The following is a 56,879-nucleotide window of genomic DNA, read 5'->3' as shown; positions in this document are numbered from 1 at the left end:
GGGTTCTGCCGACACACGCCCCTTATCCAGGCCATTACAAGAAAAGGGCGTTCGTTATGTTGCTTCGTCAGTTGAATATTGCTCCTCGGGCGACCTTGGGGTTTGCCCTGATCGCCGTGTTGGTCGCCTTGCTCGGCGTATTTGCGCTGGGTCAGATGTCGAGCATTCGCGAGAGCGAGGTGGCGGTGGAGAAGCAATGGTTGCCGAGCATCCGCGGTGGCGACGAGATCCGCGAGATCATGCTGCGCATTCGTACCATTTCCCTGCGCATGGCCCTGGATCAGGACCCCAAGAACATTCCTCAGTACCGCAGCCAAATGGATACCCGCGACAAGGAGCTTAGCGAAAAAATCGCCGCGTACGACAAGCTGGTAAACACCGCCGAAGGCAAGGCGCTTTATGACCAGTTCAAAACCACCTTCGCGGCTTACCGTTCCGGTATCGCCCAATCGTTTTCCCTGGCGGAACAAGGTCGTCGTGACGAACTGACCAAACTGCTGCTGATCGACATGAAAACTGTGGTCGATGGCTCCGGCAAACAACTCACTGACCTGGCGGACCTGTTTGCCAAACAAGTTGCCGCCGAAAGTGAGAAATCCGCCGCGCATTACGATACCTCGCGAATGATCGTCAGCCTGTTCATCGCCTTGGCGGCGCTGGCCACTGTCGGCCTGGCCATGTTGCTGACCCGCAGCATCGCCAACCCCCTGAACGAAGCGTTGCACGCTGCGGAAAACGTGGCCCGTGGCGACCTCACGCGTCCGATCGAAACCCATGGCAGCGACGAAGTCAGCCGCTTGCTCAAGGCGCTGGCAACCATGCAGCAGAACCTGCGTGAAACGTTGCAAGGTATCAGCGGCTCGGCGGCGCAACTGGCCACGGCGGCGGATGAGTTAAATGCAGTTACCCTCGACGGCACGCAAAACCTGCAGCAGCAGAACAACGAAATCGAACAAGCCGCCACCGCCGTTAATGAGATGACCATGGCGGTGGAGGAGGTTGCTCGCAATGCGGTGTCCACGTCTGACGCTACCCGCCAATCCAGTGAATCCGCCCATGCCGGTCAGGAGCGCGTCAGCGAAACGGTCACGGCCATTGGTGCACTGGCCAATGACGTGCAGGTGACGGGTGGCCTGGTGCAATCCCTGGCCCATCAGTCGCAGGACATCGGCAAGGTGCTGGATGTGATTCGCGCGATTGCCGAGCAAACCAATCTGCTCGCACTCAACGCCGCCATCGAAGCGGCGCGTGCGGGGGAAAGCGGTCGGGGGTTTGCGGTGGTGGCGGATGAGGTTCGAGCACTGGCTTATCGCACGCAGCAATCGACCCAGGAAATCGAACAAATGGTTCAGGGCATGCGCAGCGGCTCGACCCAGGCGCTGGATTCGATGCAAGCAAGCTCAACTCGGGCGGCGACTACGCTGGCCTTGGCCGAGCGTGCGGGCGAGGCGCTGCAGACCATCACCGACTCGGTTCACCAGATTCATGAACGCAATCTGGTGATCGCCAGCGCGGCTGAAGAACAGGCGCTAGTGGCGCGAGAAGTGGACCGCAATCTGGTGAACATCCGCGACCTGTCCGTGCGCTCCACTGCCGGAGCGAATCAGACCAGTGCCTCCAGCCACGAACTCTCACGCCTGGCCAATTCGTTGAGCACCATGGTCCAGCGCTTCCAGGTGTAAATCCGCAAGACGAAAAAATCTATGGTCACCCCATTTTTTGCAATACTGATTAACGGGTGAAGTGGTTGGCTTGCTTAAATCTATCCGGCGTCTGTTGGGGCAAACCCCGCGCCACGATGAGAGTCGCGCCTGACGATCCTTGAAAAAGCCCACGGCTTTATTAAGCCAAATTTTTCGTCAGGATCTTCGTCAGGCCGGTCGGCCGTTCACGTCATCTGTTGTTCAGCTATCGCAAAACCTGAAGGGTGAGTCGTGGTACTGCAACAACCGCAGGGTCAAGCAGCCATGCTGATTGGCCCTGCTTCAAACTCGGTATGGTTGGCCGCTATCGCCCAAGCGATACGGGCCAGCTTGTTGGCCAAGGCGCAGGCCACTACATTGGAGTGGCGTCGCATCAGCAGCGAGCGTACCCAGTCCGCCAGGGGGCCTTTCTGGTACTCCAGATGCTGCAGGTAAACCCTAGCGCACTGCACCAGTAGGCGTCGCAAGTTCTTGTCGCCGCGCTTGCTGATCCCCAGCAAATTGGCCTTGCCACCGGTACTGTATTGTCTGGGCACCAAGCCAACAGAGGCCGCAAAGTCACGGCTACAGCCGTATTGCTTACCGTCGCCCATTTCCACAGCCAGCAGGCTGGCGGTGATCGGACCGACACACGGCAGGCTCAGTAAGCGAGTGCCCAGATCATCGTCAGCCAGTTGGCCTGCCAGCTCTTTATCCAATGCCTTGATTTGTTCATCCAGGTAGACGAAGTGATCGTGCAGGCGCTGCAACAGAACTGTCAGCCGAACGGGTAATTCATATTCCGCCAGGATGCTGGCCAAGCGTTTCATCATGACCAGTCCTGGTGGCAGGCTGATGCCGAACTCCAGCAGAAAACCATGCATTTGATTAACGGCCTTGGTGCGATCATGAATCAGCGATTCGCGCAGGCGATGCAAAACGGAAAGGGTTTGCTGAGCCTCAGTCTTTGGCGAAACAAAGCGCATCGATGGCCGCGAAGCGGCTTCACAAATGGCTTCGGCATCGACGAAATCGTTTTTGTTGCCTTTGACGAAGGGCTTAACGAACTGCGGGGAAATCAGCCTGGCTTGATGCCCCATGGCCATCAGCTCGCGAGCAACGAAATGCGCCCCGGCGCAGGCCTCCATCACCACCGTGCAGGCTGGCAGGTTGCCGAAGAAGCACATCATCTGCTGACGTGAACACTTCTTGCGAAACAGCTCTCGCCCCGACTTTTCCTGGCCGTGCAGGTGGAAGGTATGTTTGCCGAGGTCAATACCGACCAGCGCTAAATCGCTCATGGTGATGGTCTCCAAAATAAAACACCCTGCGAAAGCGTAGCCCTCGCAGGGTGTGGGGGTGACCATCTCATTAAGCCCCGCTTCTCGGTGGAGAAAGCGGGGCGTGATGCTCAGAGGCTTAGGCGCCGTCTTGATCTTTCAGGTGTTCGAACAGGCCTTTTGGCATTTTCTTGCCGTTGGCTTCGTAGTTGGCTTTCACATTATCAAACGCCTCTTGCTCGTCGATAAAGCCATCGTGGTTAGTGTCGATCTTGTCGAAGTTGGACTTCGGTGCGACAGCCTGGAATTCAGCGCGGGAAACCTTGCCGTCACCGTCGGTGTCGGTCTTGGCCATCGACGCATCGCCACACTTGCCTTCGCCACATTTGCCTTCTGGGGTTTTCACCACCTGTTCGGCCGAGGCCAGCAGATAACCTTGAGTCAGCGGCTGCGAAGCGAAGACAGAGCCGGTCAACATCATGCCACCAGCCAGAACAGCACCAAGCAGACCGATAGTGTTTTTGGTAGTACGGGACATTTCAATTCCTCCTGGGTTGCACGACACAACCACTTGATAAAGGGTTGCCACGTAAGTGCGGCGACAGCCGAAGCGGGCGGGTTGCCTTGCTCGGGTGTGGCCATTTAGCGGGATGGGTGTATCGCTACTGTGTCGCGCAAGGGGGAGTTTGTAAGCGAAGGTGCGAAAGCGTGGGGGAGATACAGTGAGACACACATCTCCAAATCAATGGAGATCAATTGTAGGCGTGAGCCTGCTCGCGATGGCGGTGTGTCAGTGCCGTCAATGTTGAATGACACTCCGCGATCGCGAGCAGGCTCACTCCTGCAGGGTGTTTAGTGCAGCTTCAGTCGCGGCTCAGTCCCGCGCCCGATCTTGCTGCCCAGCATCAGCATCGCTGTACGAAACGCGCCATACAGCGCCATCTGGTGCATGCGGTACAGCGACACGTAAAACATCCGTGCCAGCCAGCCTTCCAGCATCACGCTGCCCGTCAGGTTGCCCATCAAGTTACCCACAGCCGAAAAACGCGACAGCGAGATCAGCGAGCCGTAATCGGTGTACTTGTACGCCGGCAACGCCTTGCCTTCGATCCGCAGCTTCAGCGATTTGGCCAGCAACGACGCCTGTTGATGCGCTGCCTGAGCGCGTGGCGGCACATTGCGATCGGTACCCGGTTGCGGGCAGGCCGCGCAATCGCCGAACGCGAAGATGTTCTCGTCGCGGGTGGTTTGCAGGGTCGGCAGTACTTGCAGCTGGTTGATGCGGTTGGTTTCCAGGCCGTCGATGTCCTTGAGGAAACCCGGGGCACGAATCCCGGCGGCCCAGACTTTCAGGCTGGCGTTGATCACTTTGCCGTCGGCGGTGATCAGGCTGTCGGCCGTCACTTCACTGACCGCCGCATTGGTCATGACGTTGACCCCGAGTTTCTCCAGGGTTTTATGCACAGGCCCGCCGATGCGTTCCGGCAGGGCCGGCAACACCCGTGGACCGGCTTCGATCAAGGTGATGTGCATGTTTTCCGGTTTGATCCGGTCAAGTCCATAAGCGGCCAGTTCATGCGCCGCGTTATGCAACTCGGCGGCCAGTTCAACACCGGTGGCACCGGCACCGACGATAGCGACGCTGATCTGTTCGACCTTGTCGGTTTGCCCGGCATGGGCACGCAGGTAATGGTTGAGCAGTTGCTGATGGAAGCGCTCGGCCTGTTTGCGGGTGTCGAGAAACAGGCAATGTTGCGCCGCGCCCTGGGTGCCGAAATCGTTGGTGGTGCTGCCGACCGAAATCACCAGCGAGTCGTAACCCACTTCACGGGCAGGCACCAGTTCCAGGCCGGCCTCGTCGTAAGTGGCCGCCAGCTGGATTTTTTTCTGCGTGCGATCGAGCCCGCTCATGCGCCCCAACTGGAACTCGAAGTGGTTCCATTTCGCTTGGGCCACATAGTTGAGTTCGTCTTCGGAAGAGTTCAGCGACCCGGCCGCCACTTCGTGCAGCAGCGGTTTCCAGATGTGGGTCAGGTTCGCGTCGACCAGCATCACACTGGCCGTGCCACGCTTGCCCAGAGTCTTACCCAGACGGGTAGCCAACTCCAGACCGCCGGCGCCGCCGCCAACGATGACAATACGATGAGTCATGGGGATATCTCGCAAGGCTAAAAGAAATCGGTGCAATTACCCGAGCGAGCGCGAGGCAGCTCATAGCGTCAGGTAACTGATAAATCGGCTCAACAGGCCCAGGCCTATGGTCACTGCCAACACCACCACCAGGAGCATCCACGGCCGGAAAGGTCGGCGCTCGACTTGGTGCTGGGACAAGTGCAAGTACTCTTCGACATGCTTTTGGTCGTCGGGGTTCAGGCGGCTGGTCATAAAGGCCTCGTCAGTAGACGTTGCTGAATGTGTAGAAGCTACAGGCGGATTTAACGCACGTTGAACGGAGCATAGCCGCTGTCCGGGATGGGCTCGACGCTCACCGTGTCGTCCAGTCGAATGATTCCACTTTGTATCACCCGGGCGGTGATTCCGCCATGGCCACGCACGGCCTGAAAGGTCCCGGGGCCGAGGTTGTTTTGCAGGCGCGCGCAAGGCTGGCACCAACCGGTGGTTTCGAAAATTGCCTGGCCGATCCGGAAGCGCCGGCCCTTGAGGCTGAACAGGTTGATACCGCTGATAACGAGGTTGCGCCGCAAATCATTAGGTAACACCGGTTGATCGTCCGGGCGACCCATCAGCGAACTGATGACGGCCAAGTGTTCCCATTGAATCAATGTCACCTGCCGGGCGTTACGGATGCCGGGACGGGCTCGATCGCCAGTCAAACCGGCCTCGAGCCGCGCTTCCACGGCATCCAGTTCGATCATCGGTACGTGAGGTTCGGGGCGCACGCCGATCCAGCGGACGCGGCCGGTTTGCGGAACGTGTGCGATCAATTCATGCAATGGGCTCACAGGCTGATTCCAACATCGAAGACGATGCTGCGCCCCAGGTTACTGCGCAGAAAATCCGGGGCATCCGGGTGCGCGAACAGCACTCGGGCGAATGTCGGGCCGACCAGCGACAACGAACGCCAGCCTTGGCGCAGGTATTCGGTGGGCGGCGGAAAATGGCTGTTGAGGTCCAGCACTTCGCGCTTGAGGCTGGCGAAGGCGATGATGTCGAGCTCCCCCAGGTCCATGCCACGTTCTTTGTAGTTGTGCGCTTTTTTGCGCAAGGTCGGTGCCAGTCGCAGCAAAAACTCGTTGGCAGGGATGCGTTTGGGTTTGGCTTCGCGTCGCACCAGCTGGCTCAGGGAAAACGCGCTGCGCCGACGTTGCAGCTCGTCGCGCCATTCATCATTCAGTCGCCGGCCCTCATCGAGCACGAAGAACACCTCGAAATTCGCCTCGCGAAACAATACGTCCGGCGGCTCGCCGGCCGGGGCGAACTCGTCGGCGCGGTAGGGAATGTTGAGCCCTTGCAGCAGGCGCTGGCACACCCAACGCTCACGCTCCCATTTGCGGGCATTGGAAAGGAACGCATTGGCTTGCTCGGCCGCGATGGTCAGCAAGCGTAAATAATCTGAGTCATCCATAGGCCCAAGCTTAGCGTTCAAATGCGACAAGCAGAAACCGTTTACTGGCATTGGAGATCACTGGGCAGTCAGAGTCCGCGGTGTAGACTGATGGCCATCATGCATTAGCGATATCACAAGGACTGAATATGAAATATTGGCCGGTGTTGCTGCTCGGTTTTTTGCCCTTGTGGGCCCAGGCGCTGGAGGTGGGTGAGCGACTGGCGCCCTGGACCCTGCTCGATCAGTTCGATCAGGCCTTCACACTCGATAATCAGACTCAGACGTTGCTGGTGGCACGAAGCATGGAAGCCGCCAAACTGGTTGAGGCGGCGTTGCAAGGCCAGCCCAAGGGCTATCTGGAGGGGCGGCACGCCGTGTTTTTAGCGGACATTCAGCGCATGCCAAGGCTGATCGCGAAGATGTTTGCCGTTCCGGCCATGCGCGACTATTCCTATCGGGTCATGCTGGACCGCGAAGGACGTGTAGCGACGCGCTATCCCGGGGCTGAAGACAAGGTGCTGTGGCTGCAACTCAAGGATGGCCAACTGATGGCGCAACACGAGTACAGCACGGCCGCGCAGCTGCATGAGGCGCTGGAGAAGGTCCGTCCATGATCGGTGCCGAGCTGCTGTCACCCGAAACGCTGACGGTCGGCTGGCTGATCTATGTGCCCGTACTGCTCTGGGCGATCTGGCGTGCGCCGTGGGTGGAGTTATTCACCGACAGTCGGCGCCAGCATTTGCTGTTCGGCACGGTGTTCGCGCTATTCATGCTGTGGCTGGTGCGGCGGGATTTCGATACCGGTGTGTCATATCACTTCATCGGCATGACCGCCGTGACGTTGCTGCTGGACTGGCCGCTGGCAATCGTCGGCGGCCTGATTGCACAGCTCGGGCTGGTGGTGCTCGGGCGTCAAGACCTCGTCGCTGTGGGGGTCAACGGGTCGCTGCTGATTTTGCTGCCGGTGCTGGTCACCGAGTGCATCGCCATCCTGGTAGAGCGCGCGCAACCTCGTAATCCCTTTGTGTACATCTTCTGTTCCGGTTTTTTTGCGGCGGCGCTATCGGCGTTGTTGTGTCTGCTGCTGGCACTGGGGGTGCTGTGGTATGACGGCATTTTTGTCATGCCGTATTGGCTGGAAGATTTTGTCGGCTACTTATGGCTGCTGATTTTTCCGGAGGCGTTCATCAACGGCATGATCGTCAGCGCGTTGGTGGTGTTTTGCCCGGAATGGCTGGAGACGTTCAATCGCACACGGTACCTGTCGGCCCCCTGGAAAGACGACGATCCGAAGTCTTGATCCACATCAAATCGGTCTTTGACCGGCGAACGCATGCTCGACAAAACCTTGAGGAGCATGGGCATGAGTGTGTACGAATGGGCTAGGCAGGAGCTGCGTCAGAGTCTGGATGGGGCGCAGGAAGTGGGGTTTGATCCGGGTTTGAGCCTGCGCGCCTTGCTCAGTGCAGTGGTGCAACAAAGCAAGGCGGTGCGCAGTATCGAGGACCTGGCCGATGAGTTGCGCTTTCTCGCGGAAAACCTCGATGACGACCAGGACTACGGTTTTATGCGGCCCTGAGAAGTCAGTGGCGCGGATCGAAGTCTTCACTGAACATTTCGTCTTCAGCTTCCGGGCTGACCGGAATCTTGTGTTCTTCCGATGCCCATGCCCCGAGGTCGATCAGTTTGCAACGGTCCGAGCAGAACGGCCGAAATTTGTTCTCGGGGCTCCATTCGACAGGCGCGCCACAGGTTGGGCATTCGACGGTAGGGATCTGGCTCATGTCTGGCCTCCACGCAAAGTAAGGTAAAAGTGATGCAGGCGTTCGACCTCGCTGTGCAGCCAGGCGAGGTCGCGGTCGTTGACCACCACATCGTCGGCATGGCGCACGCGGTCCTCGCGGCTGGACTGGGCCTTGAGGATCGCTTGGACCTGTTGCTCGCTGGTCTGATCACGCTGCAAGGTGCGTTCGATCTGTAACTGTTCCGGCGCATCGATCACGAGCACCCGTTGGGTCATGGCGTACTGCCCGGACTCGATCAGCAGTGGCGAAACCAGAATCGCGTAGGGCGATTGTGCCTTGGCCAGATTGTGCGCGATTTCTTCACCGATCAACGGATGCAGCAAGCCTTCGAGCCACAGGCGTTCCTCCGGCACCTTAAAGATCAATTCGCGCAGGGCTACACGGTCCAGTTGTCCGTCGGCTTGCAGCACGCCGGGTCCGAAGTGTTCAGCAATGGCGGCCAGCGCCGGGCGACCCGGTTCCACCACCCAGCGCGCCGCATGATCAGCGTCGACGACGTGGATACCGAGGTCTATGAAGTGTTGGGCCGCCGCGCTTTTGCCGCTGCCGATGCCGCCGGTCAGGCCGAGAATCCAGGGTTTTTCCACAGGGGTATTCATTTCAAACCGACAAACTGCCAATAGAAGCCGGTTATTTGACCACCCCAGAGCAACGCAATCCAGCCAGCAATCGCCAGATAGGGGCCAAAGGGGATTGGCGACGAGGTTTTCGCGTCGCGAAGGCGCAACAGAATCACCCCGAGAATGGCGCCCACCAGCGATGACAGCAAGATCGTCAGCGGCAAAATCTGCCAGCCACCCCAGGCACCGAGCATGGCCAATAATTTGAAATCACCGTGGCCGATACCGTCTTTGCCGGTGATCAGCTTGAACAGCCAATACACCGACCACAACGCCATATACCCGGCCACCGCGCCCCACAACGCTTCATGCAGAGACACGAAAACCCCGAAGCTGTTGACGATCAACCCCAGCCAGAGCAGCGGCAACACCAGCACATCTGGCAGCAGCTGGTGCTCGGCGTCGATCAAACTCATCGCGAGCAAACCCCAGGTCAGCACCAGCACCATGCCGGCTTGCCAGCCGAATCCGAAATGCCACGCGATAAAGGCCGAGAGCACACCGCAAGCCAGTTCAGTCAGCGGATAGCGCTTGCTGATCGGTGTCGCGCAGCTCGAGCATCGACCACGTAAAAACAGGTAGCTGAGCACCGGGATGTTCTCCCACGCGCGAATTCGATGGTCGCAGTGTGGGCAGTGGGAGTGGGGCAGCATCAAGTTGTAGGTCGGGCCCGGCACTTCAGGAGGCACGCCCAGCACGTCGTGGGCTTGCAGCCGCCATTCGCGCTGGAGCATTTTCGGCAGGCGCCAGACCACCACATTGAGAAAACTGCCCACCACCAGGCCCACTGCTAATGCAATGACCAAGAAGAACACCGGGTAAATCATGAGGATTTCAGTCAATGGCATGTCAGATCGCTGAGCCGAGTTGGAAGATGGGCAAATACATCGCCACCACCAGGCCTCCGACGATAACACCGAGCACGACCATGATGAATGGCTCCATCAGGCTGGTGAGGTTATCGACCATGTTGTCCACTTCGTCCTCATAGAAGCTCGCGACCTTATCGAGCATGTCATCCAGCGCACCGGACTCCTCGCCGATGGCGGTCATCTGAATGGCCATGTTGGGAAAGATTCCGGAAGTGCGCATGGAAAAATTCAGCTGCATGCCGGTCGACACGTCCTGCTTGATGCGCAGCACCGCTCGCTTGAACACGATGTTGCCGGTGGCGCCGGCCACTGAATCGAGCGCTTCGACCAGGGGAACGCCGGCGGCGAAGGTGGTCGACAGGGTACGGGCGTAGCGGGCCACGGCAGACTTGTACATCAGTGTGCCAACCAGCGGCAGTTTCAACAGCCAAGTGTCCAGCCAGTCGCGAAACCCCGGGGATTTTTTAAACGCGTGGCGCGCACCGAAAATGCTCCCGAACAACCCGCCAAGCATGGCCCACCACCACTGCTGCATGAACGCCGACAGGCCAATGACCATCACCGTGAACGCTGGCAATTCGGCGCCAAAGCCCTTGAACACCGACTCGAACTGCGGCACCACTTTGACCAGCAAAATCCCGGTGACAATGATCGCGACGAACACCACGGCCAGCGGGTAGGTCATGGCTTTCTTGATCTTGGCCTTGAGGCTTTCGCTTTTTTCCTTATAGGTCGCGACCCGCTCCAACAGGGTATCGAGGGCGCCGGCCTGCTCGCCGGCGTCCACCAGGTTGCAGTAGAGCTCATCGAAATATTGCGGCTTCTTGCGCAGGGAAGCGGCGAAGCTGTTACCCGCCGCGACTTCCTGTTTGACCTCGTCGATCAGTTTGCGCATGGCCGGGTTATCGAAGCCTTCGCCGATAATGTCGAAAGACTGCAACAGCGGCACGCCGGCTTTCATCATGGTCGCCATCTGCCGGGTGAACAGGGCAATGTCCTGGGCCTTGATGCGTTTGCCGAAACTGAAAATCGACGCGGATTTCTTGCGCACCTTGCCGGGGTTGATGCCTTGCTTGCGCAGTTGGGCCTTGATCAACGCCGGGTTCTGGCCGCTCAACTCGCCGGTCATTTTTGTGCCTTTCCTGTCTGTGCCTTCCCAGGCGTAGACGCTGATTTTTGCTGCTTTGACCGCCATGTTCAGTCCTTGGTGACCCGGTTGATTTCTTCAAGGCTGGTGACGCCGTGCATGGCCTTGATCAGGCCCGAGGTGCGCAAGTCGTTGAAACCGTCCTTGCGCATCTGGCTGTCGATTTCCAGCGAGTTGCCTTCGGCCATGATCAGCCGTTGCAGGTCCGGGGTGTTCTTCACCACTTCATAAATGCCGACTCGCCCTTTGTAGCCGCCGTTGCACTGATCGCAACCGACCGGTTCATAGATCGTGAACGCGCCGATGCGTTCCTCGGGGAAGCCTTCCTTGAGCAGCGTTTCGCGGGGAATCTCGATGGGTGTCTTGCAGTGGTTGCACAATTTGCGCGCCAGTCGCTGGGCGATGATCAGGGTGACGGAAGTGGCGATGTTGAAGCCCTGAATGCCCATGTTGTGCAAACGGGTCAGAGTTTCGGCGGCGCTGTTGGTGTGCAGGGTGGACAGCACCAAGTGTCCGGTCTGGGCAGCCTTGATGGCGATTTCGGCGGTTTCGAGGTCACGGATTTCGCCGACCATGATGACGTCCGGGTCCTGGCGCAGGAACGAACGCAGCGCCTGGGCGAAATCCAGCCCTTGCTTGGGATTGACGTTGACCTGGTTGATGCCTTCCATGTTGATCTCCACCGGGTCTTCGGCAGTGGAGATGTTGATGTCCACGGTGTTGAGAATATTCAGGCCGGTGTAGAGCGACACGGTCTTGCCCGAACCGGTGGGACCGGTGACCAGAATCATCCCCTGTGGCTGCTTCAGGGCGGCCATGAACAGGTCTTTCTGGTCGGGTTCGTAGCCGAGCGCGTCGATGCCCATTTGGGCGCTGGCCGGGTCGAGGATACGGATCACCACTTTCTCGCCCCACAAGGTCGGCAGGGTGTTGACCCGAAAATCGATGGATTTGCTTTTGGACAGGCGCATTTTGATCCGCCCGTCCTGAGGTTTGCGCCGTTCGGAGATGTCCAGGCTGGCCATGACTTTCAGCCGGGCCGCAATGCGGCTGGCCAACTGGATGGGCGGCTTGGCCACTTCGCGCAGCAGGCCGTCGGTGCGCATCCGCACCCGGTAGGTTTTTTCATAGGGCTCGAAGTGCAGGTCGGACGAACCACTCTTGATCGCGTCGAGCAGCAGTTTGTGGACGAACCGCACCACGGGGGCGTCATCGGCGTCTTGCCTGGCGATGGCGTCCTTTGCGCTGTCATCGGTCGACTCGATGTCCAGCCCGTGGAGGTCAACGTCGGCCATGTCTTCCAGGCCGCTGGCGTGGCTGTCGAAGAATTTCTCGATGGCCTCGCTGAGCTTGTCGTCCTCCACCAGGATGGCTTCGGTGTTCAGCCCGGTGCTGAACTGGATGTCATTGATCGCTTGATGATTGGTCGGATCGGAAACACCCACGAACAATTTGTTGCCGCGTCGCCAAAGGGGCAGGGCGTGGTGCTGGCGAATCAGCTTTTCGCTGACCAGTCCTCTGGGCTGGGTTTCCTTGTCCAGGCTGTTGAGGTCGAGCAGCGCCATACCGAAATGCTCCGAGGCAATCTCGGCGATCTGTCGGCTCTTCGCCAGTTTGTTCTGCACCAGGTAACTGACCAGGGAGATTTTATTGCGTTGGGCTTGCTGATACGCCTGTTGCGCGCTTTTGTCAGTGAGTAGCTCGGCCAGGACCAATTGTTTGGCCAGACCGCTTAGGGCGATGTCATTCATTGGGGTACCGGACGCAGACAGTTCATGACTTATAGCCTAGTCAAGGACCCGAGCCAAACCAGCGACGGTGAGGTGACAAAAAGTGTCAGATAGTGCGGTTGCTGGGTGTAGGAAAGGTCATAGGATCGCCCCGACACCGCGCCAGCAGGGGCCGTAGCGCTTGGCACGGGCTGTGCTGGAGCTCTTTCAGATCATGAGATTCCGACTCATGCATGGAGCTTGTCTATGAAGACTCAGAAAGGTTTTACCCTGATCGAACTGCTGATCGTGGTGGCGATCATCGGGATCCTGGCGACGTTTGCGTTGCCGGCGTACTCCAAATATCAGGCAAAGGCCAAGGTGACGGCTGGGATCGCGGAGGCGTCCGCGCTTAAAGTGCCTTTTGAAGACGTAATTAATGCCGGTTCGGCCAATCCTGATATCACTAGCGTCAATGCTGGCGTGACGGCAACTCAGAACTGCACGATGGCCGCATCGGGCACAGTGGCTGACGGCAAGGGAACGATTACCTGCAAATTGATCAATGCGCCTGCGCCGGTGCTCGGTCAGACTATTACGCTGACCCGTAGTGCAACGACCGGTTGGTCGTGTGCATTCTCGGGTTCAAAAGATTACACAACGACAAGTTGCCCTGGTGTCTGACAGAGCCATTTATTGATCAAATACCCCGCCTCGCGGGGTATTTTTTTGATTGGCTGTCACAAAAAACCATAAAAATAAAAAATCCCGACAATTCATGGCCTTAGGCCGACGCCAAAACCCGCAACTTGCATGTCGATAAATTCCAACTCATGCATTTTGCATGATTCCGAAAATTCAGTGTTTTTTTAACATGTTGATTTATAAGGTTTTTGTGGCTATTTCAAAGTTGGCACAGCGTTCGCAACATACCCAGTAACCCTGCTGAGAAGACAACCAGCAGACTATCTGGAAAAACAGGAGTTACTCGTATGAAGAAGTTCGCTATCGCTGCCGCTACTGCTACCGCGCTGACCCTGACTATGGCCAACGTAGCATTCGCACAGACCGCCACCACTCAAGCACCGATGACCTTGGCTGCTGGTGAAATGACCAAGGCCACGGAAGCTACTTCCGACACCTGGATCACTACCAAAGTCAAAAGCGATCTGCTGACCGAAAAAGGCATTCCTGGTACCGACATCAAAGTCGAAACCAATAAAGGTGTTGTGTCGCTGTCGTCCACCGTTGCAGTGACTGATTCCCAAAAAGCCACCGCCGTGGCGATCACCAAGAAAATCAAAGGCGTCAAAGCGGTCTCCGCTGACGGCCTGAAAGCCGAGTAAGGCAAGACTTCTCGCCTGGACCGGGAGAAGGTGTGGCAGACGGGCTGAGTAATACGCCTGCCGCTTCTTAGGAGTTCATGCGAACGGCCATAGGGATGTGGCCATTACAGGCCTCCGACATTCGTGTCGGGGGCTTGTTCTATTTGCGGCACCGAACATCAAAATGTAGGAGTGAGCCTGCTCGCGATAGCGGTGTAACAGTCGACGACAGGTGTTGAATGTTATGCCCTCATCGCGAGCAGGCTCTCTCCTACAGGGGATGTGGCGAGTTCAGTTGCCGCGTTTACTGGTGATCTGTGTCAGGCGATTGCCTTCAAACCGAAGGAATTGGTACATCCCGCTATTCGGCCCATAGGTCCATTCCTCCACCGGAAACTCTTCCCGTCGGTTAGCGCTACGTTTGTAGCCCAACACGTCGCGGCTGACCGGCTCACCGCACTTCTGCAGTACTTCGCTGGACCTGTCTCCGACGCTGATCAGTTGACTGCCGCAGCGTAGCGTATCGGCCGCCGAGGCCTGGCCGACAGTTATTACCAATGCCAGCCCCGCCAGCAATTGCACCACAATCACTCCGCGTCCAGATGCAAAGGCGTTACCACCCTGCCGTCACTTTCCGCTTCACCCAGGTTGGCGTCGATGAAGTACACGCGGTCATCGGCCAACTGACCCTTGTCTACCAGATAGTCCTTGATGCTGCTGGCGCGCTCCTGTCCCAACTGACGTAACAGTACGTCGCTGGTACTCCAGAACTTGATCACGTCGGCGCGCATTTTCGCGGTGCGTTCTTCCTTGCCCAGATCCTTCCATTCGGCCGGCGGCTGAGTCTTCAGGCGTGTGCGGTAGATGCCTTCCAGCAACGGGCCTTTCTCGTTCTCCGGGACCTGTAGCAAAGATGCCTGGGCCGGCACCTTGTCTCCACGACGCTGGAGCATTTTGTAGTAGTTGTACTGGTATTCCCGTTCCAGGCGTTGCTCAGCAATCAACGGGCCGTCGCTGCTGGCGGCCGCCGTGCCTTCGATCTCCAGACGCAGGGCGGGACGTTCTTTCAAGGCTTGGGACAGTTTGACCAATGCAGCTTCGGCGTCCTTGCTCAAATCGCTTGAACCCGGCGCGAACGACACGGTGCCCAAGTCCTCGGAACCGCCGCCGCTGACCAGTCCGCCAATCAGTTTGAACGGCGCAGCCGCGGCTTTGACGATCAGGTTGCGCAGGGTTTGCCAGACAATCGGCATGATGCTGAACTGCGGATTATTGAGGTCGCCGGTGACCGGCAACTCAATGGAAATCTTGCCATCGACATCCTTGAGCAAGGCAATCGCCAGTTTCAGCGGCAGGCTCACGGCATCCGGGCTGTCGACCTTTTCACCCAGCTGCAACTGCTCGACCACCACTTTGTTTTCGGCCTTGAGCTGGCCTTTGGTGATCATGTAATGCAGGTCGAGATTGAGCCGGCCTTTGCGAATGCGATACCCGGCGAATTTGCCGGAATAGGGCGTGAGCGTGGTCAGTTCCACCCGTTTGAAACTGGTGGCGATGTCGAGGCTGGCCATCGGGTCGAACGGATTGACCGCGCCCTTGATGGTCACCGGCGCATAACGGTCAACTTTGCCTTTGACATCCACGCTGGCCGGTTTTGCCTGTCGGCTGTCGATGGTGCCGATCTGCCCGTTGAGCTGTTGGATGGCGGTAGCGAAGTTCGGTGTCAGGCTGAAGTCGGCGAAGTTGGCCGAACCGTCATTGATGGCGATGCCGCCGATGTGGATACCCAGTGGTTTGTCTTTGCTGGCCGGTTTGGCCGCGGCGGTTTTGGCGCCGGTATCGGGCGGTTGCGGGATCAACAGGTCATCGATATTGGTGGTGCGATCATCGTTGATCATGAAGCGCGCATAGGGCTGGAACAGGTTGACCTTGTCGATCGACAGGCTGTCACCGTGTTGGTAATTCAGGCCTTCGAGCACCAGTTGTTGCCACTTGAGGAAGTCGCGGGTTTTAAGGGTGTCGAGGGTGTGCAACTGATCGACCTGAGCACGACCGGAGACGCTGAACGCCAAGGGCTCGGTACTTTTCAGATCGACCGCCAGATCACTGCCGAGCATGCCGCTGCGAAGTTCCAGGCGAATGAACGGAGTGATGTAGGACTGTGCGACACGCAGGTCGATGTCTTTGGTCTGCACTTTCAGTTTGGCGCTGATCGGGGCGAGATCGACCACGCCATCGGCCATGATCTTGCCCTGTTTGCCCACGCCGGTGTCGAGCTTGAGATTAAAAGGCGAACCGTTAAGGCTGTCGAAGTTCTGCAGGTCCAGATTCAACGGGCCGACTTCCAGCGCTACGGCGGGTTGTGCCTTGCGGTCTGCCAGGTGCACCTGGTAATTGCGCAACTGTACGTCTTTGAGCTGCACCTGCCACGGTTTGCTCGGTGGCGCCGGTTCAGGCTTGGGTGAGTCGGCTGCCGCTGGCGTACTGGCGGGTTCGGCCTTGGCTTTGGCGGCGGGTTTGGACGGTTGGCTGGCGAACAGTTTCTGCCAGTCGAGTTGCCCGTCGGCTTCGAGGGCGGCCCAGGTTTCCAGTTTCTGGCTGCGAATCTTGCCGACCACCACTTGCTGCTTGGCCAGGTCGACCGTGGTTTCGCTGATGTCCAATCGTTCCAGCTTCGCCAATGGCCGGCCGTCCGGGGCCTTGATTGCGAACGGTGCGATGCTGGCCGCGAGGTTGTTCAGCAGCAGTTCGGTTTCTTTGGACAGGTTGAGTTTGTAGTCGGTGCTGAGGCTCATGATGCCGCTTTCGAGGTCCAGGGGCACGGCGTCGCGCACATAGGGCCAGAAGGCTTTCATCTTGCCATCGGTGATTTTCAGCTTACCTTCGGAGGCGAGCGGGATCAGGCTGAAGTTGCCGGTCCAGTCGACCTGTCCGCCGTTGGGGCCGGCGGCCACCAAGGTCATGTCGGCACTGTCGTCGGGCAGGGTGCTGAGGTTTTTCAGCTCGAAGTCGAGTTTGTCGTAGAGAAACTCAATGGGTTCGCTGGGGCGCGAGTCCTCGAAATGCACCGCGCCGCCCGCCAGATTGATCCGGTCCACGCGCAGCGGAAATGGCTTGGCGTTCGGGTCGGCAGGTGTCGGTTCGCTCCCGGGCAGTTTGAACAGCCCGAGCAGGTTTAGCTTCCCGTCCTTGCCGAAGAGGATTTCGGTCTTGGGTTTGTCCAGTTCGATGTCGGACAGATGCACGGCTTTGGTCCAGAGACTGTCGGCTTGCACATTGGCGTACAGGCGTTCGAAGCCGATCTGTTCCTTGCCCGGCTCACCGATGACCAGCCCCCAGAGGGTCACTTCAAGGCTGAAAGGGTTGAGTTCGATCCGTTGAAGGTGGGCGGGCACCGTGGCGTAGTTGGCCAACTGCTGGTTGGCAACCCGCAACGCGATGCCCGGCAAAATCAGAAACCCCAGCAAGCTGTAGAGAGCCAGAGCAGTCAACAAGGCGCCGATAGCGCGAATCAATCCTTTGGGCATGTGCGGCTTCATCTGTCTGAATCGGAGTGCCTTGGAGTATGGCACGCGATTACGGTTCCGAAGTCATCAGCCTTTATCGGAATTGTCTGAATTTGCGGATGAATCTCAGAGCTGAAGGATCAGCGTTTTCAGCGGCGGCTGTTGATCCATTGACGGAAAATCAGCGCCCGGTGTCATCACAGACCACTCGCGCACCGGCCTCCCGGCCTTCTCTGCGCAGCGCAACACCTGTTCGCGCCAGTCGTCCATGTTGACCTTTGCCAGATTGTTGCAGCAAATCAGTACGCCGTTGTCGGCGGTTGTCAGCAGCGCGGGTTTGAGCAGGCTCTGGTAGTCGCGCAGCAGGTCGACGGTACCGAAAGCGCTCTTGGCCCAGGCGGGAGGGTCGAGCAGCACCAGGTCGTATTGACGCTGTTCCAGCCGCTGGTAGCTCGGCAGTTTTTGCCCGCGCCGTTGGCTGATCGGCAGGCCCGCCAACTGGCGAATCGCCGGGAAGTAATCGGACTGGACGAATTGCATGGGGGGCAACTGTGGATTGAGCAGCCCGTTTTCGCGGCCGACCGCCAGGTTGCCCTCGGCGAAATCCAGGTTGCACACCTCACGGGCGCCACCGGCCGCAGCACTCAGGCCGACGCCACAGGTGTAGGCAAACAGGTTGAGCACGCTTTTGTTTTGGCTGTGCGCCTTGACCCAGCCGCGGGTGTTGCGCAGGTCGAGGAACAGCAGCGGGTCCTGGCCGGCGTGACGCCCGCGCACCCGATAGTTCAGACCCCACTCGTGGCCGACCAGATCCGCCAGCGCGGCTTCATCGGCACGGTAGACCGTGTCTTCGCGGTCGATGCGCGAATTGCCCCGGGAGCGGTCGTTGTAGACCAGCAGGGTGTCGAGGCCCAAATGCTGGTCGATTGCCTCGTGCAATTGCAGCAGCGCGTCGCGTTCCAGCGACTGGTGAAAGCTTTGCACCAGCAGTTGCGGGCCGTAGCGGTCGATGGTCAGGCCGCCGGCGCCTTCCTGGCTGCCGTGGAACAGGCGATAGCAGTCGGTGCCCTGCTGATGCAGTTCGGCAAGCAGGTCCTGGCGATGTTCTAGGGCGGCGCGCAGCGCCTGATTCAAGGAAGACATGCTGGGCGCCTTGCAGGAGGGAATTTGGCGCGGGAGTTTAACAGTTTGGCAGCACACCGAGGTGCTGCCTTCGCGAGCAGGCTCGCTCTCACAGGGGATTTTGTGTTCGACACCGATCAAATGTCGGAGCGAGCCTGCTCGCGAAACTTTTAGCTTTTCAGGTGAACAAGCCCATTCGCCGCTTCGCCCGCTGCACCGAGCCATTACGCACTGCCCAGCGCAACATCGGCGCACTGCGATTGACGCTGGCGCGGATCAGTTTGCGTTGTAACAGGTTTTGGCTGACGCCGAGCATGTCACTGGCCCAGTCCGGCAACAGGTCAATCCCTGCCTGCATCATCAACCCACCGAAAGGCTTGGCCAAACGGCTGGGGGATGGCGCATTCAACAACAGTCGCAAGACCTCGCGACTGCGCTCATCGCACAGCAACTGTGGACGAATGCGCTCAAGGTAATCAGCGATTTCCTGCCGCGAGCGGGGCACATCACGGGCGCCCAGTCGTTCGGCGACCAAGGCGATTTCTTCGTAGTAACGGTCCTGATCGGCCAGTGACAGATGCGGATTGCGATAGCGCAAATGCGCGGCGAGGAAGTTGCTGACCTCGGCCACGTGCACCCAGGTCAGCAGGTCCGGGTCGCTGGCCGCATAGCGGCGACCATCCGGCGCGGTGCCGGTCACTTGCAAGTGGATGGTGCGGACTTTCTCGATCAGCCAGTCGGCATCTTTTCGCGAGCCAAACGTGGTGCCGGAGATGAACTGCCCGGTGCGGCGCAGTCGGCCGAGCATGTCCTCACGGAAATTCGAATGGTCCCAGACCCCGGCAAGCGCCAATGGGTGCAGAGCCTGCAGCATCAGCGCACTGATACCGCCGATGAGCATGCTGCTGAAATCGCCATGCACTTGCCAACTCACCGAATCGGGACCGAACAGGCCCGGGTCGCCCTTGGGGTTTTCCAGGTCGAGCTTGCCGAGGGACAGACCGGTCAGGCTCATGACCTGGGTTTCAATGCGGGTGCGGATAAATTCCATGGCGACTCAGTGGCGAAAATGAAACGCGGCCATCGCTGGCCGCGTCGGGCTTATTGGTTCAGGCGTTTATCGACCAGATCCTGAACAACGCTCGGATCGGCCAGCGTCGACGTATCGCCCAGGGTGTCCAGTTCGTTGCAGGCGATCTTGCGCAGGATACGCCGCATGATCTTGCCCGAGCGGGTTTTCGGCAAGGCCGGGGCCCATTGGATCAAGTCCGGTTTGGCGAAGCTGCCGATTTCCTTGCTGACGTGGGCCAGCAGTTCTTTCTTCAACTCGTCGTTGGGTTCGGTGCCGTCCATGGGCGTGACAAAGGCGTAGATGCCTTGGCCCTTGAGGTCGTGGGGGTAGCCGACCACGGCGGCTTCAGCGATGCTGTCATGCAGCACCAGGGCACTTTCCACTTCGGCGGTGCCGATGCGGTGCCCGGAGACGTTGATCACGTCGTCGATGCGCCCGGTAATCCAGTAATCGCCATCCTCATCGCGCCTCGCACCGTCGCCAGTGAAGTAATAACCGGGGTAAGGCTTGAAGTAAGTATCGACCATCCGTTGCGGGTCGCCGTAGACGCTGCGGATCTGTGCTGGCCAACTGGATTTGATCGCCAGCACGCCGCTGCCGGCCCCTTTGATTTCCTTGCCCGTTTCATCGAGCAGCACCGGTTGCACGCCGAACATCGGTTGGGTGGCGCAGCCCGGTTTGATCCGTTGCGCGCTGACCAGGGGGCTGAGCATGATGCCGCCGGTTTCGGTCTGCCACCAGGTATCGACAATCGGGCAGCGTTGTTCGCCGACTGCATTGAAGTACCAGTCCCACGCTTCCGGGTTGATCGGCTCACCGACACTGCCGAGTAGTCTGAGGCTGGCGCGGGACGTTTCCTTCAACGGTTCCGGCCCTTCGCGCATCAGGGAACGCAACGCCGTTGGCGCGGTGTAGAAAATGTTCACCTGGTGTTTGTCGATGACCTGCCAGAACCGCGAGCTGGTCGGGTAACTCGGCACGCCCTCAAAGATCAGCGTGGTCGCGCCGTTGGCCAGCGGGCCATAGACGATGTAGCTGTGGCCGGTGACCCAGCCGACATCGGCGGTGCACCAGAACACTTCGTTATCACGGTAGTCGAGTACGTATTTGAAGGTCATCGCCGCTTGCAGCAGATAACCGCCGGTGGTGTGCAACACGCCTTTGGGTTTGCCGGTGCTGCCGGAGGTGTAAAGGATGAACAGCGGATCCTCGGCGTCCATTGGCTCCGGCGGGCAATCGTCGCTGACGTCGCGCAAGGCCTGGTGATACCAGAGGTCGCGCCCTTCAACCCAATTCACTTTGCCTTGCGTGCGCTCCACCACGATGACGGTGCTGACCTTCGGGCATTGCTCCAGTGCCTTGTCGACTTTCTCTTTCAGCGGTATGAATTTTCCGCCGCGCACACCTTCATCGGCGGTGATCACGGTGCGGCAATCCGCATCCAGTATCCGGTCGCGCACAGAGTCCGGGGAGAAGCCGCCGAAAACCACCGAATGCACCGCGCCGATTCGCGTGCAGGCGAGCATGGCGAAGGCGGCTTCAGGAATCATCGGCATATAGATGCACACACGGTCGCCTTTCTTCACGCCTCGGCTTTTGAGCACGTTGGCCAGGCGGCAGACGTTGTGGTGAAGTTTTTTGTAGGTGATCTGTGCGGATTCGGCGGGATCGTCGCCTTCCCAGAGGATCGCGATCTGATCGCCGCGCTGTTCCAGATGACGGTCGATGCAGTTGTAACTGACGTTCAGCTTGCCGCCGGCAAACCAGCTGGCTTCACCGGTTTTCAGGTTATAGCGCTGGACGGTGTCCCATGGCGTGTTCCAGTCGAGAAAGCGCGTGGCTTGTTCGGCCCAGAAGCTGGTGGGGTGCTCGATGGACTCGCGGTACAGGCGGTGATAGTCGTCTTGACTCAAATGCGCAGCCCGGCGGACGGCATCGGCTTTGGGGAACGTGCTGATATCGAACATGACGGTTCCTTATTCTTGTTTTGCGACAAGTAATAAAGATGCGCCGAGCGGGAGGAGGGTTCAATACCTGAAAACAAACACAGTCCTGTAGGAGCTGAGCTTGCTCGCGATGCAGGCGCCGCGGTGTATCAGGAACACCGCGTTATCGTTCATCGCGAGCAAGCTCGGCTCCTACGGGAGCGAGGGTTCAACCGCGGTGACGGCCGCGGAAGTAGTTGATCAAACCTTGGGTCGAGGCATCGTCAGCCGGGGTTTCTTCGCTGCCAACCAGGCGGTTGTAGACGCCTTTGCCCAGTTCTTTACCCAGCTCCACACCCCACTGATCGAAGGCGTTGATGCCCCAGATCACGCTTTGCACGAAGACTTTGTGTTCGTACATCGCGACGAGTGCGCCGAGGCGACGCGGGCTGATGCGTTCAACCACCAGGGTGTTGCTCGGACGGTTGCCCGGGATCACCTTGTGCGCCGCCAGTTTCTTCACGTCTTCTTCGCTCATGCCTTTGTCACGCAGTTCGGCTTCCGCTTCGGCAAGGGTCTTGCCGAGCATCAGCGCCTGACTCTGCGACAGGCAGTTGGCGTACAGCCACTGGTGGTGGTCGGACACCGGGTTGAAGCTGACGATCGGCACGATGAAGTCGGCCGGGATCAGTTGGGTGCCCTGGTGCAGCAACTGGTGATAGGCGTGTTGACCGTTGCAACCGACGCCGCCCCAGATCACCGGACCGGTGTCGGTGGACACCGGGGTGCCGTCCTGACGCACGCTCTTGCCGTTGGATTCCATGTCCAGCTGTTGCAAGTGCTTGGTGATGTTACGCAAGTAGTGGTCGTACGGCAGGATCGCGTGGCTTTGCGCGCCCCAGAAGTTGCCATACCACACGCCGAGCAGAGCCAGCAGCACGGGCATGTTCTGTTCGAACGGCGCGGTCTGGAAATGCTGGTCCATGGTGTAGGCGCCGGACAGCAGTTCCTTGAAGTTCGACATGCCGATGGCCAGGGCAATCGGCAAACCGATGGCCGACCACAGCGAATAACGGCCGCCGACCCAGTCCCACATCGGGAAAATGTTTTCTTCACGAATGCCGAACGCCACGGCGGCCGCGTTGTTGCTCGATACGGCGATGAAGTGACGATACAGCTCGGCTTCCGAACCGCCCTGAGCCAGGTACCAGGCGCGAGCGGCCTGGGCATTCTTCAGGGTCTCGAGGGTATTGAAAGACTTGGAGGACACGATGAACAGCGTGGTTTCGGCGCGCAGCTTCTGGGTCAGTTCGTGGAACTCACTGCCGTCGATATTCGCCAGGTAGTGGCAGCGCACGCCTTTTTGAGCGTAGGACAGCAGCGCCTCGGACACCAGTTCCGGGCCGAGGAACGAGCCACCGATACCGATGTTGACCACGTCAGTGATCGGCTTCTCGGTGTAACCGCGCCACAGCCCGTCATGGATGCGGCCCACGAGGTCGGTGATCTGGTTCAGCACTTTGTGCACTTCCGGCATCACGTTGACACCGTTGACCGACAGCTTGTCGCCCACCGGGCGGCGCAGTGCGGTATGCAGGGCCGGACGACCTTCGGAAGCATTGACGATTTCACCCTCGAACAGCGACTTGATCGCGCCCTTGAGGTCGACTTCATTGGCCAGGCCCACCAGCAGGTTGCGGGTCTCGGCGTTGATCAGGTTCTTCGAATAATCAAGAAACAGCCCGCAGCTGCTCAGGGTGAATTGGGTAAAGCGCTGCGGGTCGGCATTAAAGGCTTCGCGCATGCTGAAATCCTGCATGGCTTGGCGGTGATCATTCAACGCCTGCCAGGCGGGCAGAGCGGTCACGTCGTGAGGAGTGCGGTAGTACGCCATCGCTGCGGGTTTCCTTTTTACTTGAACGGCTTTTTGAACACTAAAAATCCCGGAGCGCTGCGGATTGGCGTCCGGTCAACTGCGTCGAAACGATTTCATGGCGCAGGGCGAATACAGTAAACCCCGCGCCTTGATCTGTCTTGACTTTGTCTGACCTGTTTCCGGTACTTTTTTAACATCAAAGTTAGAAGCGGCCGACAAACGGAACAAAGACAGGACGGCGGCTCGATCAGGCGACCTGGACCGGAATGGCATTGCTGGTGTGGCTCAGTTCATTGCCCGGTGCCATGTAGAGCATGCGCGGCTTGAAGTTGAGCAGCTCGGCTTCGCTGTAATGAGCGTAAGCGCAGATGATTACGCGGTCACCGACCTTGGCCTTGTGGGCAGCGGCGCCGTTGACCGAGATCATGCGCGAGCCTTCTTCGCCGCGGATGGCGTAAGTGGTGAAGCGTTCGCCGTTGTCGACGTTGTAAATCTGGATTTGCTCGTATTCGCGGATGCCGGACAAGTCCAGCCATTCGCCGTCGATGGCGCAAGAACCTTCGTAATCTAGTACAGCGTGGGTAACTTCGGCGCGATGCAACTTGGCCTTGAGCATGATGGCGTGCATGAGTGTTTCCCCAGGTCGGAATCGAACGGCAGGCAGTTTGCCCGAAGGCTTTGGAGGCAGCAATACAGTGTGTGGCCACTGCTTAACCCCTGTGGGAGCGAGCTTGCTCGCGAGTGCGGTGGATCAGCCAACATCAATGTTGAATGACAATCCGCTATCGCGAGCAAGTTCGCTCCCACAGGGTTTGGTGGTGTTTAGGCGAGCGCGTCGAGGTTCAGGTGCAGGTTGTCGATTAACCGCGTGGTACCCAGGAATGCCGCCACCAGAATCACCAGGTCACGATCATCCGGTGTCGCCGGACGCAGCGTCTGCGCATGGCGAATTTCCAGGTAGTCGGTGCGCAATCCCGCAACTTCGAGCTGCTTGATTTGCGCCTCGATCAGCGCCGGGAAATCCCGGTCACCCTGTTTGATCGCGTCGGCAATCGAACTCAGGGTGCGATAGACCACGGGTGCCACGGCACGCTGTTCTTCGCTGAGGAAACCATTGCGCGACGACAGCGCCAGGCCATCGGCTGCGCGAACAGTCGGTTCGCCAATGATCTGGATCGGCATGTTCAGGTCATGGACCAGCGATTTGATCACCGCCAGTTGCTGATAATCTTTTTGGCCGAAAATCGCCAGGTCCGGCTGGACCATGTTGAACAACTTGCTGACCACCGTCGCCACGCCTTCAAAATGCCCCGGACGGCTGGCGCCGCACAGGCCTTCAGATAGCAGTGGAACGCTGACGCGCGTCTGGCCGGCCATGCCGTCCGGGTACATTTCTTCAACGGTGGGTGCGAACAGCAGGTGGCAACCGGCCTGGAGCAGTTTTTCCTGGTCGGCAGCGAGGGTGCGCGGGTACTTGTCGAGGTCTTCGCCGGCACCGAATTGCAGCGGGTTGACGAAAATGCTCGCGACCACGAAATCCACCCGCTGGGAGGCTTTGGTAATCAGCGCGACATGACCGCTGTGCAGGTTACCCATGGTCGGCACGAAGCCGATGCGCTTGCCTTCACTGCGGGCACGGGCAACGGCGGCGCGCAGTTCGCGTACGGTCTTTACGGTGTTCATGCAGAGAATCCGTGTTCGATGCCTGGGAAAGTCGCCGCTTTGACTTCAGTCACGTAAGCACTCAGGGCTGCTTGAAGGGTCGGCTGGCCGGTCATGAAGTTCTTCACGAATTTTGGCACGCGACCGGTAATCGACAAGCCCAGCATGTCGTGCAAGACCAGCACCTGGCCGTCGGTGCCGCTGCCGGCGCCAATTCCGATCACCGGAATGCCCACAGCCTGGGTAATTTCCTCAGCCAGCTCGCTCGGCACGCACTCAAGCAGCAACATGGCGGCACCGGCCTGCTCCAGCGAAATCGCGTCGGCACGCATCTGCCGCGCCTGGTTTTCGTTGCGCCCCTGGACTTTGTAACCGCCCAGGATGTTCACCGATTGCGGCGTCAACCCCAGGTGCGCGCACACCGGGATGCCGCGCTCGGCCAGCAGGCGAATCGAGTCCGCCAGCCACAGTGCGCCTTCTACCTTGACCATGTGCGCACCGGCCTGCATCAACAGCGCGCTGTTGGTCATGGCTTGTTCGGTGGTGGCGTAGGCCATGAACGGCAGGTCGGCGAGGATGAGCGCATCGGTGTTGCCGCGTTTAACGGCTGCGACGTGGTAAGCCATTTCGGCAGTCGTCACGGGCAGGGTGCTGTCGTGACCCTGCAAAACCATGCCGAGTGAGTCGCCCACCAGCAGCACTTCGACGCCAGCCTCATTACAGGCGTGTGCGAAGGTTGCGTCATAGCAGGTCAGCATGGTGATTTTTTCACCTTTTTGCTTCAGACCTTGCAGAGTGGTCAGGGTGATGGCTGGCATGAAAAGATCCTCATTCAGGCGCTGTGGAAACTACTGCGAGTAACGCGCGTGATTCTTCGTTAAATACAGGCGCACGGTCTGTTGTCGTGCTTTTACGGCCTGGATTGCGCCCTTCAACGCCGTGTCGGCGGCAGCGGGACGCCTATAGTCGTGAGGAGAACTCGGGAAGTCAATTGCATGTGTTACCGCGTTGTTACGACAGGGGTGTTACCGGGGTAACTGATGCGATTCAGCAGTAGATTTTGTGTTCGGCACAAAATCCAGTGTAGGAGTGAGGTGTCAATTTTGGGGGAGGCGATCCAGGCCGATGAATGGGCAGGCTGCGAGTAAATCCTTGAGCGTGCGGCCGTCGGCCAGACACAAATTCGCAGGCGCCAGTTCGGCCAGCGGATACAGGACGAACGCTCGCTCCTGCATATGATAGTGAGGGACTTTGAGCCGAGGTTCATCGATCAGCCGATCGCCAAACAGCACGATGTCGAGATCCAACGTGCGAGGGCCCCAGCGCTCAAGACGCTCGCGACCCTGCCCGTTCTCGATGGCTTGCAGCGCATCGAGCAAGTCCAGCGGCGCGAGTGCGCTGTCGAGGGCAGCGACCGCGTTGGTGTAACGCGGTTGGCCGGGTAGCAGCGAGTCGCTCTGATAAAACGCGGATACCCCGACCAGCTCGGTCTGCGGTACCTGCGCCAGCGCTTCGACGGCGCTGCGCAATTGTTCAGCAGGGTCAGCCAGATTGCTGCCCATGCCGATGTAGATGCGTTCCATGGATTACTCGCCCGAGACACTCGGTGCGCCGGCGGCGCGTTTACGCTTGGCACCACCGCTGCGGCGACGTTTGCGCGGGGCGCCGGTGCCGTCTTCCTTGCCGCTGAGGTCGCGGATCATGTCGCGACGTTCGCTGTCGTTGGCGTCCTGATAATCCGTCCACCATTCGCCCAGGCCATCAGTCTGCTCGCCGGCGCTTTCGCGCAGCAGCAAGAAGTCGTAACCGGCACGGAACCGAGGGTTATCCAGCAACAGATCGGCGCGCTTGCCACTACGGCGTGGCAGGCGTTCCTGCATGTCCCAGATCTCGCGGATCGGCAGGGTGAAGCGTTTCGGGATGGCGATGCGTTGGCACTGTTCGGCAATCAGCTCGTGAGCGGCTTCCTGCATGGCCGGAATCGGCGGCATACCGCGTTCTTGCAGGCGCAATACGCGAGCCGGCAGGGCAGGCCATAGCAGGGCAGCAAACAGGAATGCCGGAGTGACCGGTTTGTTCTGCTTGATGCGCAGGTCCGTGTTGACCAGCGCATCGCTGATCAGGGTGTGGGTGTACGTCGGGTTGTATTCCAGCGCCTCGGCACTGGCCGGGAACAGCGGATCGAACAGCTGCAGGTCGACCAGCATCTCGAAGGTGTCCGCGGCGTGGCCGGAGAGGAACAGCTTGAGCACTTCTTCGAACAGTCGCGCCGACGGGATTTCGCTCAACATCGGTGCCAGCTCGCGAATTGGCGCGGCGCTGTGTTTTTCGATACCGAAATTCAGCTTGGCGGCAAAACGCACGGCCCGCAGCATCCGCACCGGGTCTTCCTGGTAGCGCTGTTTCGGGTCGCCAATCAGGCGGATCAGGTGATTGCGGATGTCGTGTACGCCGTTGGCGTAATCGAGGATGCGCTCGCTGACCGGGTCGTAATACAGGGCGTTGATGGTGAAGTCGCGGCGTTGCGCGTCTTCTTCCAGGGTGCCGTAGACGTTATCGCGCAAGATGCGCCCGCTTTCATTACGGGAAGACTGGTTGCTGTCTTCTTCCTCGTCGTTTTGCGGGTGATTGGCGCGGAAGGTCGCCACTTCAATGATTTCGCGACCGAAGTGAATATGCACCAGTTTGAATCGACGACCGATGATCCGCGCGTTGCGGAATTCGGCGCGCACCTGTTCAGGTGTGGCACTGGTGGCGACGTCGAAATCTTTCGGCGTGATGCCGAGCAGCATGTCACGCACGCAGCCGCCGACCAGGTAAGCCTGGTAACCGGCGTTCTGCAGGCGTTCGACGATATTCACCGCGTAACGGCTGAATTGCGCCTTTTTCAGCGAGTGTTGGCCGCTGTTAAGCACTTCAGGCGTACTGCGAATGTGTTGCGTATGACGCTTGGGAGAACGGAATGACTGGAACAGCTTCTTCAGCATGGGATGCACTGTTTGAAGGAATGTTCGGCCATAACAGAAGAATGACCGCATGATGGGCGGGGATTCTAGCATTTAGTCGAGGGATGGTGTAGGACACTGCAGATATGAGCAGTAAGCCGCAGGCTTCAAGCCAAAAGCAAAGCCGATTTGGGAGGTTTTTTCGAATCGCAGAAACTACAAGGGGAGCCGAAGCTCCCCAAGAAGTAGTTGCATGCTCTATTTTTATTATTGATTTCGGGCTTTTTGTTTTTGTTAAGTGCCCTCGTCATGAAGCTTTTCCTTCATGACCCTCCCAATCGGGAGCCAAGAGCAAACGGATTGCTTTGGTCGCTGTGCTGCAGTGATCTTGCGATCCAACCAGTTCAGGCACTGTCTTAGGACAGTTTTTTATTATTCTCGGCCTGGTCGTGGGGCAAGCCCCAAATACAACGCCTCTCCAAAAGAATCAGTTAGCTGCGCCTCTCGCCGTCTTGTTTTTATTGTGCGTGAGTCGATTCGTCTTATTTTTATTATGTTATGCATTGCTTGTTATTGTTCTTGTACCAAACATATAGCAGGGTGCGTGCCAACTTTTGCGAAACCCAGTAAAACAAGGGGTTAGGTCAGTCCGTGGGGTTTTTCGGGGCCAAAAAAAACCGGGGCTTCGTTACCGTAAGCCCCGGCTTCTGTTACGTGAAAAATCTGAGGTAACAGTTTTTTCACGAAGTCACGTGTTACCCACGCATCAGACAGGTGACATTCAGCCTTCGCTGGCGACCCCGGTCTTGCGCCGCGGGATGCCCAGGCGCTGACGGCGCTCCCACAGGCATTTGCGGCTGACCCCGAGTTTGCGCGCCAGCTCGGTTTCGGTCATGTGGTCCTGGTGCTCGAGCACGAAGTGCTGGAAGTAGTCTTCCAGTGACAAGTCTTCGGTCGGTTCATGGCTGGAGTTGCTGCCATTGTTGCCCTGTTGCGGTGCCAGGCCGATGAACTCGTCCTCTACCAAGCCACTCAGTTCGATGTCGATACCCAGCAGCTCGGCAGAAATTTCCGGGCTCTCGCACAGGATGACCGCGCGCTCGACCGCATTTTCCAGCTCGCGAACGTTACCGGGCCAGGAGTAATGACGAATCGCCTGCTCGGCATCCGGGGCGAATTTCAGGTCGGTGCGGTTGACCCGCGCGCTCTGTCGCGCCAGGAAGGCATTGGCGATTTCGTTGACGTCCGCACCCCGCTCACGCAGCGCAGGCAGTTTCAAGGCGATCACGTGAAGGCGGTAGTACAAGTCTTCACGGAACTGGCCGATTTTTGCCAGGCTCTTGAGGTCCCGGTGCGTTGCCGCGATCAAACGAACGTCGACCTTCTGCGATTGCACCGAACCCACGCGGCGAATCTCGCCTTCCTGCAGTACGCGCAGCAGGCGAGCCTGGGCTTCCAGAGGCAGTTCGCCGATCTCGTCGAGGAACAGGGTGCCGCCGTCTGCTGCTTCCACCAAGCCTGCACGACCGGCGCTGGCGCCGGTGAATGCGCCTTTTTCGTGACCGAACAATTCGGACTCGATCAGGCTTTCCGGTATGGCCGCGCAGTTCACCGAAATCATCGGCGCCTTGGCGCGCTTCGACAGGTTGTGCAGGGCACGCGCCACCAGTTCTTTGCCGGTGCCGGATTCGCCCTGGATCAACACGTTGGAATCGGTTGGCGCGACTTTACGGATTTTGCTGTAAAGGTCCTGCATCGGCGGGCACGAACCGATGATGCCGATTTCGCCGTTGCTGTTATCGACGCCCGCTTTCGCAGCGCCGTTGGTGGCTTTGCCAGCAGGCGCTTCGCCACCGGCCGGCAACGATTGCCGGTCACGCAGGATACGGGCGACAGCCTGGAGCATTTCATCGTGATCGAAAGGCTTGGCGATGTAATCCACCGCGCCCATCTTCATCGAGTCGACCGCCGAACGCAGGCTGGCGTAGCTGGTCATGATCAGCACTGGCGTGCCCTGGCCGAGTTTGATCAACTCGGTGCCCGGTGCGCCCGGCAGACGCAGGTCACTGACGATCAGGTCGAACGTGGGAATGGTGAAGCGTTCTTGTGCTTCCTGCACTGAACCGGCTTCGCTGACCTGGTACTGGTTACGTTCCAGCAGGCGGCGCAAGGCGGAGCGGATAATTGTTTCGTCTTCGACGATCAAAATGTGCGGCATTGATTCGATACTCTCGACGGTCTCAGTTCACAGCGGACGTCGCTTCGACATGACGCGGCAAGGTCACCCGGATACGGGTGCCGCGTTGGCTTTGAACATCAGCCGGGCTGTCGATGGTGATTTGTCCATAATGCTCTTCAACGATGGAATAGACCAGTGCAAGGCCCAGACCGGTGCCTTCGCCAGGATCCTTGGTGGTGAAGAAAGGTTCGAACAATCTATCCATGATGTTCTTCGGAATACCGCTGCCTTCGTCTTCCACGATCAGATCGACCGTATGTTCGCCGGCTTCGCTTTTGACCCGCACCGCACTGCCGGGAGGCGAGGCGTCGCGTGCATTTGAGAGCAAGTTGATCAGTACTTGTGCAAGCCGCTGCGGGTCGCCTTCGACCCAGTGATCGGGGTCGCACAAGTTGTAGAACTGCACTTCGAAATTGCGTCGGTTCAGGGCCAGCAAGCCGATGGCATCCTGGGCCACTTCGGCCAGACAGACGGGCTCATCGCTGTGCTGATGACTGCCGGCATGGGCGAAGCTCATCAGCGATTGAACGATGCGCGACACACGTTTGGTCTGCTCGAGGATCTGCCCGCTGATTTCCTTCAACTCGCCATCGTCTTCGCGTTCTTCGCGCAGGTTTTGCGCCAGGCAGGCGATGCCGGTAATCGGGTTACCGATTTCATGGGCCACGCCCGCGGCGAGTCGACCGATACTGGCCAGACGCTCGGAGTGCACCAGTTTGTCTTCAAGCATCTGGGTTTCAGTCAGGTCTTCCACCAGCAATACCAAGCCACTGTTTCCCGGTGCGAGCGGTTCATCGATCGCCGCTTTGTGCAGGTTCAGCCAACGGGTCTGACCGTCGAGGGCCAGATGCTGTTTGTGCAAATGCTCGTCCGGCAGATTGATGAAACCTTGCAGCAATTCTTTCCACGGATCGGCAATGGTGCTCAGGCGCGATCCCACCACGCGTTGCGCCGCAATGCCGGTCAGCTCCTCCATGGCTTTGTTCCACATGAGGATTTCCTGGTCCTTGGCCAGGGAGCAGACGCCCATTGGCAGTTCCTGCAAGGTCTGGCGATGGTAGCGGCGCAGGGCGTCGAGCTCGGCGGCCAGGCCGGTCAGGCGCGAGTGGTAATCCTCAAGTCGACTTTCGATGAAGTGAATGTCTTCAGTGACATAGTTCTCGCCGCCGGCCTTGTAGGGCAGGAAGGTTTCGACCATGTCCTGCGCCACACTCGGGCCCATCAAGCCGGACAGGTTGGCTTCGATGCGGTCACGCAGGCGGCGCAAGGCGTAAGGCCGGCGCTCGTCAAAAGGCAGATAGAGATCACGCAGCGCCTGTTCGACTTCTTTCTGTGCGGCCTTGGCGCCCAAGGGTTTTGCCAGCTGGGTGGCGAATTCCTGAGGCGACGCGGCGTGCAGCTCACGACGTTGCGGGCGACGCACGTTGTCCACGGCGCAGGCTTCGGCGGCGCTGGCTTCTTCCGGGCTGGCGTTGGTGAACAGCGAGATCAAGGTGAACATCAGCACGTTGGCGGCCAGCGAGGCAATCGCCGCCATGTGCCAACTAGTGTCGTCCAGTACGTAGATCATGTTCAGCAGCGGGATGTAGAAACCCTGCAGATTGCCCACCAGCGGCAATAGCATGGTCACCAGCCACACCAGAATCCCGGCGAGCAAACCGGCAATGAAACCGCGACGGTTGGCGGTCGGCCAGTACAGGACCGACAGCACACCCGGCAGGAACTGCAACGTGGCGACAAACGCGACGATGCCCAGGTTCGCCAGATCCTGTTCTGCACCCAGCAGCAAGTAGAAGCCGTAGCCGGCCATGATGATCGCGACGATCAGCGCCCGGCGAGTCCACTTCAGCCAGCGGTAGATGTTGCCTTCGGCCGGTGGCTGATAGAGCGGCAACACCAGGTGGTTCAGGGCCATCCCTGACAGCGCCAGCGTGGTGACAATGATCAGGCCGCTCGCCGCCGACAGACCGCCGACATACGCCAGCAGTGCCAAGGCCTTGCTGTTGGCGGCGATGCCAATGCCCAGCGTGAAGTATTCGGGGTTGGTGGTGGCGCCGAGTTTCAGGCCGGCCCAGAGAATCAGTGGCACTGCCAGGCTCATCAGCAGCAGGAACAGCGGCAAGCCCCAGCTCGCACTGACCAGCGAGCGCGGGTTGAGGTTTTCGGTGAAGGTCATGTGATACATGTGCGGCATCACAATCGCCGAGGCAAAGAACACCAGCAGCAGCGTTCGCCACGGCCCTTCTTGCAGCGGCGTGTGCAGGGCGGCGAGGGCGGTCTGGTTTTGCAGCAGCCACAGTTCCAGCTGTTGCGGGCCGTCGAACACGCCGTACAACGCATACAGGCCGACGCCGCCGATGGCGATCAGCTTGATCACCGACTCGAACGCAATGGCGAACACCAGGCCCTCATGTTTCTCGCGGGTCGCGATGTGGCGCGAGCCAAAGAAGATCGTGAACAGGGTAATCAGTGCACAGAAGCTCAGGGCGACCCGATGCTGCACCGGTTCGCGGGTGAGGATGCCGATGGAGTCGGCGACCGCTTGAATCTGCAGGGCCAGCAGGGGCAACACGCCGATCAGCATGAAAATCGTGGTCAGCGCGCCGGCCCAGGTGCTGCGGAAGCGGAACGCGAACAGGTCGGCCAGCGACGACAGTTGATAGGTGCGGGTAATCTTCAGGATCGGGTACAGCAGCACCGGTGCCAGCAAAAATGCGCCGGAAACCCCGAGGTAACTGGACAAGAAGCCGTAGCCGTACTGATAGGCCAGACCCACCGTGCCGTAAAACGCCCAGGCACTGGCGTAAACGCCCAATGACAGCGTGTACGTCAACGGGTGGCGAATGATCGCTCGGGGGATCATGCCCCTTTCGCTGACCCAGGCCACGCCGAACAGCACCGCCAGGTACGCGGCGCTGATCAGGATCATCTGGGTCAGGCTAAAGCTCATCGGCATCTTTTTGGCTCTGCAGGATGAAGGTCACGACGATCAGAATCAGCCAGAGCAGATAAGGGCGATACCAGGCGCCGGTGGCGTCGATCCACCAATCCATGATGGCTGGGGAAAACAGATAAATCCCCACTACGAGGAGCAGGACCAAGCGATAGATGTACATCCCTGCCTCTCTTCTTTATGCACGTGCCCGAAAACGTGCGGCGATGGTAACGGATGGGCGCGCCACTGCAAGTGCGATCACTGCAGTTGCGCCTCGGGCAGGCTCAGTGTGCGCGGGATAAGTGCTGCATCCCAGTGGACAATGCCCCAGTTCAACACTTCCCGTGGGTTGGCGTAAGCCAGTTCGGTGCCGGGGTTTTGTCCGAGTGCGCGCAATGCACGCAGCAATAAAGGTGTCGCCTGATCTTCGGTCAGCGGTGGCGAGCGGTAGGACTTGCCGAGTTTGTTACCGTCGGGCTGGGTGATCAGCGGGATGTGCAAGTAGCGTGGTTGTCGCAGGCCGAGCAGTTCTTGCAGATAGAGCTGTCTCGGCGTCGAGTCCAGCAGGTCGGCACCTCGCACGATGTCGGTGATGCCTTGCCAGGCATCGTCCAGCACCACGGCCAGTTGATAAGCGTACAGCCCGTCGCGGCGGCGAATCACGAAGTCGCCGACCTCGCGACCCAAATGTTGGCGGTATTCGCCTTGCACGCGGTCGATGAAGTGGTATTCCAGTTCGGGTACGCGCAGGCGAATGGCTGCGTCTTCGGTGCCGTGGCCGGCGTTGCGGCACAGTCCCGGATAAACGCCGTGATACGGCTCCAGTTGCTTGCGCGAGCAGGTGCAGGCGTAAGCGAGGCCGTGATTGAACAGGCGATTGAGCTCTTCGGCGTAAGCCTCGTGGCGCTCGCTTTGGCGGACCATTTCGCCGTCCCATGCAAAACCGTAGCTTTCCAGTGCGTTGAGAATCGCTGCCTGTGCGCCGGGCTCTTCCCGCGGCGGGTCGAGGTCTTCCATGCGCATCAGCCAGCGACCACCTACCGAGCGGGCGTCGAGGTATGAGGCCAGCGCGGCGACCAGCGAGCCGAAATGCAGATGGCCGCTGGGCGTGGGGGCGAAGCGCCCGATGTAGGTGGGGGTGATGGCAGTCATGAGGGCAGTGTTACTTTTCGCAGAGGCAAATATCAGAAACAAAAACGGAGCGTTCGCACGCTCCGTTTTTCGTTCAAGTCGACGTTACTTGCCGACTTGCTTTTCCTTGATTTCCGCCAGGGTCTTGCAGTCAACGCACATGTCGGCGGTAGGGCGGGCTTCCAGTCGCTTGACGCCGATTTCGACGCCGCAGGACTCGCACCAGCCATATTCTTCGTCTTCGATCAGCTGAAGCGTCTTGTCGATCTTCTTGATCAGCTTGCGCTCGCGGTCGCGGGCGCGCAGCTCAAGGCTGAACTCTTCTTCCTGGCTGGCACGGTCTGCCGGGTCCGGGAAGTTGGCCGCTTCGTCCTTCATGTGATCAACCGTACGGTCGACTTCCTGCATCAAGTCCTGTTTCCACTTGTTCAGGATCTTGGTGAAGTGAGCGCGCATGGGCTTGCCCATGTATTCCTCGCCCTTTACTTCTTTGTAGGGTTCGAAGCCGCTGATCGTCGTGGTTTGCTGCTTTGCTTGGGTGGACATGAAATAGACCGCCTCTACTCTTGTAATCCATTGCGCAGGATTGCTCCATCACCGACACCTGCCGGCCCTGCGGCTGCAAGCGGGCGAACTTACCAGATCAAATCGGGGCGCGCTACTCCCGGATGTCGAGGTAGTGGCCCGCGGAACTTGCAAATCATTGCAAAGCCTTGCCTGGTGGTGTTGGAGGCCTGATCAAATATTGATTTTAGTCAAACCTGGAGTACTCGTTTGAGTCGTTTATGGCCAGGGTTCTAAGGCGTCTGACCGCTTTATGTTCTCGCTCGTTCCTGCGCTTGGGTAGAATCGGTTCTTTTCCCGTCGAAGGAAGGCTAATGGCCCAGTCCTACAGTGCTCGCAGTCGTGCGATCGAACCTTTCCATGTCATGGCGCTGCTGGCGCGGGCCAATGAACTGCAGGCCGCTGGCCACGACGTGATCCACCTGGAAATCGGCGAGCCGGACTTCACCACCGCCGAGCCGATCATCCAGGCCGGCCAGGCCGCATTGACGGCGGGGAAGACCCGTTACACCGCTGCGCGGGGCATTCCCGAGTTGCGCGAAGCCATCTCCAGTTTTTATCAACAGCGTTACGGATTGAACATTGACCCCAAGCGCATCCTCATCACCCCCGGCGGTTCGGGCGCCCTGTTGCTGGCCAGTGCCTTGCTGGTGGACCCGGGCAAACACTGGCTGCTGGCGGATCCGGGCTATCCCTGCAACCGGCACTTTCTGCGACTGGTGGAAGGCGCGGCGCAGCTGGTGCCTGTGGGGCCGGACGTGCGTTATCAACTGACCCCTGATCTGGTCGCCCGGCATTGGGATCACGACAGCGTCGGTGCATTGGTGGCGTCTCCGGCCAATCCGACCGGGACCATCCTGACCCGCGACGAGCTGGCGGGGCTGTCTGAGGCGATCAAGGTTCGTCACGGTCATCTGGTGGTGGACGAGATCTATCACGGCCTGACGTACGGCACCGATGCCGCCAGCGTGCTGGAAGTCGATGACAGTGCGTTCGTGCTCAACAGTTTTTCCAAGTATTTCGGCATGACCGGCTGGCGTCTCGGCTGGCTGGTGGCGCCAGAAGCGGCCGTCGGCGAGCTGGAAAAGCTTGCGCAAAACCTCTACATCAGCGCACCGAGCATGGCTCAGCACGCCGCTCTGGCCTGTTTTGAGCCAGCGACCATCAGCATTCTCGAAGAGCGTCGCACCGAATTTGGTCGTCGTCGCGATTTTCTCCTGCCGGCCTTGCGCGAGTTGGGTTTCGGGATTGCCGTGGAGCCGGAGGGTGCGTTCTATTTGTACGCCGATATCAGCAAGTTCGGCGGTGATGCCTTCACGTTCTGCCGGCACTTCCTGGAAACTGAACACGTGGCGATTACACCGGGGCTGGATTTCGGTCGCTATCAGGCCGGGCATCACGTGCGTTTTGCCTACACCCAAAGCCTGCCGCGTTTGCAGGAAGCGGTCGAGCGCATTGCTCGCGGACTGAAGAGCTGGCAAGGCTGATGCGGTTTCATCCTCCCCTGGAAGAAGGTCGCCTGATTCGACGTTACAAGCGTTTTCTCGCCGATATCGAAACCGTTAGCGGCGAGTTGATCACCATTCATTGTCCCAATACGGGCTCGATGCTCAATTGTCAGGTCGAAGGCGGGCAAGTCTGGTTCAGCCGCTCAAACGACCCCAAACGTAAGTTGCCCGGCACCTGGGAAGTTGGCGAAACCCCGCAAGGGCGCTTGTTTTGCGTAAACACCGGGCGCGCCAATGGTTTGATCGAAGAGGCGCTGCGTGCCGGTGTCATCAGTGAACTGAACGGTTTTACCGAACTGAGGCGCGAAGTCGCCTACGGGCAGGAAAGCAGCCGCATCGATTTTCGCCTCGAATACCCCAGCGGCCCGGCCTATGTGGAGGTCAAAAGCGTCACCCTGGGCTTCGACGGGGCATCGGTGGCCGCGTTTCCGGACGCGGTGACTCAGCGCGGGGCCAAGCATTTGCGTGAGTTGGCGCACCTGGCCCGGGACGGGATTCGCGCGGTGCAGTTGTATTGCGTCAACCTGACCGGCATCGATGCGGTGCGTCCTGCAGAAGAAATCGATTCGGCCTACGCGGCAGCCTTGCGTGAGGCCGTTGCATGCGGGGTTGAGGTGCTGGCCTATGGCGTGCGTTTGACTCATGAAGAAATGGTGGTTGACCGACGTCTGGATGTGCTGCTCAACGGTTAAAGGCTGACCCAGACGCCTTGTGCGTCTTCACGGCAGGGCACGGAGGTCAGCGATTGACCGGCGCAGGGGCCCGAAACGCACTCGCCGTCCTCGATCAGAAACAGTGCGCCATGGGTGGCGCACTGGATCAGGCTGTTGCTGGGATCGAGAAAGCTGTCCGGCGTCCATTCCAGACCAACGCCACGGTGCGGGCAGCGATTGATGTAGACATAGACCTGGCCGCCCCGGCGTACGGCGAAGAGCTTCTGCCCGTCTATATCGAAACCGCGACTGCTGGCGTCAGCCAAATCGGCGCCTGTACAAAGAAACTTCATGTCTATCCTTTAATCCTGCGCCTCGTGACCAGATATGTCCGAGCTTGACGTTCAAATGCAAACAATTATCAAATGGCCATCTTGCCCGTCGGGTGCGGGTGCCAGACGCCGAGGATACTTGGCCTGTCATCTCGATGTCTGGGAAAACTATTAAGGAAGCTGTTTATGCGCTTGAGTACCCGCGTTGTTGCGCTCTGTGTCGGACTTCTCGTCAGTCACCACGGCGCAGCGGCCGAGTTGCCGCAACGTTGGGTCAGTGCCGGTGGCGCGTTATCCGAGTGGGTGAGCGCGCTGGGCGGCGAATCGAAACTGGTCGGTGTCGACACCACCAGTCAGCATCCAGAAAGCCTCAAGGCGCTGCCCAGCATTGGCTATCAGCGGCAGCTGTCGGCGGAAGGCATCTTGAGCTTACGCCCGCAGATCCTCATCGGCACCGAAGAAATGGGACCGTCGCCCGTGCTCGCGCAAATTCGTAACGCGGGGGTGCAGGTGGAGCTGTTCTCGGCGCAGCCGGATCTACCGACGTTGCAGGGCAACTTGCAGCATTTGGGCAAATTGCTGGGCGCTGAAGCGCAGGCTGTTCAAGCGTACCAGCGTTACCAGGAGCAACTCGATCAGCAAAAAATCCGCGTGACCAAGGCACAGCTGACGCAACCGTCACCGGGTGTGCTGTTGCTGCTCGGCCATGCGGGCGGCAAGCCGCTCATCGCTGGCAAGGACACCGCCGCCGATTGGCTGCTGCGCCAGGCTGGCGGCCACAATCTGGCCACGCATACCGGCTACAAACCGTTTTCTGTCGAGTCGCTGATCAGCCTCGACCCCGAGGTGCTGGTGTTTGCCGACCGGGCGCTGACGGGGGATGCGGCGCGTGCCGCGTTGTTCAAGGAAAACCCGATGCTGTCCTCGACGCGTGCGGCGAAGGACGGACGGGTCTTAGAGCTGGATCCGACGTTGTTGGTGGGCGGGCTCGGCCCTCGGTTGCCGGACAGCCTCAAAAAGCTTTCTGACGGATTCTTTCCTGGCACGGCCGGTCAATGACCGTCCTGGTTAAGCCTCGTGCCCTGTTCATTGGTCTGAGCCTTCTGTGTGCGCTGGCGATCTGGCTGTCGCTGGCGCTGGGGCCGGTCAGTTTGCCGTTGCTCGACACCTTGCACGCAGCGCTGCGCCTGGCCGGATTGCCGATTGCGCCGGATGGGCTGGAGCAAGCCGAATTGATCGTCGGACACATTCGATTGCCGAGAACCTTGTTGGGCTTGGCGGTGGGTGGCGTGCTGGCGCTGTCCGGTGTGGCGATGCAGGGGCTGTTTCGTAACCCTCTTGCTGATCCGGGGTTGGTGGGGGTGTCCAGCGGCGCGGCATTGGGTGCTGCCATCGCGATTGTTGGCGGCTCGGCGTTTGGCGGGTTGCCTGAGTCCTTCGGGCCTTATCTGTTATCGGTGTGTGCGTTTCTCGGTGGGCTCGGGGTCACGGCGCTGGTGTATCGACTGGGCCGACGTAACGGCCAGACGAACGTCGCGACGATGCTGCTGGCCGGTATCGCATTGACCGCGTTGGCGGGCTCGGCGGTGGGGTTGTTCACCTATCTGGCAGACGACGCGACGTTGCGTACGCTGACGTTCTGGAACCTGGGCAGCCTCAATGGCGCGAGTTACGCGCGGCTCTGGCCGTTGCTGCTGGTCAGCGCGGGGGTGGCGCTTTGGTTGCCGCGTCGGGCCAAGGCCCTGAATGCGTTACTGCTGGGGGAGTCGGAGGCCGGTCATCTGGGCATCGACGTCGAAGGGCTCAAGCGCGAATTGGTGTTCTGTACGGCACTGGGGGTTGGCGCGGCGGTGGCGGCGGCGGGGATGATCGGGTTTGTCGGTCTGGTGGTGCCGCACCTCGTGCGCTTGCTCGCCGGTCCCGATCATCGAGTGTTATTGCCCGCTTCGATACTCGCCGGTGCCAGTCTTCTATTGTTTGCCGATCTGGTGGCGCGACTGGCCCTGGCACCGGCCGAATTACCGATCGGCATTGTTACGGCCTTTATCGGTGCGCCGTTCTTTCTGTTCTTGTTGCTCCGGAGGCGCGCCTGATGTTGCGCACGCAGAACTTGCACATCCGCCGCGGCACCAAGACTGTGCTGGCGGGCATCACGCTTGAGCTTCGGCCGGGCGAGGTGCTGGGCGTGCTCGGCCCCAATGGCGCCGGCAAAAGTACTTTGCTTGGTGCCTTGTGCGGCGAGTTGCAGGCCGATCATGGAAGCGTCTGGCTCGATGATCGCGAGTTGCGTCACTGGGCCGCATCGCTGCGTGCGCAACGACTGGCGGTGCTGCCGCAGGTGTCGACCCTGGACTTTGCCTTTCGCGTTGAAGAGGTGGTGGGCATGGGGCGATTGCCTCATCAAAGCGGTCGAGTGCGCGATGACGAGATCGTCGCCGCCGCGCTACACGCCGCTGATGCCGAACACCTGAGTGGTCGCAGCTACCTGGCCCTGTCCGGCGGCGAGCGTCAGCGGGTGCATCTGGCTCGGGTGTTGGCGCAACTCTGGCCGGGGGAGGCGGGACAGACGCTGTTGCTCGATGAGCCGACCTCGATGCTCGACCCGTTACATCAGCACACCACCCTGCAAGCGGTGCGCGAGTTTGCCGATCGCGGCGCGGCTGTTCTGGTCATCCTGCATGATCTGAACCTGGCGGCGCGCTATTGTGATCGCGTGTTGCTGCTTGAGGGGGGGCGTCCGGTGGCATTGGACACTCCGGAGCAGGTCCTGAAACCAGAGCCGCTCAAAGCCGTGTTCGGGCTGGAAGTGTTGGTGCAGCAGCATCCGGAGCGTGGGCATCCGCTGATCATCGCCCGCTGAGACTGTCATCGAGGTGAACATGCGTGGGATTTTACTGCTGGCCGTATTGCTCTTGGGTGCCTGCCAGCATGTTGCGGTGCCACCGCCGGTCAACGGTGAAATCCGTGACCTGCGCAACGGGCAGACCCTGACGGCGCAGGAACTGCTTGGGCGACTGGCCAAGCCTGCGCGGCTGATCGTCGGCGAGCAGCATGACAATCGCGATCACCACCCGCTAGAACTGTGGTTGTTGCAGTCGCTCGGCGAGCAACGGCCACAGGGCAGTTTGCTCCTGGAAATGCTGACGCCGGATCAGCAGCCGCGTGTCGAGGATGTTCGTCATGCCTCGACGCCTCCGGCCGATTTGCCGGCTGCCTTGGCTTGGCAGGAGGGATGGGACTGGGAACTTTACGGGCCGATCGTGCGTTTCGCGCTGACTCAGCCCTATCCGCTGCTGGCGGCCAACCTGGACAACCTCGATGTTCGTGCGGTCTACGCAAAACCCCCGGCATTGAGCGGCTCGCGCTCCAACGCGGCTTCGGTCAAGGATGAGTTGCTGGCAGAAATCAGTGACTCCCATTGCGGTTTGCTGCCCACTTCACAAATGCCCGCCATGTTGGCGGTCCAGCGGCAACGAGACCGGCGCATGGCCGAGCGCTTGCTGGCAGCTCCGATGCCTTCATTGCTGTTTGCCGGTGCCTATCACGCGCGCAAGGACGTTGGTGTGCCTCTCCATGTCCTGGATTTGGGGCAGGCGCAAGCGCCGACGGTGTTGCTGCTGGCAGAGCAGGGGGCCGAGGTGACAGCGGCTATGGCTGATTACGTCTGGTACACGCCGGCTTCACCGCCTCAGGATTACTGCGCGCAGATGCGTAAGCAGTTCGGCAAGTAACGACCGGTGCTTTCAAAGGCAAAAAAGTCACAGGCAAAAAAAGACCCGGCAAGAGCCGGGTCAAATAACCGTGATTAGCCTGATGAGGAGATATCTGAGAGTCCGAACCAAGGGCTTTTCAAATATCGACCAGTCTCGCGACCAGTTGGTGCTAATCATAGCGATTCTCATTACCATGTCAATCGCTGTTTTTCAGTTTCTTTGAGCTGCCTCGTCAGATGGGTTCAACGCCAATGCCTTCAGGCCTTGTGGCGCGATGAAATCGCTTCCAGCTGTTTGTTCAAGGCTTCTTTACGCTCGGCCGGAATGTCGTTCCAGTGCACATCCATCAGTGCACCTTCGATCGCATACAACAACACCTTTGACGCCCGAAACCCGCGCGTACGCACGGCCCGATAAGCATCCACCGCCCCGAGGCGACGCAAATCCGAGGCGCTGTGGATGCCCACGGCATGCAGCCACTGCGCCGACGTCTTGCCAAGATTCTTCAGGTGTTGCAGTTCATCATTCATCAAGCCTCCTTGCGATGGCCGAACGTTGCGTGGGCGAGCTTCTCAGGAGTGTAGCCATCAGTAGGAAAAGCGTGATTGTTTGGTCGGTTTCGACGCAAAAGCTTCTAAGAGGACGAGGCAAAGACAGGTTGGGAGGGGGCGACAGAAGTGGGTATTCGGCGATCACATGGCATCCAGCGCAAAGCGAGGGCGCTGGACGTGTCAGGGTAAGACGTCGTTTTTAGCGAGTGCGATACCGCAGGCGTGTGCCGAAGTTCATCGACATGAGGATCTCGTCCGCGCTCAGCTCTGCCGGAAAATACGCGCCGGAGATCTGTGCATGGGCCAGGCTGGCGCCTTCCAACTGTGCGCTGCGAAAGTCGATGCCGCGCAAATCGGCGGAGCGGAAATAGGCATCGGTAAAGTCGACGCCATCGGCGTTCAGTTCACGCAAGTCCAGGCCCCGGAAATCGCCACCGACCATGTCGATAGGTCCGTCTTTGGGCCGCTCATTGTTGAATCCTGCGATGTCGTCTTTGTGCAGCAAGGCATACAGCGGGGTATCGAGAAGTTTGGGCTGGCTCATGTCGCATCACCTGATGGTTTTATGACGCCAGTATAGTGCCACTATTTGACAGCCGTGAAGCCAGGGAAGGCTTCACGGCTGAAATAGTTTTTACAGGCCTGGCATGCGTTGGCGGATTTGCGCAACAACGGTGTCGAGGGTCCCGCTTTCATTGGTCTGGACGCGCTTGCTGCACAGAATCTCAGCGGGCGTCAGCGCTTCACGGTTGGCTTGCTGGGCTGCGATAACGGCCAGGTTGGCGTCGGATGGGTCCTTTTTGTCCGCCTGGCGCAGGGCGAGCCAGCTTTCGATCACGGCTTGCGGCGCATGGCAATCGAGGATCAGGAACGGCGCGCCGGTGGCCTCGGCGATTTTCGCCGCGCCGTCGCGCTGGTCGCGCTTGAGGTAAGTGGCATCGATCACCACCGGGAAGCCGGCGCGCAGGATGATTCCGGCGATTTCATGCAGGCGGCTGTAGGTGGCGGCAGTGGCGTGCGCGTTATAAATGCCGGCTTGCGGATCATTTGCTACGGTTTGTTCACCAAACAGACGTTTGCGTTCTACATCCGAGCGCAGGCGAATGGCGCCCAGTGCTTCGACCAGGCGCATGGCCACGTGGCTTTTGCCAACAGCGGATACGCCGTGGGTAATCGCCATGAAGCGCGAAGGAATGGTGCTGTAGCTTTCCGCGAGGTTGGCGTAGTTGCGGTACTGGCGCAGGGTCGTTGCGCGCTGCACCGGATCGGCTTCGGCGGGCATGCTGAACAAGCTGACTTTCGCGCGAACCAGTGCGCGGTAGGCTTTATAGAAGTTCAGCAGTTCAAGGCCTTGATAGTCGCCGGTCAGTTCCAGGTATTGGCTGACGAAACGGCGCGCGAGGCTCTTCAGGCCACGATCTTCCAGGTCCATCGCCAGGAAACCGGTGTCAGCGTAGACGTCGGTGAAACGGAACGGTTCGTTGAATTCGATGCAATCGAAGATCACGACCTTGCCATCGATCACGGTCGCGTTGCCCAAGTGGATATCACCGTGGCATTCACGAATGAAGCCTTCGGCCTTGCGCTGGGCGAACAGTGGCTTGAGGCGTTCGAAGCTGCTCTCGGCCCAGGCTTGCAGAGCGTCGAGTTGCACCAGGTCGGCCTTGTCACTGAGGAACGGGCGGATCTGTTCGAAGTTCTGGCGTACCGGCGCCATCACGCTGTCCGGGGTGCCTGCATCGTGTTCGGCGGGCACTTTCGGCGCGTTGAGGTGGAATTGTGCAATCTGCGCGGCCATCTCGTCGATGTGCGCAGTGGTCAGTTCGCCATTGGCCTGCAGGGTGCTGAGCAACTGGCTTTGTGGGAATTGACGCATTTTCAGGGCGAAATCGACCACCGGGCCATCGCCACCGAATTGAGGGGCTTCGGCGCTGCCAGTGATTGGCAACACTTCCAGATACAAATCGTTGGTCAGACGCTGGTTCAAGCGCAGTTCTTCGCCGCAGAAGTGCTCGCGGGCGTCGAGGCTGGTGAAGTCGAGGAAGCCGAAATTCACCGGCTTCTTCACTTTATAAGCAAAGGGACCTGTGAGGATGACCCAGGAAATATGGGTTTCGATGACCTGGAACCCGTCTACCGGATGCGGGTAGAGGGCCGGGTTTTGCAGAGCGGCGATCAGGGACTGGCTCACAGGCGATCCTTCAAAGACTGGGAAAAATTCAAGGCCGCCATTATGGCCGCAAGTCCGCCTGACGCAAACCTCGGAGGGCGTCTGTTGAGTATCAATAAAGTGCGTATAATCCGCCGCCATGACTCGTACTCGATCCCCCCGCACTCCCAAAAAACCACCTTCCAGGGGCCTGAGCCCGTGGCTGGGCTGGGCCCTTAAACTCAGTCTGGTCGGCCTGGTGGTGCTCGCCGGATTCGCGGTTTACCTCGACGCTATCGTCCAGGAAAAGTTTTCCGGCAAGCGCTGGACGATCCCGGCCAAGGTGTATGCGCGCCCGCTGGAACTGTTTACCGGCCAGAAGCTGAGCAAGGATGACTTCCTCACCGAGCTCGACGCCTTGGGCTACCGCCGCGAAAGCGTGAGCAATGGCCCCGGTGCTGCGGCGGTCAGCGGCAACACCGTTGATTTGAATACCCGTGGCTTCCAGTTCTATGAAGGTCTGGAGAAACCCCAGCCGGTGCGCGTGCGTTTCTCTGGCGACTATGTTGCCGAGCTTTCGGCGACCAACGGTTCGAAGCTGTCGGTGGTGCGTCTTGAGCCGCTGCTGATCGGCGGGATTTACCCGAAAAACCTCGAAGACCGCATCCTGATCAAAATCGATCAGGTACCGCCGTACCTGCTGGAAACCCTGGTCGCCGTGGAAGACCGGGATTTCTATAGTCATTGGGGCGTGTCACCGAAGTCGATTGCCCGCGCCGTCTACGTCAACACCTCTGGCGGCAAGATGACCCAGGGCGGCAGTACCCTGACGCAACAGTTGGTCAAGAACTTTTACCTGACCAGCGAACGCAGTCTGACCCGTAAACTCACCGAAGCCATGATGGCGATGTTGCTTGAGTTGCATTACGACAAACGGGAAATTCTTGAGGCTTACCTCAACGAAGTCTTCGTCGGTCAGGACGGCCAGCGCGCAGTGCACGGTTTCGGTCTGGCCAGCCAGTTCTTCTTCGGGCAGCCATTGTCCGAACTGAAACTGCATCAAGTTGCCCTGTTGGTGGGGATGGTCAAAGGGCCGTCGTACTACAACCCGCGTCGCAACCCTGAGCGTGCGCTTGAGCGACGCAACCTGGTGCTCGATGTTCTTGAGCAGCAGGGCGTTGCCACCGCCGAACAAGTTGCCGCGGCGAAGCAAATGCCACTGGGTGTGACGACGCGCGGCAAGTTGGCCGACAGCTCGTTCCCGGGTTTCCTCGATCTGGTTAAACGTCAGTTGCGCGAAGACTACCGCGATGAAGACTTGACCGAAGAAGGCCTGCGGATTTTTACCAGCTTCGACCCGATTCTGCAGATGAAAGCCGAAGCGTCAGTCAACGACACCTTCAAGCGGCTGTCCGGTCGCAAGGGTTCGGATGACGTTGAGGCGGCCATGGTCGTGACCAACCCGGAAACCGGTGAGGTACAGGCCATGATCGGTAGTCGCCAGGCGAGTTTCGCCGGCTTCAACCGTGCGCTGGATGCGGTGCGACCTGTAGGTTCGTTGATCAAGCCGGCGGTTTATCTGACGGCACTTGAGAAACCCACCCAGTACACCTTGACCAGTTGGCTGTCGGACGAGTCCTTCTCGGTCAAAGGCGCGGACGGTCAGGTCTGGAAACCGCAGAACTACGATCGTCGTTCCCACGGTACGGTGTTCCTGTATCAGGGGCTGGCGCATTCCTACAACTTGTCGACCGCGCGTCTTGGCCTGGCAGTGGGTGTACCGAACGTCCTCAAGACCCTCGCTCGTCTGGGCGTGACCCGCGACTTCCCTGCATTCCCATCGATGTTGCTGGGCGCCGGCGGCATGACGCCAATTGAAGTGGCGACCATGTACCAGACGCTGGCCAACGGTGGTTTCAACACGCCGATGCGCGGGATTCGTAGCGTTTTGACTGCCGAAGGCGAGCCGCTCAAGCGCTACCCGTTCCAGATCGAGCAGCGTTTTGATCCGGCCTCCATTTACCTGATCCAGAGCGCCATGCAACGGGTCATGCGTGAAGGTACGGGCAGTTCGGTTTACAACGTGTTGCCGAAAACCCTGACCCTGGCCGGCAAGACCGGTACCAGTAACGACTCGCGAGACAGCTGGTTTGCCGGATTCAGTCAGGACTTGCTGGCGGTGGTCTGGCTCGGCCGCGATGACAACGGCAAGACGCCATTCACCGGCGCGACCGGTGCTTTGCAGGTCTGGACCAGCTTCATGCGAAAAGCCGACCCGCTGCCGCTGGACATGCCGCAACCGGACAACGTTGTTCAGGCCTGGGTCGATTCGCGTACCGGGCAAGGCTCTGACGCCAACTGCCCAGGCGCTGTACAGATGCCGTATATTCGCGGCAGCGAACCTCCTCCCGGTGCGGCTTGCGGTGGCGAAAGCCCTGTTTCCGGCGAAACGGTGATGGATTGGGTCAAGGGCTGGATGAATTAAGCAAAGAGGGATTCACGTGAACAAGTGGTTGATACCAGCGGTTGCCGCCGTGGCGTTGCTCATCGGTTGCTCCACCGTACAACGCGGTTCGATTCCGGTTGAGGATTCCGGCACGGCTGTGTCCAACAGTGAACGGATATCGGCGAATGGCGGCTTCCGCAAGTCGACCGTGAAGCGTCCTGCGCAAGCCCCATCGCAAACCCAGGCGATCCCGCAAGGCGATACCGGTGTGGTGGTGATGGTCCCGGGTGGGGGCGCCGTCAGCTCGGCACCGATCAGCACCGCGCCGATCACCCCTGGCCCGATTACTCCGGGACCGATCGACACGTCGCCGGTCCAGTCGGCGCCGATCAATCAGGGCAGCTACAGCATGCCCTCGACACCGAGCGGGATTCCTTCGGCGAACGCTGGCGGTCTGTCCGCCGACGAGCAACTGGACGGTCCGGTGCTGGCGCTGTTGACCACGGCTCAGCAGCAACAGGCGAGCGGCGACCTCAACGGTGCTTCGTCCAGTCTGGAGCGTGCTCAGCGCGTTGCACCGCGTGAGCCGCAAGTGCTTTATCGTCTGGCTCAAGTGCGCATGGCTCAAGGCGATGCGCCGCAGGCTGAGCAATTCGCTCGTCGTGGCCTGACCTTCGCCAATGGCCGTCCGGACCTTCAGGCCAGCCTGTGGGATTTGATTGCCCAGGCGCGCGAGAAGCAAGGTGATTCTGCCGGCGCAGCATTGGCCCGTCAGAAGGCCAAGGTTTCGCTGTGATGGACGCACGCTTCCCGAGGATCGCCGAGCAGTTGCTGCTGATTGAGCGTGAACTGCGTGTGCAGGGGTGGTGGGATGAAGTCTCTCCATCCCAAGATGCGCTTTCCAGCGTCGAGCCGTTTTCGGTCGATACGCTGGATTTCGAGCAGTGGCTGCAATGGATCTTCCTGCCCCGGATGAAGATGATCCTCGAGCAGAACCTGCCATTACCCGCCGTCTCCGGGATTCAGGAAATGGCGGAAATGGTCTTCGCCGGCCGTGATGTGCAGGGCCGGGATCGACAGCTGCAAGTGCTGCTCAAAGAGTTCGATCTGCTGATCACCGCCTCCCGCTGAATCGGAAACTGCCAGTGCTTACTGGCAGTTCTGCGCAATCTGTTTCTGCGTTTCGCTGATGCGTTCCTGACGTTGTTGATCCGTCAGGCGATGCATTTCGCCCTCCACAGCCTCCCGAAGTCGTGGATTGTTCTGCAGCTGCGCCAGATTCGTGCGCGCCTGCACGCAAAATGCCTTGAGCTGGGCTTGCTGCTCGGCGACCTGTTTTTTCACCGTGTTGTCGATGTCCTGCTGATTGCCAATGGCTTTGCTGTCGGGCAGCGTGGCCGGTTGGCTCACAGAGGAGGGCGTCACCACGGTGGTGGCTTCCCGGCCTTGGGGTGGTTGAGCGTCAAAGTGTGTCACGCCTTGGGCATCGACCCATTTGTAGATCTGGGCGGCCGTGCACAAAGGGCTGATCAGCAGGCTGACCATGAAGAAGATCGTTCGCATGCCATTTCCTTGTCATGAGTTGCGCAATCGAAGCTAACACAGTCGCTGTTTAGCGATTTTTTCTTGCTTTCTCATGTGCTTACTTCAATAAAGCACATAGACGACTTGACTTGCAGGGGACGAAACAGAAGAATCCAAAGTCCGCTGTAGAGGGACTGCCAGAAGCAGACCCACTCAGCAGATCATGAGGCGCACATCCGCGCCGACCTGTTACACCCGCAACGCGTTACCTCGCGCTGGGTGGGAAAGGCCCGCAACACTTGGGACGATCCCAATACTTGCTCAGTCAGTGCTGACGTAGTCGGCGACCACCGTCGCTCATGCTCTGCTGAGAAGTAAACCTATTAAGACCCGTCCTCGTTTATGTGGGCGGTATTCTGGCGTTTTAGAGGTGAACAACGTGGAGCTTTTATCTGGCGGTGAGATGCTCGTCCGCTTCTTGCGTGACGAAGGCGTCAAATATATCTACGGGTACCCGGGTGGTGCTCTTCTTCATGTTTACGATGCCCTGTTCAAAGAGCCGGAAGTGACCCACATCCTGGTTCGCCACGAACAAGCGGCTACCCATATGGCTGACGGCTATGCCCGTGCCACCGGTAAAGCCGGCGTGGTACTGGTGACTTCCGGTCCTGGCGCAACAAACGCCATCACCGGTATTGCCACCGCCTATATGGACTCGATTCCAATGGTGGTCATTTCCGGCCAGGTGCCTAGCAGCATGGTGGGCACCGATGCGTTCCAGGAAACCGACATGATCGGTATCTCCCGGCCGATCGTGAAGCACAGCTTCATGATCAAGCACGCATCGGAAATCCCGGAAGTCATGAAGAAAGCGTTTTACCTGGCGCAATCCGGTCGTCCGGGCCCGGTTGTTGTCGATATCCCGAAAGACATGACCAACCCGGCCGAGAAGTACGAATACATCTTCCCGAAAAAAGCCAAGCTGCGTTCCTACAGCCCGGCCGTTCGCGGTCACTCCGGGCAAATCCGCAAGGCTGCAGAAATGCTCTTGGCGGCCAAGCGTCCGGTGATGTACGCCGGCGGTGGTGTGATTCTCGGTGGTGGCTCCGCGCCGCTGACCGAATTGGCGAAGATGCTCAATCTGCCAGTGACCAATACCCTGATGGGCCTGGGTGCCTACCCTGGCACCGACCGTCAGTTCATTGGCATGCTCGGCATGCACGGCAGCTACACCGCCAACCTGGCGATGCACCACGCCGACGTGATCCTTGCGGTCGGCGCGCGTTTCGATGACCGTGTGATCAACGGCCCGGCGAAGTTCTGCCCGAATGCCAAGATCATTCACATCGACATCGACCCGGCTTCGATCTCCAAGACCATAAAGGCAGACGTTCCTATCGTCGGTCCGGTCGAGAGCGTCCTGACCGAAATGGTCGCGATCCTCAAGGAAATCGGCGAGACCCCGAACAAGGAGTCCGTTGCCAGCTGGTGGAAGCAAGTTGACGAGTGGCGCGGCGATCGTGGCCTGTTCCCTTATGAGAAGGGCGACGGCAGCGTCATCAAGCCGCAGACCGTGATAGAAACCCTGTGTGAAGTCACCAAGGGCGACGCTTATGTCGCTTCGGACGTGGGCCAGCACCAAATGTTCGCGGCGCAGTACTACACGTTCAACAAGCCGAATCGCTGGATCAACTCCGGTGGCTTGGGCACCATGGGCTTCGGTTTTCCGGCGGCCATGGGCATCAAGTTGAGCTTCCCGGATGCCGACGTCGTCTGCGTGACGGGCGAGGGCAGCATTCAGATGAACATTCAGGAACTGTCCACCTGTCTGCAATATGGTTTGCCGGTCAAAATCGTCATCCTGAACAACGGTGTTCTGGGTATGGTTCGCCAGTGGCAAGACATGAGTTACGGCAGCCGTCACTCGCACTCGTACATGGAATCCCTGCCTGACTTCGTCAAGCTGGCGGAAGCCTATGGTCACGTTGGCGTGCGCATCACCGACTCGAAAGATTTGAAGTCGAAGATGGAAGAGGCGTTCGCCATGAAGGATCGCTTGGTGGTGCTGGATATTTCAGTCGACACCAGCGAGCACGTCTACCCGATGCAGATCAAAGACGGCTCCATGCGCGATATGTGGCTGAGCAAGACGGAGCGTACTTAATCATGCGACACATTATTTCCTTGCTTCTGGAAAACGAACCGGGCGCTCTGTCTCGTGTAGTCGGCCTGTTCTCGCAGCGCAACTACAACATCGAAAGCCTGACGGTGGCACCCACTGAAGACCCGACCCTGTCGCGTCTGACGCTGACCACGGTGGGCCATGATGAAGTGATCGAGCAGATCACCAAGAACCTGAACAAGTTGATCGAAGTGGTCAAATTGGTCGACCTGTCGGAGAGTGCTCACATCGAGCGCGAACTGATGCTGGTCAAGGTCAAGGCCACCGGCGCCCAGCGCGCCGAGATCAAACGCACCACCGATATTTACCGTGGGCAGATCGTCGATGTCAGCGCTAGCGTGTATACCGTTCAATTGACCGGGACCAGCGACAAGCTCGACAGCTTCATTCAGTCCATTGGCACTGCGTCGATTCTGGAAACCGTCCGTAGTGGCGTAACCGGTATTGCACGCGGCGACAAAGTACTCAGCATCTAAACCAAATTAGTGAATGGCCTGAACGGCCTGGATATATAGGGGAATTTCATGAAAGTTTATTACGAAAAAGACTGCGACCTGTCCATCATCCAGGGTAAGAAAGTTGCCATCATCGGTTACGGCTCACAGGGCCACGCTCAAGCGTGCAACCTGAAAGACTCCGGCGTTGACGTTACTGTTGGTCTGCGTAAAGGTTCAGCCACTGTTGCCAAAGCTGAAGCTCACGGCCTGAAAGTGACTGACGTGGCCTCCGCTGTTGCAGCGGCCGACCTGGTCATGATCCTGACCCCGGACGAGTTCCAGTCTGCCCTGTACAAGAACGAAATCGAGCCGAACATCAAGAAAGGCGCCACCCTGGCCTTCTCCCACGGCTTCGCGATCCACTACAACCAGGTTGTTCCGCGCGCTGATCTCGACGTGATCATGATCGCGCCGAAAGCACCGGGCCACACCGTGCGCTCCGAGTTCGTCAAAGGTGGCGGTATTCCTGATCTGATCGCTATCTATCAGGATGCTTCCGGCAACGCCAAAAACGTTGCACTGTCCTACGCTGCTGGCGTTGGTGGCGGTCGTACCGGCATCATCGAAACCACCTTCAAGGACGAGACCGAAACCGACCTGTTCGGCGAACAAGCCGTTCTGTGCGGCGGTACCGTTGAGCTGGTCAAAGCCGGTTTTGAAACGCTGGTTGAAGCTGGCTACGCGCCAGAAATGGCCTATTTCGAGTGCCTGCACGAACTGAAACTGATCGTTGACCTCATGTACGAAGGCGGTATCGCCAACATGAACTACTCGATCTCCAACAACGCAGAATACGGCGAGTACGTTACCGGTCCGGAAGTGATCAACGCCGAGTCCCGTCAGGCCATGCGCAACGCCCTGAAACGTATTCAGGATGGCGAATACGCCAAGATGTTCATCAGCGAAGGTGCAACCGGCTATCCTTCGATGACCGCCAAGCGTCGTAACAATGCCGCTCACGGTATCGAGATCATCGGCGAGCAACTGCGCTCCATGATGCCGTGGATCGGTGCCAACAAGATCGTCGACAAAGCCAAAAACTAAGTCACGCCCTTGTACGGAAGACGCGGCCTAGGCCGCGTTTTTTCGTTTGGAACGCTGCTTCTGGTATAAAGCTGCATTGTTTGTGGCCGAACCGTCGTCCCAGACACCTGTCGAAAACTTTCCATCCTGTTGCAAGGTAATGTCCATGAGCGAACGCCCCGAAGAGCCAAACCAGGCTTCTGACGCCGAAAGCCTGCTGCCCATCGATGAACACATCGAAGAAGGGCATGACGCTGAAGGCCGCAAAGTCCGGCATCGTGGTATCTATCTTCTGCCGAATCTGTTTACCACTGCGAACCTGTTTGCAGGGTTTTATTCCATCATCAACTCGATGAGCGCCCAGGCGGCCTTGAGTGCTGGTGATTCGGTCAATGCGAGCAAGTACTTTGCTTTCGCCGCGATCGCGATTTTCGTGGCCATGGTGCTTGACGGTCTCGATGGCCGCGTGGCGCGCATGACCAATACTCAAAGCGCTTTTGGTGCCGAGTACGACTCGCTGTCGGACATGGTCGCCTTTGGCGTCGCGCCGGCATTGCTGGCGTTTGGCTGGGCCTTGGGTGATATGGGCAAGGTCGGCTGGATGGTCGCCTTCATTTACGTGGCTGGCGCTGCGCTACGTCTGGCGCGCTTCAACACTCAGGTTGGCACCGCAGACAAACGCTACTTCATCGGCCTGGCCAGTCCGGCAGCGGCGGGTGTGGTCGCGGGGATCGTCTGGGCGTTCAGCGACTACGGCATTCAGGGGTCGAAGATGTCCTTCCTGGTTGCACTGATGGTCGCAGCGGCCGGTATGCTGATGGTCAGCAACATCAAGTACAACAGCTTCAAGGAACTGGACTTGAAAGGACGCGTACCTTTCGTGGCGATCCTTGCGGTGGTGCTGGTGTTCGCTGTGGTCTTCAGTGATCCGCCACGCATTCTGCTTCTGGTTTTCCTCGCCTATGCGGCCTCCGGCCCGGTGCAATACCTGTTGCGTCTTCGTCGACACAAAAACGCCGAGTGATGTAATTTCCCTCATACTCCGCAGTCTATTGGTGCAACTGTTCTCCAATGCTGCGGAGTTGCCATGCTGATCAAAGTCCCCAAAGCGTCTGACTGCCATGAGTCGGACGTCACGCCTGAATCCTTCTATCTATCCCGTCGGAATGTTCTCGGCGCTGCCGTGGCTGGTTTGGCGGTCAGTAGCCTGCCGCGTTGGGCGAGTGCCGAAGAAACGGCTCGCTATGCGAATGTCGAGCCTGGCAAAGCGCCTTCCTGGTTTGCCGAAAAGCTTCCTTCTACTAAGTGGGGCGCGGTCAACGTCAAGGACGAAGCAATTACGCCGTTCAAGGACGCAACCCACTACAACAACTTCTATGAGTTCGGCACTGATAAAGGCGACCCTGCTGCCAACGCAGGCACGCTAAAGACCGAGCCATGGAGCGTGGTGGTGGATGGGGAGGTGGGCAAGCCGGGGCGGTATGCGCTGGAAGATTTCATGAAACCTTATCAGTTGGAGGAGCGGATCTATCGTCTTCGGTGTGTTGAGGCGTGGTCGATGGTCATTCCGTGGATCGGCTTTCCCATCTCGGCGCTGCTCAAGGAAGTTGAGCCAACTTCCAAGGCTAAATACATTCGTTTTGAAACCCTCGAGGATCCCAAGAGTATGCCCGGTCAGCGTTCCGGGTTTGCCTTGATCGACTGGCCGTATGTAGAAGGGCTGCGTCTGGATGAGGCGATGAACCCGCTGGCGATTCTGGCGGTGGGCATGTATGGGCGTGAACTGCCCAATCAGAATGGCGCGCCGCTGCGTCTGGTGGTGCCCTGGAAGTACGGTTTCAAGAGCATCAAATCTATTGTGCGGATCAGCCTGGTCAGCGAGCAGCCGAAAACCACCTGGCAGAGCATTGCCGCGGATGAGTACGGTTTTTACGCAAACGTGAATCCGTCGGTTGATCACCCGCGCTGGACTCAGGCGCGGGAGCGTCGATTGCCCAGTGGTCTGTTCAAGCCGAACGTGCGGGACACGCAGATGTTTAATGGTTATTCGGATGAAGTGGCCTCTCTCTATACAGGGCTCGATCTGCGGAAGAACTACTGATGCGTTTTCCGGTTTGGCGCATTGGCGTCTTTATAGTGATAGCGATGTGGCCGCTGCTTTGGTTGTATCAGGCCTGGGCAGATGTGCTGGGACCGGATCCGGGCAAGGTGCTGGTCGATCGACTGGGACTGGGTACGCTCATTTTGCTGCTCATCACACTCAGTATGACGCCGTTGCAAAAACTCACTGGCTGGGCGGGGTGGATTGCAGTGCGGAGGCAGTTGGGGTTGTGGTGCTTTGCGTACGTGGTGTTGCATTTGAGTGGCTATACGGCGTTCATTCTTGGGTTTGACTGGTCTCAGCTGGGTGTTGAGTTGCGCAAGCGGCCGTACATTATCGTAGGCACATTGGGCTTCCTGGGTTTGCTGGCGTTGGCAGTGACGTCCAATCGCTATAGTCAGCGGCGTTTGGGCGCGCGCTGGAAGACGTTGCATCGCCTGGTGTATGTGATTCTCGGGCTTGGGTTGCTGCATATGTTATGGATCGTGCGTGCCGATCTGAAGGAGTGGGCGGTGTATGCCTCTCTTGGGGGGTTGCTATTAGTGTTACGTGTGCCGGCGGTTGCCCGTCGAATCCCGCGTTTAGTGGCTAAAAAGGCACCTTCTGTACGAAAGGCGTAATTAAAGGTTGACGGCAGATTCTGGATGTCTATAATTCGCCCCACTTCCGGCGCAGTCGAAACGGAAAACTCCTTCGAAAACAAAGAGTTAAGAAGTTTTCGGCAGTGAGTGGCTTCAGTTCATCGAAGTCCGAAAGGAGTTGAAAAAGAGGTGTTGGCAGCAGCGTGTAACGCTGTAGAATTCGCCTCCCGCTACCGAGTGATCGGAAGCGCAAGTGGTTGAAGTTGTTAGAGATTTCCAAGCGAAACTTTGAAAACTTCTGAAAATAACCGCTTGACAGCAACAGAGGCTGCTGTAAAATGCGCGCCTCGGTTGAGACGAAAGATCTTAACCAACCGCTCTTTAACAACTGAATCAAGCAATTCGTGTGGGTGCTTGTGGAGTCAGACTGATAGTCAACAAGATTATCAGCATCACAAGTTACTCCGCGAGAAATCAAAGATGTAACCAACGATTGCTGAGCCAAGTTTAGGGTTTCTTAAAAACCCAAAGATGTTTGAACTGAAGAGTTTGATCATGGCTCAGATTGAACGCTGGCGGCAGGCCTAACACATGCAAGTCGAGCGGTAGAGAGAAGCTTGCTTCTCTTGAGAGCGGCGGACGGGTGAGTAATGCCTAGGAATCTGCCTGGTAGTGGGGGATAACGCTCGGAAACGGACGCTAATACCGCATACGTCCTACGGGAGAAAGCAGGGGACCTTCGGGCCTTGCGCTATCAGATGAGCCTAGGTCGGATTAGCTAGTTGGTGAGGTAATGGCTCACCAAGGCGACGATCCGTAACTGGTCTGAGAGGATGATCAGTCACACTGGAACTGAGACACGGTCCAGACTCCTACGGGAGGCAGCAGTGGGGAATATTGGACAATGGGCGAAAGCCTGATCCAGCCATGCCGCGTGTGTGAAGAAGGTCTTCGGATTGTAAAGCACTTTAAGTTGGGAGGAAGGGTTGTAACCTAATACGTTGCAATCTTGACGTTACCGACAGAATAAGCACCGGCTAACTCTGTGCCAGCAGCCGCGGTAATACAGAGGGTGCAAGCGTTAATCGGAATTACTGGGCGTAAAGCGCGCGTAGGTGGTTCGTTAAGTTGGATGTGAAATCCCCGGGCTCAACCTGGGAACTGCATTCAAAACTGACGAGCTAGAGTATGGTAGAGGGTGGTGGAATTTCCTGTGTAGCGGTGAAATGCGTAGATATAGGAAGGAACACCAGTGGCGAAGGCGACCACCTGGACTGATACTGACACTGAGGTGCGAAAGCGTGGGGAGCAAACAGGATTAGATACCCTGGTAGTCCACGCCGTAAACGATGTCAACTAGCCGTTGGGAGCCTTGAGCTCTTAGTGGCGCAGCTAACGCATTAAGTTGACCGCCTGGGGAGTACGGCCGCAAGGTTAAAACTCAAATGAATTGACGGGGGCCCGCACAAGCGGTGGAGCATGTGGTTTAATTCGAAGCAACGCGAAGAACCTTACCAGGCCTTGACATCCAATGAACTTTCCAGAGATGGATGGGTGCCTTCGGGAACATTGAGACAGGTGCTGCATGGCTGTCGTCAGCTCGTGTCGTGAGATGTTGGGTTAAGTCCCGTAACGAGCGCAACCCTTGTCCTTAGTTACCAGCACGTTATGGTGGGCACTCTAAGGAGACTGCCGGTGACAAACCGGAGGAAGGTGGGGATGACGTCAAGTCATCATGGCCCTTACGGCCTGGGCTACACACGTGCTACAATGGTCGGTACAGAGGGTTGCCAAGCCGCGAGGTGGAGCTAATCCCAGAAAACCGATCGTAGTCCGGATCGCAGTCTGCAACTCGACTGCGTGAAGTCGGAATCGCTAGTAATCGCGAATCAGAATGTCGCGGTGAATACGTTCCCGGGCCTTGTACACACCGCCCGTCACACCATGGGAGTGGGTTGCACCAGAAGTAGCTAGTCTAACCTTCGGGAGGACGGTTACCACGGTGTGATTCATGACTGGGGTGAAGTCGTAACAAGGTAGCCGTAGGGGAACCTGCGGCTGGATCACCTCCTTAATCGACGACATCAGCTGCTCCATAAGTTCCCACACGAATTGCTTGATTCATTGAAGAAGACGAAAGAAGCAGCCTGTATCGGTTTGTAGCTGAGTTGGTTAGAGCGTACCCAATGCTTTGTGGTTAAGAGCAGGGTGAGGTCGGCCTTAGTAGCTCGAAATTGGGTCTGTAGCTCAGTTGGTTAGAGCGCACCCCTGATAAGGGTGAGGTCGGCAGTTCGAATCTGCCCAGACCCACCAATTTTGTGTGGGAAACGCCTGTAGAAATACGGGGCCATAGCTCAGCTGGGAGAGCGCCTGCCTTGCACGCAGGAGGTCAACGGTTCGATCCCGTTTGGCTCCACCACTACTGCTTCTGTTTGTATAAAGCTTAGAAATGAGCATTCCATCGTTGAGATGGTGAATGTTGATTTCTAGTCTTTGACTAGTTCGTTCTTTAAAAATTTGGGTATGTGATAGAAAGATAGACTGGACGTTACTTTCACTGGTAACGGATCAGGCTAAGGTAAAATTTGTGAGTTGCTCTTAATTGAGTATTATCGAATTTTCGGCGAATGTCGT

General features: G+C 58.7%; 53 protein-coding genes, 2 tRNA genes and 1 rRNA gene. 24 read left to right on the top strand and 32 right to left on the bottom strand.

The features are described 5' to 3' along the window. Window positions 1-56: 56 nt before the first annotated feature. Window positions 57-1,682: a methyl-accepting chemotaxis protein gene (locus NL116_RS27160; RefSeq protein WP_494374810.1), complete on the top strand. Its 1,626-nt coding sequence runs from the start codon at window positions 57-59 to the stop codon at window positions 1,680-1,682. A 275-nt stretch (window positions 1,683-1,957) separates the two neighbouring features. On the opposite strand, the gene NL116_RS27155 is transcribed toward NL116_RS27160, so the two are convergent. From NL116_RS27155 to NL116_RS27130, 6 genes are all read right to left on the bottom strand, one after another. After that, window positions 1,958-2,983 carry an IS110 family RNA-guided transposase gene (locus tag NL116_RS27155; RefSeq protein WP_494373779.1) on the bottom strand — a complete coding sequence of 342 codons (1,026 nt, stop codon included), beginning with the start codon at window positions 2,981-2,983 and terminating at the stop codon, window positions 1,958-1,960. Window positions 2,984-3,101: 118 nt separating this feature from the next. Beyond that, window positions 3,102-3,500 (bottom strand): HvfA family oxazolone/thioamide-modified RiPP metallophore, encoded by a 399-nt coding sequence (locus NL116_RS27150; protein ID WP_027924177.1) that lies wholly within the window; start codon window positions 3,498-3,500, stop codon window positions 3,102-3,104. Window positions 3,501-3,814: 314 nt separating this feature from the next. Then, window positions 3,815-5,113, bottom strand: coding sequence for an NAD(P)/FAD-dependent oxidoreductase (locus NL116_RS27145; protein WP_494374809.1), 1,299 nt, complete (start codon window positions 5,111-5,113; stop codon window positions 3,815-3,817). Between the two features lie 60 nt (window positions 5,114-5,173). Beyond that, entirely contained in the window at window positions 5,174-5,347 is a 174-nt protein-coding gene (locus NL116_RS27140) for a DUF3094 domain-containing protein (RefSeq protein WP_032833555.1), read from the bottom strand. A 50-nt stretch (window positions 5,348-5,397) separates the two neighbouring features. Further along, a complete protein-coding gene (locus NL116_RS27135) occupies window positions 5,398-5,925 on the bottom strand; it encodes an MOSC domain-containing protein (RefSeq protein ID WP_494374808.1) in 528 nt (175 codons plus the stop codon). Next, window positions 5,922-6,548 (bottom strand): DUF1780 domain-containing protein, encoded by a 627-nt coding sequence (locus NL116_RS27130; protein WP_007942303.1) that lies wholly within the window; start codon window positions 6,546-6,548, stop codon window positions 5,922-5,924. Before NL116_RS27130 ends, NL116_RS27135 begins: the two co-directional genes overlap by 4 nt. Before the next feature lie 128 nt (window positions 6,549-6,676). Between NL116_RS27130 and NL116_RS27125 the strand changes: the two genes are divergently transcribed. The 3 genes from NL116_RS27125 (at window position 6,677) to NL116_RS27115 (ending at window position 8,109) form a co-directional block, all read left to right on the top strand. Continuing rightward, window positions 6,677-7,144, top strand: coding sequence for an FAD/FMN-containing dehydrogenase (locus tag NL116_RS27125; protein WP_494374807.1), 468 nt, complete (start codon window positions 6,677-6,679; stop codon window positions 7,142-7,144). Beyond that, window positions 7,141-7,830, top strand: coding sequence for an energy-coupling factor ABC transporter permease (locus NL116_RS27120; RefSeq protein WP_494374806.1), 690 nt, complete (start codon window positions 7,141-7,143; stop codon window positions 7,828-7,830). The genes NL116_RS27125 and NL116_RS27120 overlap by 4 nt, the downstream gene beginning before the upstream one ends. 63 nt (window positions 7,831-7,893) lie before the next feature. Then, window positions 7,894-8,109: a hypothetical protein gene (locus NL116_RS27115; RefSeq protein ID WP_027924171.1), complete on the top strand. Its 216-nt coding sequence runs from the start codon at window positions 7,894-7,896 to the stop codon at window positions 8,107-8,109. 4 nt (window positions 8,110-8,113) lie between these two features. Here NL116_RS27115 and yacG read toward each other — a convergent pair whose 3' ends face one another. Genes yacG through pilB form a run of 5 tightly spaced genes read right to left on the bottom strand, consistent with a single transcriptional unit; the run spans window position 8,114 to window position 12,725 of the window. Continuing rightward, window positions 8,114-8,314: a DNA gyrase inhibitor YacG gene (yacG, locus tag NL116_RS27110; protein WP_494374805.1), complete on the bottom strand. Its 201-nt coding sequence runs from the start codon at window positions 8,312-8,314 to the stop codon at window positions 8,114-8,116. Further along, a complete protein-coding gene (gene coaE / locus NL116_RS27105) occupies window positions 8,311-8,934 on the bottom strand; it encodes a dephospho-CoA kinase (protein WP_494374804.1) in 624 nt (207 codons plus the stop codon). The genes yacG and coaE overlap by 4 nt, the downstream gene beginning before the upstream one ends. Beyond that, on the bottom strand, window positions 8,931-9,803 hold the full coding sequence (locus tag NL116_RS27100) for a prepilin peptidase (protein ID WP_494374803.1): 873 nt from the start codon (window positions 9,801-9,803) through the stop codon (window positions 8,931-8,933). Before NL116_RS27100 ends, coaE begins: the two co-directional genes overlap by 4 nt. Before the next feature lies 1 nt (window position 9,804). Continuing rightward, window positions 9,805-11,022, bottom strand: a complete 1,218-nt coding sequence (locus NL116_RS27095) for a type II secretion system F family protein (RefSeq protein ID WP_494374802.1) — start codon at window positions 11,020-11,022, stop codon at window positions 9,805-9,807. Window positions 11,023-11,024: 2 nt separating this feature from the next. Then, window positions 11,025-12,725 (bottom strand): type IV-A pilus assembly ATPase PilB, encoded by a 1,701-nt coding sequence (pilB, locus tag NL116_RS27090; protein ID WP_494374801.1) that lies wholly within the window; start codon window positions 12,723-12,725, stop codon window positions 11,025-11,027. 225 nt (window positions 12,726-12,950) lie between these two features. Here pilB and NL116_RS27085 point away from each other — a divergent pair, with 225 nt between their 5' ends. Then, entirely contained in the window at window positions 12,951-13,367 is a 417-nt protein-coding gene (locus NL116_RS27085) for a pilin (protein WP_494374800.1), read from the top strand. A 308-nt stretch (window positions 13,368-13,675) separates the two neighbouring features. Beyond that, window positions 13,676-14,029, top strand: a complete 354-nt coding sequence (locus NL116_RS27080) for a BON domain-containing protein (RefSeq protein ID WP_494374799.1) — start codon at window positions 13,676-13,678, stop codon at window positions 14,027-14,029. Between the two features lie 270 nt (window positions 14,030-14,299). On the opposite strand, the gene NL116_RS27075 is transcribed toward NL116_RS27080, so the two are convergent. The 16 genes from NL116_RS27075 to dksA all read right to left on the bottom strand — a co-directional run bounded on the left by NL116_RS27075 (window position 14,300) and on the right by dksA (window position 34,967). Beyond that, window positions 14,300-14,593, bottom strand: a complete 294-nt coding sequence (locus NL116_RS27075) for a DUF2845 domain-containing protein (protein ID WP_494378144.1) — start codon at window positions 14,591-14,593, stop codon at window positions 14,300-14,302. A 2-nt stretch (window positions 14,594-14,595) separates the two neighbouring features. Further along, window positions 14,596-17,547 carry a DUF748 domain-containing protein gene (locus NL116_RS27070; protein WP_494374798.1) on the bottom strand — a complete coding sequence of 984 codons (2,952 nt, stop codon included), beginning with the start codon at window positions 17,545-17,547 and terminating at the stop codon, window positions 14,596-14,598. Between the two features lie 93 nt (window positions 17,548-17,640). Next, window positions 17,641-18,657, bottom strand: coding sequence for a class I SAM-dependent rRNA methyltransferase (locus NL116_RS27065; RefSeq protein WP_494374797.1), 1,017 nt, complete (start codon window positions 18,655-18,657; stop codon window positions 17,641-17,643). Window positions 18,658-18,814: 157 nt separating this feature from the next. After that, on the bottom strand, window positions 18,815-19,687 hold the full coding sequence (locus tag NL116_RS27060; protein ID WP_494374796.1) for an oxygenase MpaB family protein: 873 nt from the start codon (window positions 19,685-19,687) through the stop codon (window positions 18,815-18,817). Between the two features lie 50 nt (window positions 19,688-19,737). Next, entirely contained in the window at window positions 19,738-21,675 is a 1,938-nt protein-coding gene (acs, locus tag NL116_RS27055; protein ID WP_494374795.1) for an acetate--CoA ligase, read from the bottom strand. A 187-nt stretch (window positions 21,676-21,862) separates the two neighbouring features. Further along, complete coding sequence (gene pgi / locus NL116_RS27050; RefSeq protein ID WP_494374794.1) at window positions 21,863-23,527, bottom strand: glucose-6-phosphate isomerase; 1,665 nt, start codon at window positions 23,525-23,527, stop codon at window positions 21,863-21,865. Between the two features lie 229 nt (window positions 23,528-23,756). Beyond that, window positions 23,757-24,137 (bottom strand): aspartate 1-decarboxylase, encoded by a 381-nt coding sequence (panD, locus tag NL116_RS27045; RefSeq protein ID WP_003228271.1) that lies wholly within the window; start codon window positions 24,135-24,137, stop codon window positions 23,757-23,759. Window positions 24,138-24,331: 194 nt separating this feature from the next. After that, window positions 24,332-25,192 carry a pantoate--beta-alanine ligase gene (gene panC / locus NL116_RS27040; RefSeq protein ID WP_494374793.1) on the bottom strand — a complete coding sequence of 287 codons (861 nt, stop codon included), beginning with the start codon at window positions 25,190-25,192 and terminating at the stop codon, window positions 24,332-24,334. Beyond that, on the bottom strand, window positions 25,189-25,989 hold the full coding sequence (panB, locus tag NL116_RS27035; protein WP_123433546.1) for a 3-methyl-2-oxobutanoate hydroxymethyltransferase: 801 nt from the start codon (window positions 25,987-25,989) through the stop codon (window positions 25,189-25,191). Before panB ends, panC begins: the two co-directional genes overlap by 4 nt. Before the next feature lie 279 nt (window positions 25,990-26,268). After that, window positions 26,269-26,754 (bottom strand): 2-amino-4-hydroxy-6-hydroxymethyldihydropteridine diphosphokinase, encoded by a 486-nt coding sequence (folK, locus tag NL116_RS27030; RefSeq protein ID WP_494374792.1) that lies wholly within the window; start codon window positions 26,752-26,754, stop codon window positions 26,269-26,271. 3 nt (window positions 26,755-26,757) lie between these two features. Next, complete coding sequence (locus NL116_RS27025) at window positions 26,758-28,158, bottom strand: polynucleotide adenylyltransferase PcnB (RefSeq protein WP_494374791.1); 1,401 nt, start codon at window positions 28,156-28,158, stop codon at window positions 26,758-26,760. 739 nt (window positions 28,159-28,897) lie between these two features. After that, entirely contained in the window at window positions 28,898-30,334 is a 1,437-nt protein-coding gene (locus NL116_RS27020; protein ID WP_494374790.1) for a sigma-54-dependent transcriptional regulator, read from the bottom strand. 22 nt (window positions 30,335-30,356) lie between these two features. Then, on the bottom strand, window positions 30,357-33,311 hold the full coding sequence (locus tag NL116_RS27015) for a sensor histidine kinase (protein ID WP_027924152.1): 2,955 nt from the start codon (window positions 33,309-33,311) through the stop codon (window positions 30,357-30,359). Further along, window positions 33,295-33,471 carry a hypothetical protein gene (locus NL116_RS27010; RefSeq protein ID WP_003176118.1) on the bottom strand — a complete coding sequence of 59 codons (177 nt, stop codon included), beginning with the start codon at window positions 33,469-33,471 and terminating at the stop codon, window positions 33,295-33,297. Before NL116_RS27010 ends, NL116_RS27015 begins: the two co-directional genes overlap by 17 nt. 77 nt (window positions 33,472-33,548) lie before the next feature. After that, complete coding sequence (gene gluQRS, locus NL116_RS27005) at window positions 33,549-34,433, bottom strand: tRNA glutamyl-Q(34) synthetase GluQRS (protein WP_494378143.1); 885 nt, start codon at window positions 34,431-34,433, stop codon at window positions 33,549-33,551. 93 nt (window positions 34,434-34,526) lie between these two features. Next, entirely contained in the window at window positions 34,527-34,967 is a 441-nt protein-coding gene (dksA, locus tag NL116_RS27000; RefSeq protein ID WP_027924150.1) for an RNA polymerase-binding protein DksA, read from the bottom strand. Window positions 34,968-35,299: 332 nt separating this feature from the next. Here dksA and NL116_RS26995 point away from each other — a divergent pair, with 332 nt between their 5' ends. Further along, entirely contained in the window at window positions 35,300-36,472 is a 1,173-nt protein-coding gene (locus tag NL116_RS26995) for a pyridoxal phosphate-dependent aminotransferase (protein WP_494374789.1), read from the top strand. Then, window positions 36,472-37,185 carry a DNA/RNA nuclease SfsA gene (gene sfsA / locus NL116_RS26990; RefSeq protein ID WP_494374788.1) on the top strand — a complete coding sequence of 238 codons (714 nt, stop codon included), beginning with the start codon at window positions 36,472-36,474 and terminating at the stop codon, window positions 37,183-37,185. Before NL116_RS26995 ends, sfsA begins: the two co-directional genes overlap by 1 nt. On the opposite strand, the gene NL116_RS26985 is transcribed toward sfsA, so the two are convergent. Beyond that, window positions 37,182-37,499 (bottom strand): Rieske (2Fe-2S) protein, encoded by a 318-nt coding sequence (locus tag NL116_RS26985; protein WP_494374787.1) that lies wholly within the window; start codon window positions 37,497-37,499, stop codon window positions 37,182-37,184. The two genes, sfsA and NL116_RS26985, sit on opposite strands and share 4 nt — an antisense overlap. Before the next feature lie 165 nt (window positions 37,500-37,664). Between NL116_RS26985 and NL116_RS26980 the strand changes: the two genes are divergently transcribed. The 4 genes from NL116_RS26980 to NL116_RS26965 are packed head-to-tail and all read left to right on the top strand — an operon-like array spanning window position 37,665 to window position 41,209. Then, complete coding sequence (locus NL116_RS26980; RefSeq protein WP_494374786.1) at window positions 37,665-38,537, top strand: heme/hemin ABC transporter substrate-binding protein; 873 nt, start codon at window positions 37,665-37,667, stop codon at window positions 38,535-38,537. Next, the gene (locus NL116_RS26975) at window positions 38,534-39,571 is read left to right on the top strand and encodes a FecCD family ABC transporter permease (RefSeq protein WP_494374785.1); all 1,038 of its coding nucleotides are present in this window, start codon (window positions 38,534-38,536) and stop codon (window positions 39,569-39,571) included. Before NL116_RS26980 ends, NL116_RS26975 begins: the two co-directional genes overlap by 4 nt. After that, window positions 39,571-40,338 carry a heme ABC transporter ATP-binding protein gene (locus tag NL116_RS26970; protein ID WP_494374784.1) on the top strand — a complete coding sequence of 256 codons (768 nt, stop codon included), beginning with the start codon at window positions 39,571-39,573 and terminating at the stop codon, window positions 40,336-40,338. The genes NL116_RS26975 and NL116_RS26970 overlap by 1 nt, the downstream gene beginning before the upstream one ends. Before the next feature lie 19 nt (window positions 40,339-40,357). After that, a complete protein-coding gene (locus NL116_RS26965) occupies window positions 40,358-41,209 on the top strand; it encodes a ChaN family lipoprotein (RefSeq protein WP_494374783.1) in 852 nt (283 codons plus the stop codon). Between the two features lie 239 nt (window positions 41,210-41,448). On the opposite strand, the gene NL116_RS26960 is transcribed toward NL116_RS26965, so the two are convergent. From NL116_RS26960 to NL116_RS26950, 3 genes are all read right to left on the bottom strand, one after another. Continuing rightward, window positions 41,449-41,721, bottom strand: coding sequence for a TfoX/Sxy family protein (locus tag NL116_RS26960; protein WP_007948654.1), 273 nt, complete (start codon window positions 41,719-41,721; stop codon window positions 41,449-41,451). Window positions 41,722-41,941: 220 nt separating this feature from the next. After that, a complete protein-coding gene (locus NL116_RS26955; protein ID WP_494374782.1) occupies window positions 41,942-42,286 on the bottom strand; it encodes a pentapeptide repeat-containing protein in 345 nt (114 codons plus the stop codon). Between the two features lie 90 nt (window positions 42,287-42,376). Further along, the gene (locus NL116_RS26950; protein ID WP_494374781.1) at window positions 42,377-43,933 is read right to left on the bottom strand and encodes a bifunctional aminoglycoside phosphotransferase/ATP-binding protein; all 1,557 of its coding nucleotides are present in this window, start codon (window positions 43,931-43,933) and stop codon (window positions 42,377-42,379) included. Between the two features lie 118 nt (window positions 43,934-44,051). On the opposite strand from NL116_RS26950, the gene mrcB reads away from it, so the two are divergent. From mrcB to NL116_RS26935, 3 genes are read left to right on the top strand one after another with little or no spacing between them, the layout of a single operon-like run. Continuing rightward, window positions 44,052-46,376, top strand: a complete 2,325-nt coding sequence (gene mrcB / locus NL116_RS26945; protein ID WP_494374780.1) for a penicillin-binding protein 1B — start codon at window positions 44,052-44,054, stop codon at window positions 46,374-46,376. Window positions 46,377-46,392: 16 nt separating this feature from the next. Continuing rightward, window positions 46,393-47,133 carry a tetratricopeptide repeat protein gene (locus NL116_RS26940; protein ID WP_494374779.1) on the top strand — a complete coding sequence of 247 codons (741 nt, stop codon included), beginning with the start codon at window positions 46,393-46,395 and terminating at the stop codon, window positions 47,131-47,133. Further along, the gene (locus tag NL116_RS26935) at window positions 47,133-47,468 is read left to right on the top strand and encodes a YqcC family protein (RefSeq protein WP_494374778.1); all 336 of its coding nucleotides are present in this window, start codon (window positions 47,133-47,135) and stop codon (window positions 47,466-47,468) included. Before NL116_RS26940 ends, NL116_RS26935 begins: the two co-directional genes overlap by 1 nt. A gap of 18 nt (window positions 47,469-47,486) precedes the next feature. Here the strand turns inward: NL116_RS26935 and NL116_RS26930 are convergent, their stop codons facing one another. Beyond that, on the bottom strand, window positions 47,487-47,900 hold the full coding sequence (locus NL116_RS26930; protein WP_494374777.1) for a DUF4124 domain-containing protein: 414 nt from the start codon (window positions 47,898-47,900) through the stop codon (window positions 47,487-47,489). A gap of 400 nt (window positions 47,901-48,300) precedes the next feature. On the opposite strand from NL116_RS26930, the gene NL116_RS26925 reads away from it, so the two are divergent. From NL116_RS26925 to NL116_RS26885, 9 genes are all read left to right on the top strand, one after another. After that, entirely contained in the window at window positions 48,301-50,025 is a 1,725-nt protein-coding gene (locus NL116_RS26925) for an acetolactate synthase 3 large subunit (protein ID WP_494374776.1), read from the top strand. A gap of 2 nt (window positions 50,026-50,027) precedes the next feature. Further along, window positions 50,028-50,519 carry an acetolactate synthase small subunit gene (gene ilvN, locus NL116_RS26920; RefSeq protein ID WP_003176102.1) on the top strand — a complete coding sequence of 164 codons (492 nt, stop codon included), beginning with the start codon at window positions 50,028-50,030 and terminating at the stop codon, window positions 50,517-50,519. Between the two features lie 48 nt (window positions 50,520-50,567). Further along, window positions 50,568-51,584 (top strand): ketol-acid reductoisomerase, encoded by a 1,017-nt coding sequence (ilvC, locus tag NL116_RS26915; RefSeq protein ID WP_007948647.1) that lies wholly within the window; start codon window positions 50,568-50,570, stop codon window positions 51,582-51,584. Window positions 51,585-51,729: 145 nt separating this feature from the next. Next, a complete protein-coding gene (pssA, locus tag NL116_RS26910) occupies window positions 51,730-52,587 on the top strand; it encodes a CDP-diacylglycerol--serine O-phosphatidyltransferase (RefSeq protein WP_007948646.1) in 858 nt (285 codons plus the stop codon). Window positions 52,588-52,650: 63 nt separating this feature from the next. Continuing rightward, the gene (gene msrP / locus NL116_RS26905) at window positions 52,651-53,664 is read left to right on the top strand and encodes a protein-methionine-sulfoxide reductase catalytic subunit MsrP (protein ID WP_494374775.1); all 1,014 of its coding nucleotides are present in this window, start codon (window positions 52,651-52,653) and stop codon (window positions 53,662-53,664) included. After that, complete coding sequence (gene msrQ / locus NL116_RS26900; RefSeq protein ID WP_494374774.1) at window positions 53,664-54,284, top strand: protein-methionine-sulfoxide reductase heme-binding subunit MsrQ; 621 nt, start codon at window positions 53,664-53,666, stop codon at window positions 54,282-54,284. The genes msrP and msrQ overlap by 1 nt, the downstream gene beginning before the upstream one ends. Before the next feature lie 498 nt (window positions 54,285-54,782). Next, a 16S ribosomal RNA gene (locus NL116_RS26895) occupies window positions 54,783-56,319 on the top strand. Window positions 56,320-56,481: 162 nt separating this feature from the next. Next, window positions 56,482-56,558, top strand: a tRNA-Ile gene (locus tag NL116_RS26890). Between the two features lie 30 nt (window positions 56,559-56,588). Further along, window positions 56,589-56,664, top strand: a tRNA-Ala gene (locus NL116_RS26885). Window positions 56,665-56,879: the final 215 nt, after the last annotated feature.

The sequence above is a fragment of the Pseudomonas sp. FBCC-B1667 genome, assembly GCF_059133255.1.
Note: the sequence above shows the minus strand (reverse complement) of the source record. Positions and strands in the feature narration are given on the sequence as shown.

Bases quoted from the DNA above. Each gene is read 5' to 3' on its own strand.
- NL116_RS27160 (WP_494374810.1), top strand. From the start codon at position 57: ATGTTGCTTCGTCAGTTGAATATTGCTCCTCGGGCGACCTTGGGGTTT.
- NL116_RS27140 (WP_032833555.1), bottom strand. From the start codon at position 5,347: ATGACCAGCCGCCTGAACCCCGACGACCAAAAGCATGTCGAAGAGTAC.
- mrcB (WP_494374780.1), top strand. From the start codon at position 44,052: ATGACTCGTACTCGATCCCCCCGCACTCCCAAAAAACCACCTTCCAGG.
- NL116_RS26980 (WP_494374786.1), top strand. From the start codon at position 37,665: ATGCGCTTGAGTACCCGCGTTGTTGCGCTCTGTGTCGGACTTCTCGTC.
- NL116_RS27020 (WP_494374790.1), bottom strand. From the start codon at position 30,334: ATGCCGCACATTTTGATCGTCGAAGACGAAACAATTATCCGCTCCGCC.
- NL116_RS27010 (WP_003176118.1), bottom strand. From the start codon at position 33,471: ATGTACATCTATCGCTTGGTCCTGCTCCTCGTAGTGGGGATTTATCTG.
- sfsA (WP_494374788.1), top strand. From the start codon at position 36,472: ATGCGGTTTCATCCTCCCCTGGAAGAAGGTCGCCTGATTCGACGTTAC.
- NL116_RS27085 (WP_494374800.1), top strand. From the start codon at position 12,951: ATGAAGACTCAGAAAGGTTTTACCCTGATCGAACTGCTGATCGTGGTG.
- NL116_RS27115 (WP_027924171.1), top strand. From the start codon at position 7,894: ATGAGTGTGTACGAATGGGCTAGGCAGGAGCTGCGTCAGAGTCTGGAT.
- msrQ (WP_494374774.1), top strand. From the start codon at position 53,664: ATGCGTTTTCCGGTTTGGCGCATTGGCGTCTTTATAGTGATAGCGATG.
- acs (WP_494374795.1), bottom strand. From the start codon at position 21,675: ATGTTCGATATCAGCACGTTCCCCAAAGCCGATGCCGTCCGCCGGGCT.
- ilvC (WP_007948647.1), top strand. From the start codon at position 50,568: ATGAAAGTTTATTACGAAAAAGACTGCGACCTGTCCATCATCCAGGGT.
- pgi (WP_494374794.1), bottom strand. From the start codon at position 23,527: ATGGCGTACTACCGCACTCCTCACGACGTGACCGCTCTGCCCGCCTGG.
- yacG (WP_494374805.1), bottom strand. From the start codon at position 8,314: ATGAGCCAGATCCCTACCGTCGAATGCCCAACCTGTGGCGCGCCTGTC.
- NL116_RS27065 (WP_494374797.1), bottom strand. From the start codon at position 18,657: ATGTCTTCCTTGAATCAGGCGCTGCGCGCCGCCCTAGAACATCGCCAG.
- ilvN (WP_003176102.1), top strand. From the start codon at position 50,028: ATGCGACACATTATTTCCTTGCTTCTGGAAAACGAACCGGGCGCTCTG.
- NL116_RS26975 (WP_494374785.1), top strand. From the start codon at position 38,534: ATGACCGTCCTGGTTAAGCCTCGTGCCCTGTTCATTGGTCTGAGCCTT.
- NL116_RS27070 (WP_494374798.1), bottom strand. From the start codon at position 17,547: ATGAAGCCGCACATGCCCAAAGGATTGATTCGCGCTATCGGCGCCTTG.
- coaE (WP_494374804.1), bottom strand. From the start codon at position 8,934: ATGAATACCCCTGTGGAAAAACCCTGGATTCTCGGCCTGACCGGCGGC.
- panD (WP_003228271.1), bottom strand. From the start codon at position 24,137: ATGCACGCCATCATGCTCAAGGCCAAGTTGCATCGCGCCGAAGTTACC.
- panC (WP_494374793.1), bottom strand. From the start codon at position 25,192: ATGAACACCGTAAAGACCGTACGCGAACTGCGCGCCGCCGTTGCCCGT.
- pilB (WP_494374801.1), bottom strand. From the start codon at position 12,725: ATGAATGACATCGCCCTAAGCGGTCTGGCCAAACAATTGGTCCTGGCC.
- msrP (WP_494374775.1), top strand. From the start codon at position 52,651: ATGCTGATCAAAGTCCCCAAAGCGTCTGACTGCCATGAGTCGGACGTC.
- dksA (WP_027924150.1), bottom strand. From the start codon at position 34,967: ATGTCCACCCAAGCAAAGCAGCAAACCACGACGATCAGCGGCTTCGAA.
- NL116_RS26930 (WP_494374777.1), bottom strand. From the start codon at position 47,900: ATGCGAACGATCTTCTTCATGGTCAGCCTGCTGATCAGCCCTTTGTGC.
- pssA (WP_007948646.1), top strand. From the start codon at position 51,730: ATGAGCGAACGCCCCGAAGAGCCAAACCAGGCTTCTGACGCCGAAAGC.
- NL116_RS26965 (WP_494374783.1), top strand. From the start codon at position 40,358: ATGCGTGGGATTTTACTGCTGGCCGTATTGCTCTTGGGTGCCTGCCAG.
- NL116_RS26970 (WP_494374784.1), top strand. From the start codon at position 39,571: ATGTTGCGCACGCAGAACTTGCACATCCGCCGCGGCACCAAGACTGTG.
- NL116_RS27015 (WP_027924152.1), bottom strand. From the start codon at position 33,311: ATGCCGATGAGCTTTAGCCTGACCCAGATGATCCTGATCAGCGCCGCG.
- NL116_RS26985 (WP_494374787.1), bottom strand. From the start codon at position 37,499: ATGAAGTTTCTTTGTACAGGCGCCGATTTGGCTGACGCCAGCAGTCGC.
- panB (WP_123433546.1), bottom strand. From the start codon at position 25,989: ATGCCAGCCATCACCCTGACCACTCTGCAAGGTCTGAAGCAAAAAGGT.
- NL116_RS27125 (WP_494374807.1), top strand. From the start codon at position 6,677: ATGAAATATTGGCCGGTGTTGCTGCTCGGTTTTTTGCCCTTGTGGGCC.
- NL116_RS27150 (WP_027924177.1), bottom strand. From the start codon at position 3,500: ATGTCCCGTACTACCAAAAACACTATCGGTCTGCTTGGTGCTGTTCTG.
- folK (WP_494374792.1), bottom strand. From the start codon at position 26,754: ATGGAACGCATCTACATCGGCATGGGCAGCAATCTGGCTGACCCTGCT.
- NL116_RS26960 (WP_007948654.1), bottom strand. From the start codon at position 41,721: ATGAATGATGAACTGCAACACCTGAAGAATCTTGGCAAGACGTCGGCG.
- NL116_RS27130 (WP_007942303.1), bottom strand. From the start codon at position 6,548: ATGGATGACTCAGATTATTTACGCTTGCTGACCATCGCGGCCGAGCAA.
- NL116_RS27120 (WP_494374806.1), top strand. From the start codon at position 7,141: ATGATCGGTGCCGAGCTGCTGTCACCCGAAACGCTGACGGTCGGCTGG.
- NL116_RS27080 (WP_494374799.1), top strand. From the start codon at position 13,676: ATGAAGAAGTTCGCTATCGCTGCCGCTACTGCTACCGCGCTGACCCTG.
- NL116_RS27155 (WP_494373779.1), bottom strand. From the start codon at position 2,983: ATGAGCGATTTAGCGCTGGTCGGTATTGACCTCGGCAAACATACCTTC.
- NL116_RS26955 (WP_494374782.1), bottom strand. From the start codon at position 42,286: ATGAGCCAGCCCAAACTTCTCGATACCCCGCTGTATGCCTTGCTGCAC.
- NL116_RS27095 (WP_494374802.1), bottom strand. From the start codon at position 11,022: ATGGCGGTCAAAGCAGCAAAAATCAGCGTCTACGCCTGGGAAGGCACA.
- NL116_RS27145 (WP_494374809.1), bottom strand. From the start codon at position 5,113: ATGACTCATCGTATTGTCATCGTTGGCGGCGGCGCCGGCGGTCTGGAG.
- NL116_RS26995 (WP_494374789.1), top strand. From the start codon at position 35,300: ATGGCCCAGTCCTACAGTGCTCGCAGTCGTGCGATCGAACCTTTCCAT.
- NL116_RS26935 (WP_494374778.1), top strand. From the start codon at position 47,133: ATGGACGCACGCTTCCCGAGGATCGCCGAGCAGTTGCTGCTGATTGAG.
- NL116_RS27100 (WP_494374803.1), bottom strand. From the start codon at position 9,803: ATGCCATTGACTGAAATCCTCATGATTTACCCGGTGTTCTTCTTGGTC.
- NL116_RS27025 (WP_494374791.1), bottom strand. From the start codon at position 28,158: ATGCTGAAGAAGCTGTTCCAGTCATTCCGTTCTCCCAAGCGTCATACG.
- NL116_RS27060 (WP_494374796.1), bottom strand. From the start codon at position 19,687: ATGGAATTTATCCGCACCCGCATTGAAACCCAGGTCATGAGCCTGACC.